A 55,365-nucleotide genomic window follows, 5' to 3' on the forward strand; every position below is an offset into this window, starting at 1 on the left:
CCGGGGTGCTGTCGGGAGAGGCGCTGGGGGTGGGCAGAGGCTCCACCTCCACCCCTGCGCTGCCGCTGGCAGAACTGTTGCCGGTCAGCTTGGTCAGGTCGGTGAGGGTGACTTCCTGGGTGCCGATGCTGATGCCGTTGGCCAACTGGTCCAGCAGATTGTCCACCGCCGACCGGGCGGTTTCCACCTGGTTTTGCAGGGTGCTCAGCCGGCCGGTCAGCTCGCTGGAGGAGGCCGACGCATCCTGGGTGGCCCGGTTCATCAGCCCCTGCAGGGTGCTCAGTTCGCCCTGCAGTTTCTGCAGGGTATCCTGGTTGTATTGCAGAATGCTGGAAGGCTCCATCTGCCCCACAATACCGCCGCCCTCCTTGCGGGCGTGGACGGTGCCGTAGTTCACACAGCCTTCGATGTAGCCGGTCTGGCTGCCGGCAATGCCGCCCACATTGTAGCCGATGTGGTCATACCCCACATCGCCCCGGTTCACGCAGGCGCGGATGACCCCGGAGGAGTTGCCCGCCACGCCGCCGATGTCGGTGATGTCGGCGGCGCGTTCAGTTTTGAGCATATCTTCCAGCGTCAGGTCTTCCAGCTTCACTTCGTTCTGGCTTACGGTGGTGTTGACGGCGGCCAGATTGGTGCATCCGGTCACCACACCGTCGTTGCGGCCGGCCACACCGCCGATAAAGTGGTCGCCGTACACGCTGCCGTCCACGGTGCACCCGCTGATAATGCCGTCCGCTGTGTTCACGCCGGCAATGCCGCCGATCTGGTTGGTGCCGCTCACGGTGCCGGTAAACCGGCAGTTTTCGATGGTTCCGGCGTTTTCACCCGCAAAACCGCCCACTTCCGCCCGGGAACCTTCCGGCTGTACGGTGGCGGACAGGGTGGTCTGTCGCACCACGGCGTCCTTCTGAATGTAGCGGAACAACCCCTGCACGCTGCCGTCGGCGGTGAGGGTCAGTCCGCTGATGGTGTGGCCGTTTCCTTCCCAGCGGCCGCCGAAGGTGGGAATCCCCCCGAAATCCGATCCGGTCAGGTCGATGTCGGCGTCCAGATAAACGGTCAGGCCCTGGCTCCAGCTGTCCAGCCGGCAGTTTTCGGCCAGTTGGACCAGGTCGTCGGCGGTACTCAGGTGAAGGGCGGCGGGGGCTTCTTCCGCCAGTGCCGCCGCGGGCAGACTGCCCAAAAGCAGCGCGGTGCTCAGCAGGGCACACAGCCCTTGTCTGACTGTCTTGCGCATCATACTTCCTCCCCTTCGGTGTAATTTTGGGCCCAGGCCACCGCGTCGGAGGTCTCCTGAGGCAGATAATAGTCCGGTTCGGCGGGTTCGATGGTGGTGCCGGAGGTCACGGCCGCTTTCAGGGTCCCGTTCAGGGTGCCCTTGATCTCGGCGTCGATGACGCCGTTCACATACCCGCGCACCCGGCCGCTCACCCGCATGCTGCCGCTGGCAGACCGGTTGATGCGGGACAGATCGATAGGGGCTTTCATGGCAAAGCTGGTGCGCTCCACAATGGAATCCCCCACCAGCAGAATCTGGGGCAGCACGGCCAGCACCAGCAGGATGGAAACCACGGTGCCCCGGCCCAGACAGCTGCCGATGGCCGCAATGACCGGGTTGGTGGTCATGACGCCGATCAGCGCCCCGGCCACCGCCAGGATGGTGCCGGAAGTGAAGATGGTGGGGAAGGCCTGGTTCAGGGCGGTGATCATGGCCTTCTGGATGGGCATCTCTTTTTTCAGCTCGGTGTAATGGCTGGAAATGACGATGGCGTAGTCGATGTTGGCGCCCATCTGGATGGCGTTGACGATGAGGTAACCCAGGAAATACAGGGGTTCGTGGGCCAGGGTGGGCACCGAAAAGTTGATCCAGATACTGCCCTGGATGACCAGAATCAGCAGGATGGGCAGGCCCACGGATTTGAAGGTGAACAGAAGGATCAGCACCACGAACAGAGCCGAAAGCACGCTGATCAGCACGTTGTCCTGCACAAAGGAGCCGGACAGGTCCTTGACATTGGTGGAGTTGCCCACCACGTAGTAGTCGCCGGAATAATACTGCCCGATGATGTCGTGCATGGTGGTCAGAAAGTCCATGGTCTCGTCGCTTTCTTCCGGCAGGTTCAGATAGACCACCATCCGGCTGTACTTGTCGTTCTGCAGCTGGACCTGGGCCCAGTTCAGCTGATCGAACAGATCGTCCAGTGTGTTCTGGATATCCCCTTGCAGGGTGATGTTGCCGTCCTTCATCTCCTTCTGCAGGAACATGAACATGTCGAACAGGGGAACCTTGTAATCCCCGATGCCGCTGAGCACACTGCCGTACTGGTTCTGGTCCACGGCATAGGCCACATACAGGGCTTCGGCGGCCTCGTAGTCGATGCCCGCCATCTCGGAAAGCTGGCGGGGTGTCACGGCGTCGGCCAGCATGTAGCCGTCCTCGGCCTCGGTGTTGGCCAGACCCTGGGCGGAATCCACCTCCGGGCAGGCTTCCAGCTGTTGCAGAATCTGCCGTTCGGCGTCGTAGTTGCCCTTGGGCACAATGACCGCCAGCATGTTGTTGTTGCCGAAGGTGTTCTTGATCTTCTGGTGGGCGATCTGGCTTTCGCTCTGTTTGGGGGTCACCAGGTCGGTGAAGCTGTAGCAGTAGGGACACTGGTTGGCCAGCACGGCAGCAATGACCACCACCACCGCGAACACCGGCGGGATAACAAACCGGGTGGCCACGTCAAATCGGCCCAGGGCGGTGATGCGGGGAATCAGTTTGCGGTGGCGGGTGGCGTCGATCTTTTTGCTGAACACCATCAGCAGCCCGGGCATCAGGGTAAACACCGAGAGCAGGCTGAACAGGATGGCCTTGATCAGCACGGTGGCCATATCCCGCCCGATGCCGAAATGCATGAAGGCCAGGGCACCCAGACCGGAAATGGTGGTCAGGGAAGAGGAGCTGATTTCCGGTATGGCCTTGGACAAGGCCGCGATGCAGGCTTCCCGGGTGTCCTTGGTCTCATGTTCGTCGGAAAAGCGGTGGCACAGGATGATGGCGTAGTCGATGGCCAGGGCCAGCTGCAGAATCACCGTGACCGAGTTGGAAATGAAAGAGATGGTGCCGCACAGAAAGTTGGTGCCCATGTTCAGCAGGGCCGCGGCGCCGAAGGTCAGGATCAGCACCGGCACTTCGGCGTAGGAGCGGGACGTCAGGGTCAGCACCACCACGATGATCACCGCGGCAATGACCAGAATCACGCTCATCTCGCTGGCCAGGTCGGCGGACATGTCCTGGCCCACCTCGGTGTCCACATAGGCGTCGTACCCGTCCAGCGCCCGGTCGATGCCGTCCAGGGCCTGCAGGCTGATGTCGTCGGTGGCGGTGCCGTCAAAGGTGACCGTGAACAGCGCCGACGCCTGCTTGTAATGATCGGTGCTGTCGTCAAACTCCACACTGTACACACCGTCCACATCCTCCAGCTTGTGGGCCAGATCCTGGGCGGTGTCGTAGGTCACGTTGGATACCATCACCCGCGCGGTGCCGAAGGTGGTGAAATTGTCGTTCATCACCGTCAGGCCCTGGCGGGTCTCGGTGTGGGCGGGCAGATAGGTGGTGATGTCGTTTTCCACCTTGACCCAGCCCGACGCCACAATGCTGAAGATCAGCGCCAGCGCATACAGCAGAAAAAACAGATTGCGTTTGTCCACAATAAAGGTGGCAATCTTTTCCATTCCGCCGGTTTTGGGCTTCTTTTCTTCCATGGCAGAAAAATCCTCCCGTTTTCAAGTCAAAAACAGCCCGCACGCGGTGGGCTGTTTTTTCATCTTAATACGGGAGGAGGGCAAAAACCATATACAATTTTGAACAAGTGTAAAAAAATCGGGAAATGACCGCCGGTTTTCCACAAAAAAGCCCCGGATTGTGGAATCCGGGGCGCAGGTCAGCTGTGGGCCTGCCGGCGGCGGTAGTCGGCGGGGGAGCAGCCGTATTTTTCCTTGAATTTGCGGTAGAAGTAGCTGCTGTTTTCGTATCCGATGGACTCCAGCACCGCGTCGGCGGGCAGGCGGGTGTTGCCCATCAGATAGGCGGCCTGCTGCAGTTTGCGCTGCTGCAGCAGCTGCTTGAAGTTCTGCCCGGTGTGATGCTTGAGCATCCGGCTCAGGGTGTAGGGGGGCATGTGCAGCTGGGCGGCAATCTCCTCCAGCGTGCCGTTTTTGTAGGAAGACTCGATGTATTTCAGCGCCGTGAACACCGCGCTTTCCTCCCGGCTGCCGGAAGCCGTGCGGTTCACGTCCTCCGCAAACATGGCCAGGTTCAGCAGCAGCAGACCCATGGTGGTCTGGTTCAGCACGTTCACCCCGGGCTTTTTTTCCAACAGGGTCCAGATCATGTTTTCCAGCAGGTTCTGCACCGGCAGAATGTCGTGGGCCGCAATGTGCAGATACCCCGCAAAGGCGGATTCCCCCGCCAGGGTGGAGATCAGAAAGTCCCGCAGCACATTTTCCTGCTCCAGCATGCGGAAGCTGCGGTCAAAGAACTGGGGCAGAATGATGAAGTTCACCCCCACGTCCTGTTCCGAGGCGGGCAGAATCTCGTGGTACACCGCCTGATTCAGAAACAGCAGGTCCCCGGTCTGCAGCACCAGGGTCTGGGTGCCGTTGATGATGTGGGTGGTGGACCCGCTGCACATGTACAAAAGCTCCACATAGTTGTGCCGGTGGCGGGGAAAATGCACAAACCTGGTGTGGGGGCGGATTTCGATGAGCTTGCCCTTTTCCAGCAATTTCTCGCTGTCCACCACAAAATCCCGGCGGGAGGTATACCGCTCCCGCTCCACCTGGGCCCGCCCGTCCAGGATGGCCTGTTCCTCCTCGGTGATCTTTTGCAGTTTTTTTAACAGCTCCGGGTTCATTTTTGTGTCACATCCTTTTTATCAGCATACCACAAAGCGGAACGCAATGCAAATAAAGTCCCTGTTTTGGTGAGAAACCGTCCTTATCCCTGCAAATAAGAACGGTTACAATGGAATCAGAAAAAATCGGCAAGGAGGGTTCCGTCATGGGGCAGTATTATCTGGCCATTGACATCGGGGCGTCCAGCGGGCGCCACATTCTGGGCCACGTGGAAAACGGGCGCATGGTGCTGGAGGAAATGTACCGCTTTGACAACCGGCAGCAGCGCCGGGACGGCCACGACTGCTGGGACGTGGAAAATCTGTGGCAGGGCATTCTGGGCGGCCTCAAGGCCTGCAAGGCCCAGGGCAAGATTCCGGCCACCGTGGGCATTGATACCTGGGCGGTGGACTTTGTGCTGCTGGACAAGGACGGCAAGCGCCTGGGGGATGCGGTGGCCTACCGCGACGGACGCACCGAGGGCATGGACAAGGCGGTGGACGCCCTGATCCCGCCCGCCGAGCTCTACGCCCGCACCGGCATCCAGAAACAGCTGTTCAACACCATCTACCAGCTCATGGCTCTCAAGCAGGAGCATCCCGAACAGCTGGAAGCGGCCCACAGCCTGCTTATGATTCCGGACTACTTCAATTATCTGCTCACCGGCGTGCAGAAGCAGGAATACACCAACGCCAGCAGCACCAACCTGGTCAACGCGGCCAAAAAGACCTGGGACCGGGAACTGCTGGACACCCTGGGCCTGCCCCGGCGGCTGTTCGGCCCCCTGTCCATGCCCGGCACGGTGGTGGGGCCTCTGAAAGAGGAGATCGCCGCCGAAGTGGGCTTCCAGACCACCGTCATTCTGCCCGCCACCCACGACACCGGCTCGGCCTTCCTGGCGGTGCCGGCCCGGGATGACCGGGCGGTGTATCTGTCCAGCGGCACCTGGAGCCTGCTGGGGGTGGAGAACGAAGCCCCCATCACCACCGAGGAGAGCCGCGCCCAGAACTTCACCAACGAGGGCGGCGCCTGGTACCGGTTCCGCTATCTGAAGAACATCATGGGTCTGTGGATGATCCAGTCCATCCGGCGGGAACTCAATGGGGTGGACTACGTGGCCGGCAAGACCCGGGCCGCCTGGACCCTGGATGTGAAGGCAGGGGAGAAGCAGTGGAGCTTCCCCGACCTGATTGCGGCGGCGGAGAGCGCCGCGGACTTCACCGCCGTGGTGGACGCCAACGACGACGCCTTCCTGGCGCCGGACAGCATGATCCTGGCGGTGCAGAAAGCCTGCGCCGCCGCCGGACAGCCGGTGCCCCAGACGGTGGGCCAGCTGATGCAGTGCGTCTACCGCAGCCTGACCCTGTGCTATAAGAACGCCATTGCCGGGCTTTCCGAACTGACCGGCAAGACCTACACCAGCATCAACATCGTGGGCGGCGGCTGCCAGGACAACTACCTCAACCGCATGACCGCCGCCGTCACCGGCCTGCCGGTGTACGCCGGCCCGGTGGAGGGTACGGCCATCGGCAACCTGGCCGTTCAGATGATTCACGGCGGCGAATTTGCCGGCCTGGTCACCGCAAGACAAAGTATCCGTGAAAGTTTTGATATCAAGGAGGTTCTTCCCCAATGAGCATGTTAGTGGAAACCAAAGCCCGGGTAGGCGTGTTCGCCATTGCCCTGGGCGCCTATCTGCCCCAGTTCCCCAGCCTGGTACCGGAATTCCAGGCCCAGTACGAGCAGTTCAAAACCATGATTCCCGACACCGTGGAGCTGGTGGACGGCGGCATCGTCACCACCAAGGAGCTGAGCCAGGCGGCCGGGGACAAGTTCCGCGCCGCCGACGTGGACCTGGTGATCATGCAGCTGCTGACCTACGCCACCTCCTACAATATGCTGCCTGCGGTGCGGGACCTGGATGTGCCGGTGGTGCTGGTGAACGTCCAGAAGCTGCGTGCCCCCGACTACGAGCACACCGACACGGCCAAATGGCTGGGCGAGCTGTATGCCTGCGGCGCTGTGGGCGAGATGGTGGCTGACCTGGAGCGGGCCGGCAAGCGCCATGCGGTCATCACCGGCGTGGTGGAGGGCGGCGATCCCACCGTTCAGGCCGAGATCAACGACTGGTGCAAGGCCGCTCAGGTGCGCCGCCGCTTCCGGGACACCAACCTGGCCCAGATCGGCCGTCCCTACCCCGGCATGATGGACCTGTACATCGACGAAACCAACCTGTACCACCGCATGTGGCTGTACACCAAGCAGTTCGACTGGGAAAAGATGTGGGCCATTGCCGATGACGTCACCGATGAGGCGGTCATCCGCGCCAAAGCAGAAGAGATTCTGGACACCTTCGACATCGAGGGCGGCGGCACCGTGGAGAAGGTCTGGGAGATGGCCCGCTATGTCGTGGCCTTTGAAAAGTGGGTCAAGGACGAGAAGATCGCCTTTATCGCTTCCCACTATGACGGCTTTGCCCAGGGCAAGGCCGGCGTGCTGGATTCCATGCTGATTCCCGCCTTCTCCATGCTCATCAAGCAGGGCGTTGCCTGCGCCGTGGAGGGCGACATTAAAGTCTCCATGGCCATGTCCATTCTCAAGACGATTTCCGGCCAGGGCCAGCTGTCCGAGATGTATTCCATCGACTTTGACAAGGACATCTGCATCATCGGCCATTCCGGCTCCGGCGATGCGGCCATCTCGGCCAAAAAGCCCACCATGAAGATCGTGCCGGTCTTCCACGGCAAGACTGGCGGCGGTTACCTGACCCAGTTCTACCCCCATCTGGGTCCCGTGACCTACCTGGGCATCACCCAGGACAAGGACGGCCACTTCAAGTTTGTGGTGGCCGAGGGCATCAACGAGGAAGGCCCCATCTTCACCTTCGGCGACACCAATATGCGCACCCGCTTTGCCTGCGGTGCCCGGGAGTTCGTCAACCGCTGGAGCGAGGCCGGTCCCACCCACCATATGGCTGCCGCCTGCGGCCGCCACATCGACACCATCCTCAAGGTGGCGGAGATCTTCAATGTGCCGGTGGACGTGATCACCCGCTGAATCAACCTGTCAAAACGGTTTTATACAGAAAGGAACATGAACATGGAAATCTACGATATCCCCTGTGTGAAGGGCTTTATGCGGATGTGCAACGACGGCTGGCTGCAGGGCTGGCACGAGCGCAACGGCGGCAACCTGACCTACCGCATGACCGAGGAGGACGTGGCCGCCTGCCGTCCCTACTTTGACGAGACGCCCCGGGAATGGGTGAAGATGGGTGTCCAGGCGGACAACCTGGCCGGGGAATACTTCATCACCACCGGTTCGGGCAAGTACTTCCGCAATGTGGAACCCGACCCCATCCACTCTATCGGCATTGTGGAGATCAATGCCGCCGGCGACAGCTGGCGCATCGTCTGGGGCCTGGCCGAAGGCGCCAAGCCCACCAGCGAATTCCCCAGCCATTTCATGAACCACAGCGTGCGCAAGGCTGCCACCAACGGCGCCAACCGGGTCATCTACCATTGCCACGCCACCAACGTCATCGCCCTGACCTACATCCTGCCCCTGACCGACCGTGATTTCAGCCGTGCCCTGTGGCAGAGCGCCACCGAGTGCCCGGTGGTCTTCCCCGAAGGCGTGGGCGTCTGCCCCTGGATGGTGCCGGGCGGTGCGGACATCGCCATGGCCACCAGCGAGAAGATGAAGACCTACCAGGCCGCCATTTGGGCCCAGCACGGCCTGTTTGCCTCCGGCCCCGACTACGACACCACCTTCGGTCTGGCCCACACCATCGAGAAGAGCGCCGAGATCTACGTCAAGGTTCTGTCCATGGGCGGCGGCCTGATCCGCCAGACCATCGAGGATGACGATCTGCGTGCCATCGCCCGGGATTTCGGTGTCACCCTCAACGAGAATTTCCTCAACTGAGTTCCGTCACACCTCCCCAAAGGGAGTTCTACGATCTATTTTCAACCCATCACAAAAGGAGTGTATTGTTTTATGGTCTCTCGCATTGTTCTGAACACCATTTCCTACCATGGCCACGGCGCCATCGAAAACATCGTCCCCGAGCTGACCTCCCGCGGCTACAAGAAGGCCTTTGTCTGCTCTGACCCCGACCTGATCAAGTTCGGCGTCACCAAGAAGGTCACCGACCTGCTGGATGCAGCCAATTTCGCCTACTCCGTGTACAGCGAAATCAAGCCCAACCCCACCATCCAGAACGTCCAGGACGGCGTGGAAGCCTTCAAGAAGGCGGAAGCCGACTGCATCGTCACCATCGGCGGCGGCTCCTCCATGGACACCGCCAAGGCCATCGGCATCATCATCAACAACCCTGAATTTGCGGATGTCCGCAGCCTGGAGGGCGTGGCTCCCACCAAGAAGCATGCGGTCTTCACCATCGCCGTGCCCACCACCGCCGGCACCGCCGCCGAAGTCACCATCAACTACGTCATCACCGACGTGGAGAAGAAGCGCAAGTTCGTCTGCGTGGACACCAACGATATCCCCGAAGTGGCCGTGGTCGATCCCGACATGATGGCTTCCATGCCCAAGGGCCTGACCGCCGCCACCGGTATGGATGCCCTGACCCATGCCATTGAAGGCTACATCACCAAGGGCCATTGCACCATCTCCGACATGTTCCACCTGGAGGCCATCCGCCTGATCAGCGAGAACCTGCGCGGCGCCGTGCAGAACACCCCGGAAGGCCGCGAGGGCATGGCTCTGGGCCAGTACATTGCCGGCATGGGCTTCTCCAACGTGGGCCTGGGCATCGTCCACAGCATGGCCCACGGCCTGTCCGCCCTGTATGACACCCCCCACGGTGTGGCCTGCGCCATTCTGCTGCCGGTGGGCCTGGAATACAACAAGAGCGTGGCCGGTGAGCGCTATCGCGCCGTGGGCAAGGCCATGGGTGTGGAAGGCATCGACGCTATGAGCGACGCCGAGGCCGCCGACGCCACCATCGCCGCTGTCAAGAAGCTGAGCGCTGATGTGGGCATCCCCGCCAACCTGCAGGGCATCCTGAAGGAGGAAGACATCCAGTTCCTGGCCGAGTCCGCCTTCGCCGACGCCTGCTGCCCGGGCAACCCCCGCGACACCAGCGTGGAGGAGATCAAGGAGCTGTACAAGAGCCAGCTGTAATCCTCCCCGTATCCAGAACCGAAAAGAAGGCGCAGCCCCGCGGGGCTGCGCCTTCTTTGCTGCCGGCACATAAAGGAAAAGGCAGGCTGAAACGCACAGTTTCAGCCTGCCTTTTTTGGTCGAGGTGACAGGACTCGAACCTGCGGCCTCCTGGTCCCAAACCAGGCGCGCTACCAGCTGCGCAACACCTCGGCGGCAGTTTTTATTATAACCGCTGAGGCTGCGCCCGTCAAGCGCGGGCAGGGGATCAATAGGTCTGGGGTTCTTCTTCGCCGGTCATGACGCGCAGGGCACCCTGGGCCAGGGCCAGCAGCTCGTCCTCGCCGGGATAGACGGTGATGGGAGCAATCCAGCCGATGCTTTCGGTGAGTTTGTCCACCGTCAGCTGGGAATAGGCGATGCCGCCGGTCAGGATGATGGCGTCCACCTTGCCGTGCAGCACGGCGGCCATGGCACCGGCGTCCTTGGCAATCTGATAGTAGAAAGCGTCCTGGATGAGCTTGGCGTACTCGTTGCCTTCGTCCACCATCTTCTGCACCTCACGGGCGTCGTTGGTGTGCAGATAGGCATTGAAGCCGCCGTTGCCGCAGATCTTCTTGTAGATTTCCTTCTGGGTGTACTTGCCGGAGAAGCACATCTTGATCAGGTCGCCCACCGGCACGGTGCCGGCGCGCTCGGGGCTGAAGCAGCCCTCGCCGTCCAGGATGTTGTTCACATCCACAACCTTGCCCTTGCAGTGGGCGCCCACCGACACACCGCCGCCCATATGGATGACGATGAGGTTCAAAGCGTCGTAGGTGGTGCCGTGTTCCTTGGCGTAGCGGCGGGCCACGGCTTTCTGGTTCAGGGCGTGGAAGATGCTGCGGCGGGGCAGTTCGGGCATGCCGGAGATCCGGGCCACGTCGGTCAGCTCATCCACCACCACGGGGTCCACAATGTAGGAGGGCTTGCCGATGGCGTCGCCAATCTCCCGGGCCAGGATGCCGCCCAGGTTGGAGGCATGCTGCCCCTGCACACCGGCGACCAGGTCGGCCAGCAGGGCGTCGCTGACGGGATACGTACCGCCCGGAATGGGCTTGAGCAGGCCGCCGCGGCCCACGATGACATCAAAGGAATGGATGTCGCAGTTGTCCTCTTTCAGGGCGTCCAGGATGATCTGCTTGCGGAAATCCTTCTGGTCGATGATGGAGGCATATTTGGCGATCTCCTCGGTGGGATGACGCAGGGTCTTGTCGAACAGCAGGGTTTCGTCCTCAAAAACGCCGATCTTGGTGGAGGTGGAACCGGGGTTGATGATAAGGCTCTTGATAGACATGGTAGCTCGCTTCCTTCTTCAAATGATTTTCTCTCTCACAAAATACCCGCTCAGTGGTTCAGGGCGGCGGCCACCACGGCAGCCAGGGCGATGGAGTTGACCTTGGTCTTGAAGGAGTCGGAACGGCTGGTCAGGATGGCGGGCACCTTGGTGCCGGTCAGGATGCAGCCGTTCTCGCACTTGGCGGTGTGCACCAGGGTCTTGTACACCAGGTTGCCGGCCTGGATGTCGGGGAACAGCAGCACGTCGGCCTTGCCGGCGGCGGGGCGGTCCTGGGCACCCTTGTGGGCAGCGGCTTCGGGATCAATGGCAATGTCCATGGACAGGGGGCCGTCCACCACACAGCCGGTGATCTTGCCTTCTTCGCACATCTTGCGCAGCTCGTCGGCGTCCACGGTGCAGGGCATCTTGGGGTTGACCACCTCAACGGCGGCCAGGGGCGCTACCTTGGGGCATTCCACGCCGCAGGCATGGGCCACTTCCACGGTGTTCTCGATGATATGGACCTTGTCTTCCAGGGTGGGGTAGGTGATGAAGGCCACGTCGGACAGGAACAGCAGCTGCTCCACGCCCTCGATCTGGAACACGGCCACATGGCTCAGGGTCTTGCCGGTGCGCAGGCCCACTTCCTTGTCCAGAATGCTCTTCAGGAAGGTCTTGGTGTCCAGCAGGCCCTTCATGTACATGTCGGCTTCGCCGTCATGGGCCAGCTTCACCGCCTTCAGGGAAGCGGCCGTCTTGTCCGGCTCGTTGATGATGCGGTAGTCGGACAGGTCCATCTTCATCTCGGCGGCGATGGCGCGGATCTTGGCTTCGTCGCCCACCAGAATGGCGTCGGCGATGCCCTGCTTGTGGGCTTCGGCAACGGCTTCCAGAACGGCGTCGTCCTCGGCGGCGGCCACCGCGATGGTCTTCTTGCCGCATTCCTTGACCTTGGAGATCAGTTCGTCAAAACTCTTCACCATAAAAAACACCTCGTTTTATCATCACAAAGCTGCACAGCCGCAGCGGAAAGATGCCGCGGCAAAGCAGTATCTGTTAAAAGAATAACACCTGCCGGCCGGGTGGTCAAGCCCTTTGCAAGATTTTGTCCGCACTTTGGGAAAAAGCGGGAAAATGGCGGAAAAACGTTCCTTTTGCAAAGAAATTCGGAACCATGCACACACCCGTGCCTATTAAATAGGTAAGCAGCCAGTCGAATTTGGGCAAAAAGACAAAAAGGAGGGGAAAAAGAAGTTGAATTTGAACAAGTTCGGGTATTGACAAAACCTTAACAACATGCAAAAATAAAGGTATCAGCGCGGAGCCGTTCAGCGGCACGCCTGAGCGCACGCACCCAGCCACCGCAAACCGGCCCCGGCGCCCTTTCTTTGAAAACGCCGATCATCCTCAGTATGACAGACCGTAACGGGACGGGTGCTATATTTGCGCCCGAAGCTGTTAGAATTTTAACAGTGTTCGGCGGTAATCCAGACAGAAGAAGGCCCATCAATGACAACAGCCATGTACCCCGGCAGTTTTGACCCGGTCACCCGCGGTCATCTGGACATTATCAAACGCGCGTCCCGCATGTTTGACAAGCTGATCGTGGCGGTGCTGAACAACAGCGCCAAAACGCCCCTTTTCACGGTGGAACAGCGGGTGGAGATGCTCAGGGAATGCTGCAAGGACATCCCCAATGTGGAGGTTGCCAGCTTTGACGGCCTGACCGTGAACTTTGCCAAGGCCTGCGGCGCCACCGTTATGGTGCGGGGCCTGCGCGCCGTCACCGACTTTGAAAACGAGATGCAGCTGGCCCACACCAACCACGCGCTGCTGCCCGGCATCGAAACGGTGTTTCTGGCCACCTCCATCAAGTGGAGCTACCTGTCCAGCACCATCGTGAAGGAAGCTGCCCACTACCGCCAGGATGTGTCCCAGTTCGTCACCCCCAATGTGGAAGCCGCCCTGCTGGCCAAACAGCGCCACGGCGACGTATAAACCTTGGTCCGTTTCCGCCCTTCGGGGCGGTTGGAATAGAAACCCGACAAGCTATCCATCGAATATTCAATCCAATTTTCAGGAGGCTGCTAAATTATGAAAAAGATCGTTATCGCGTCCGCCTGCCGTACTGCCATCGGCAAGTTCGGCGGCACCCTGTCCAACGTTCCCGCCGCTGAGCTGGGCTCCATCGTCATCAAGGAAGCCATCGCCCGCGCCGGCATCACCGCGGAGCAGGTCGATCATGTGTACATGGGCTGCGTGATCCAGGCCGGTCTGGGCCAGAACGTCGCCCGTCAGGCCTCCCTGAAAGCCGGCCTGCCCGTCACCACCCCGGCTGTCACCGTCAACGTGGTCTGCGGCTCCGGCCTGAACTGCGTCAACATGGCGGCCCAGATGATCGAAGCCGGTGACGCGGACATCGTCGTCGCGGGCGGCACCGAGAACATGGACATGGCTCCCTTTGCCATGATGAAGGGCCGTTACGGCTACCGCATGGGCTATCCCATGGGCAAGAGCGAACTGGTTGACACCATGGTCAACGACGCTCTGTGGGACGCTTTCAACAACTACCACATGGGCATCACCGCCGAGAACGTGGCCGAGCAGTGGCACCTGACCCGTGAGCAGCTGGATGAGTTCGCTTACAACAGCCAGGTCAAGGCCGACGCCGCCATCAAGTCCGGCGCTTTCAAGGACGAGATCGTCCCCGTCACCATCAAGACCAAGAAGGCCGAGATCGTCTTCGATACCGATGAAGGCCCCCGTCTGAGCCCCATGGAAGTGCTGGGCAAGCTGAAGCCCGCCTTCAAGAAGGACGGCATCGTCACCGCCGGCAACTCCTCCGCCATCAATGACGGCGCTGCTGCTCTGGTTATCATGAGCGAAGACAAGGCCAAGGAACTGGGCATCACCCCCATGGCTACCTGGGTCGGCGGCGCTCTGGGCGGCGTTGATCCCTCCATCATGGGTGTCGGCCCCATCGCCGCTACCCGCAAGGTTATGGCCAAGACCGGCCTGACCGTTGCCGATATGGACCTCATCGAAGCCAACGAAGCTTTCGCTGCGCAGAGCCTGGCCGTGGCTCATGACCTGGAATTCGACATGAGCAAGGTCAACGTCAACGGCGGCGCCATCGCCCTGGGCCATCCCGTCGGCGCTTCCGGCGCCCGTATCCTGGTCACCCTGCTGTACGCCATGAAGCATCGCGGCGCTCACAAGGGCCTGGCCACCCTGTGCATCGGCGGCGGCATGGGCTGCGCCACCATCGTCGAGATGTAATTCACGAACGGAGGAACATCCACTATGTCTTTTGTGAATACGGAAGTCCAGGGTGCCGTGGCCGTTGTCACCATCGACCGTCCCAAAGCCCTGAACGCTCTGAATCCCGAAGTCCTGGCCGACCTGAAGGCCGCCTTTGAGGCCATCGACCAGAACACCGTGCGCTGCGTGGTGCTCACCGGCGCCGGCGACAAGAGCTTTGTGGCGGGCGCCGACATCGGCTCCATGTCCACCATGACCAAGGCCGAGGGCGAGGCTTTCGGCAAGCTGGGCAACGACATCTTCCTGATGATCGAGCACTTCCCGCTGCCCGTCATCGCGGCGGTCAACGGTTTCGCGCTGGGCGGCGGCAATGAGCTGGCCATGAGCTGCGACATCCGCATCTGCTCCGACAACGCCGTCTTCGGTCAGCCCGAAGTGGGCCTGGGCATCACCCCCGGCTTCGGCGGCACCCAGCGCCTGGCCCGCCTGGTGGGCATGGGCATGGCCAAGCAGATGGTCTACTCCGCTCTGAACATCAAGGCGGACGAAGCCCTGCGCATCGGTCTGGTCAACGCGGTGTACCCGCAGGCCGAACTGATGGAGAACGTCATGAAGCTGGCCACCAAGATTGCCAAGAACGCCCCCATCGCGGTGCGCAACTGCAAGAAGGCCATCAACGACGGCATCTCCCTGCCCATCGAGAAGGCCGTGGAAGTGGAAGAAAAGCTCTTCGGCGACTGCTTCGAGACCCACGACCAGGTGGAAGGCATGGGCTGCTTCCTGAGCAAGGAAAAGCCGAAACCCAAACCGGTTTTCACCAACAACTGATTTATTTATACAACATTATTGCAGGAGGGTTACTACTATGAAGGTAGGCGTTATCGGCGCTGGCACCATGGGCCAGGGCATCGCAAAGGCTTTCGCGCAGATCGAAGGCTACACCGTCGCGCTGTGCGACATCAAGCAGGAATGGGCCGAAGGCGGCAAGGACAAGATCGCCAAGGGCTATGCCAAGCTGGTTGCCAAGGGCAAGCTGGACCAGGCTGAAGTGGACCGCCGCATGGCTGCCATCACCCCGGGCCTGAAGGAAGACCTGTGCGCGGACTGCGACCTGATCGTGGAGGCCGCTTTTGAGGACATGAAGGTCAAGCAGACCACCTTCGGCGAGCTGGACAAGATCTGCAAGCCGGAATGCGTCTTCGCTTCCAACACCTCCTCTCTGTCCATCACCGAAATCGGCAAGGGCCTGTCCCGTCCTCTGGTGGGCATGCATTTCTTCAACCCCGCCGACCGTATGAAGCTCATCGAGGTCATCGCCGGCGTGAACACCCCCGCCGAGACGGTGGAGACCATCAAGAAGATCAGCGTGGAGATCGGCAAGACCCCCGTGCAGGTCAACGAGGCTGCCGGCTTCGTGGTCAACCGCATCCTGATCCCCATGATCAATGAAGCTGCCTTCATCAAGATGGAAGGCGTGTCCGACATCGCCGGCATCGACACCGCCATGAAGCTGGGCGCCAACCATCCCATGGGCCCCCTGGAACTGGGCGACTTCGTCGGCCTGGATATCTGCCTGGCCATCATGGACGTCCTGTACAAGGAAACCGGCGACAGCAAGTATCGTGCTTGCCCGCTGATCCGCAAGATGGTCCGCGGCGGCAACCTGGGCTGCAAGACCGGCAAGGGCTTCTATGTCTACAACGCTGACCGCACCAAGACCCCGGTCGACGCCCTGTAAACAGTAAGACGAGTTTCTCCCGCCCCTCCAATGGCGGCGGGGGAATTCGTTTGCATAAGGAGGATTATCGCTATGGATTTCACCCTGTCCAAACAGCAGCAGATGGTACAGAAAATGTACAAGGAGTTTGCCGAAAACGAGGTCAAGCCCCTGGCCAAGAAGGTCGATGCTGAAGAGTATTTCCCCATCGAGACGGTCCAGAAGATGGCCAAGCTCGGTATGATGGGCATCTATTTCCCCAAAGAATACGGCGGCGCCGGCGGCGATGTGCTGTCCTACGTCATGGCCGTGGAGGAAATGAGCAAGGTCTGCGGCACCACCGGTGTCATCATCTCCGCTCATACCTCTCTGTGTGCTGCTCCCATCTATGAGAACGGCACCCCCGAACAGAAGGCCAAGTACCTGCCCAAGCTGTGCAGCGGCGAGTGGATCGGCGCTTTCGGCCTGACCGAACCCGGCGCCGGCACCGACGCCCAGGGCCAGCAGACCTTCGCCGTGGATGAAGGCGACCACTGGAAGCTCAACGGCTCCAAGATCTTCATCACCAACGCCGGCTACGCCAACGTCTTCATCATCATCGCCGTCACCGGCTTTGTCACCGACAAGCGCGGCCGCAAGCAGAAGGAAATTTCCGCCTTCATCGTCGAGCGCACCGATCCCGGCTTTAAGGTCGGCAAGCCCGAAGACAAGATGGGCATCCGCGGTTCTTCCACCTGCGAACTGATCATGGAAGACTGCATCATCCCCAAGGATCGTCTGCTGGGCGTGAAGGGCAAGGGCTTCCAGCTGGCCATGGCCACCCTGGACGGCGGCCGTATCGGCATTGCTGCCCAGGCTCTGGGCATTGCCGAGGGCGCCATTGACGAGACCGTTGCTTACGTCAAGGAACGCAAGCAGTTCGGCCGTTCCATTTCTGCCTTCCAGAACACCCAGTTCGAGCTGGCCGAGATGAAGGCCCGTGTGGAGGCTGCCAAGTACCTGGTGTACGCCGCTGCCCTGAAGAAGCAGGCCGTCATGAACGGCGCCAAGGGCCGCTACAGCGTGGAGGCCGCCGAGGCCAAGCTGATCGCCGCCCGCACCGCCAGCGACGTGACCCGCCGCTGCCTGCAGCTGTTCGGCGGTTACGGCTACACCCGTGACTACCCCATCGAGCGGATGATGCGCGACGCCAAGATCACCGAAATTTACGAAGGCACCAGCGAAGTCCAGATGATGGTCATCTCCGGCGCGATGCTGAAGTAAGGAGGGCGCAGTACAATGAAAGCTATCGTTTGTGTAAAACAGGTCCCTGATACCCAGGGCAAAGTGGCCGTCAAGGCGGACGGCACCATGGACCGTGCGGCCATGGCCACCATCACCAACCCCGACGACCTGAACGCCGTGGAGGCTGCTCTGCAGCTGAAAGAGCAGACCGGCTGCGAAGTCGTGGTCGTCACCATGGGCCCGCCGCCGGCCGAAGGCATGCTGCGTGAGCTGATCGCCCGCGGCGCCGACCGCGGCGTGCTGGTGTCCGGCCGTGAATTCGGCGGTTCCGACACCTTCGCCACCTCTCAGATCCTGGCCGCTGCCGTCAACAAGATCGGCGTCGGCCCCGACGACATCGTCTTCTGCGGCCGTCAGGCCATCGACGGCGATACCGCCCAGGTTGGCCCCCAGATCGCCGAAAAGCTGCATCTGCCCCAGGTCACCTATGTCACCGAGATCAAGAAGGACGGCAACAGCCTGACCGTCAAGCGTCAGCTGGAAGACGGCTACATGGAACTGAAGGTTCAGACTCCCTGCCTGCTGACCTGCATCAAGGAACTGAACACTCCCCGCTACATGAGCGTGTCCGGCATCTTCGAGTGCTTCGACAAGCCCATCGAGGTGTATGACTACAATGCGCTGAAGGATGATCCCCTCATCGAGACCGACACCATCGGCCTGAAGGGCTCTCCCACGAACGTGTACAAGTCCTTTGCTCCCCCGGTCAAGGGCGCCGGCATGATGGTCGAAAGCGCCAGCCAGCTGGTTGGTCTGCTCAACGACAAGCACCTGATTTGAGGAAGGAGAGTACTACAATGGCAGAATTCAATGCTATGGACACCGCCGCCTTCAAGGGCGTTTGGGTCTTCTGCGAACAGCGCGAAGGCCAGATGCAGACCATCAGCTATCAGCTGCTCAGCGAAGGCCGCAAGCTGGCCAACGACCTGGGCGTGGAGCTGTGCGGTGTTGTGATGGGCAGCGAGCTCAACGAAGATTACATCAAGGCTCTGGGCGGCTACGGTGCCGACCGCGTCTACTACATCGACAGCCCTCTGCTGAAGGACTACACCACCGACGGCTATGCCAAGGTCCTGTGCGACCTGGTCATGGAAAAGAAGCCGGAAATCGTGCTGATCGGCGCCACCAACCTGGGCCGTGACCTGGGCCCCCGCTGCGCTGCCCGCCTGCACACCGGCCTGACCGCCGACTGCACCCATCTGGATGTGGATGTGGAGAAGTACAAGGCCTTCCTGCGCTCCACCTCCAACATCGATGTGGACAACACCAAGTTTGAAGAGAACACCAACCTGAAGATGACCCGTCCCGCCTTCGGCGGCCATCTGATGGCCACCATCATCTGCCCGCGCTTCCGCCCGCAGATGTCCACCGTGCGCCCGGGCGTCATGCAGACCCAGCCCTACGATGAGGCCGGTGCCGCCAAGGTTGTGGTGGAAAAGATCACCCCCGAACTGACCGCCGACGATATCCATGTGGAAATCCTGGACATCAAGAAGAGCGCCAAGAAGATGGTTGACCTGATCGGCGCCGACGTGGTCGTCTCCGTGGGCCGTGGCATCAGCTCCGACGTGGACAAGGGCATCGCCCTGGCCGAGGAACTGGCCGGTGTTCTGGGCGGCGTTGTGGGCGCTTCCCGTGCCGTCACCGACGCCGGCTGGCTGTCTGCCGACCATCAGGTCGGTCAGACCGGCAAGACCGTGCATCCCCGCATCTATGTGGCCCTGGGCATCTCCGGCGCCATCCAGCATGTGGCCGGTATGCAGGACTCCGACACCATCATCGCCATCAACAAGAACGAGAGCGCGCCCATCTTCGACGTGGCCACCTACGGCATCGTGGGCGACCTGTTCAAGGTTGTTCCCGAACTGATCAAGGAGATCCGCGCCGCCAAGAGCGCCGAGTAATCCTGTCCCGGACTTTTCCGGAACCTGATTCCGCATAACAAAACCGCCCTGCCGGGCTTTCCGGCAGGGCGGTTTTTGTTTGCGGTTTTATAGCAAGGGGCGAACGGCTCTCATCAGCCGGCCACGGGGTTGTTCATCTCCTCTTCGGAGGGCACCATGGCGTCGTCGGCTGCCACATCCGCGGATTTGTCGTAGGTGAACTCCACGCCCAGGGCGTCAGGCACGGCGGCAAACAGGGCGTCAATGTCGGTGAGCTCGGAATCGGTCATCACAAACAGCACCTTGTCGTCAAAGGTGGCCACCCGCATCTTATCCGCCATCACGCAGACCCACCGGGCGGGATCCATCTTTTCCAGCATGGTGTCGGCCACCGTCTGGGCGTCGGCGGCGTCCTTCAGCCGCAGCAGCACCAGGGTGTAGGCCTGGCTGCCGGTCATGGATTCGCTCTTGACCCCGGACGCTACCAGGTCGGCCTGCTCGGCGCTCAGGCCGGTGTTGTAGGTCAGCCAGGCTTCGTCATTCAGGTCGATGGCGGTGGTCTGCATCATCATCAGTTCCACCGGATAGACTTTGTAGATGCTGTCCACCATGGCGGACAGTTCCATGTCGGGGGCGGGAGTCTCGGCAGGGGTCATCTCCTCGGTCATGCCTTCCTCGGCGGTGGAGGTCTCCGGCGTGGCGGTGGGGGCCGGGGTGGCTACCGCCGACTGGGAGGAAGCGCCGCAGGCGGCCAGAGAGATGGCGGCGGCCATGGCCAGCGCCAGCAGGGAAGTCTTGGTCAGATTGCGTTTCATGTGTTTTGTCCTTTCGTTTTGGGGTAAAGGTCGGTCAGGAGTTCGCCGGGGGCAAAGCAGATATCCCAGGCGTCCCGGGGCAGACTCTCGGCCAGGAGGACCTCCGGGCAGACGAGAAGCCGCCTGCCATTATACTGTGCCAAAAACCGGTCATAATACCCGCCGCCCCGGCCCAGGCGCACGCCCTGCCGGTTCGCCGCCAGGCAGGGGACCAGGACTAGGGTATCCGGGGCAAAGCCGGCGGGGTCCAGCACGGTCCCCCGCACCGGTTCCCGGATGCCGAAAGCCGCCGGCCGCAGGGCGTCCAGGCTGTCCAGCCGCACCCATTCCATCCGGCCTTCCCCCAGCACCCGGGGCACGGCCAGGGTCTTGCCCTCGGCCAGGGCCCGGTCCAGGGCGGGGGAGATGTCCGGCTCGCTGGGCAGCGGCACAAAGCAGAGCAGGGTGGACGCCGCCCGCCATTCGGGGCGGGCAAACAGGTTGGCGCACAGGCGTGCCCCCATCTCCCGCAGCGCGGCGGGGGACTGGGCCCGCCAGATGGCCCGGGCGGCGGCGCGGGCTTCGGTTTTGGTCATGGGGACGGCCTCCTTGTGTGCGGTTTGTTCCGCACACCATCATACCATGAGTGCCCCTCCCACATCAAGACGGAGAAAAAGTGAAAATGTTACACAGATCTTCAACCAATCTTGCGTGCAGGGGCAAAAAAGAGTACAATAGGAAAGTAAAATCGAATCAGTGTGCCGATCTGTTGCAGGACGGCATCGGAAGGAGTTATAGAATTATGGGTAAATTCAATTTCATTCAGACCGAGATCCCCGGCGTTGTCATCATCGAGCCCACCGTCTTTGGCGATGACCGCGGCTACTTTATGGAGACCTACCAGATCGACGACTTTGCGGCCGCCGGCATCGACAAGCCTTTCGTGCAGGACAACCAGAGCCGCTCCACCAAGGGCGTGCTGCGGGGTCTGCACTTCCAGAAGAACCACACCCAGGGCAAGCTGGTGCGGGTGACCATGGGCGAGGTGTACGACGTGGCCGTGGACTGCCGTCCCAACTCCGCCACCTTCGGCAAGTGGGTGGGCGTGACCCTCTCCGCCGAAAACAAGAAGATGTTCTACATCCCCGAAGGCTTTGCCCACGGTTTCCTGGTGCTGTCCGACGTGGCGGAATTCTGCTACAAGTGCACCGACGTGTATGACCCCACCAGCGAGGGCGGCATCCCCTACGACGATCCCACCGTCAACGTGCAGTGGCCGGACTGCGGCTGCGAGCACAAGACCAGCGCCAAGGACAAGGAGCACACTCCCTTTGCCGAACAGAAGTTCGAGTACTTTGAAAAATACTGAAACATAAGGTAGGGCGCCAACGTGCAAAGCATCAAAAATTCACTGGCCGGGTTCTGGAAATACCGGTACCTTCTGCAGAACCTGATCACCCGGGATTTCAAGCTGAAATACCGCCGCAGCGTGCTGGGTGTGGCCTGGAGCATCCTCAACCCGCTGCTGACCTGCCTGGTCATGTTCCTGGTGTTCGATTCCATCATGCGCGGCCTGCGGGGAGAAGGCATCCCCAACTTTGCAGGCTTCCTGATCATCGGCCAGCTGCTGTTCAACTTCTTCCGGGAATCCACCAGCATGGCCATGGAAAGCGTGCTGAAAAACGCCCCGCTGCTGCGCAAGGTCTATATCCCCAAGTACATCTTCCCCATGGAGAAGGTCTGCTTTGCCATGGTCAACTGCGCGTTCAGCTTCATCGCCCTGGTCATCGTCTTTGTCATCACCTGGACCCCGGTGACCTTCGCCACTGCCTGGATGGCCCTGTACCCGCTCGTCATGCTCTTCTTTTTCAGCCTGGGCATCGGGCTGCTGCTGTCCGCCCTGTATGTTTTTGTGCGGGACATCATGCATATCTGGGAGGTGTTCTGCACCCTGCTGGTGTACGCCAGCGCCATCTTCTATGACCCCGAAACCCTGTCCGGCATCATGCAGAAGCTCATCCACATCAATCCTATGTACTGGTTCATCACCGCCTTCCGCAGCTGCGTGCTGTGGGGCGAAGGACTGAGCCTGAGCATGGTTGTGGTCTGCTTTCTGTGCGCCGCCGTCAGCATGACGGTGGGCGTCATTGTCTTCAAGAAAAACCAGGACAAGTTTGTCCTGTACATGTAAAGGGGGCCGGGAAGATGAACCAACAACAGCCCATCATCTCGGTGGAGCACGTTTCCATGCGCTTCAACCTGGCCAAGGAAAAGCACGAGAGCCTGAAGGAATACTTTGTGGCCCTGATGCACGGCGGCGTCCGGTTTGACGAATTCTTTGCCCTGTCCGACGTGAGCCTGGACATCATGCCCGGGGACTTCTACGGCCTCATCGGGCTCAACGGCAGCGGCAAAAGTACCCTGCTCAAGATCATCTCCGGGGTGTACAAGCCCAGCGCCGGCAAGGTCACGGTACGGGGCACCATCGCCCCCCTCATCGAGCTGGGGGCCGGGTTCGATATGGACCTCACCGCCCGGGAGAACATCTACCTCAACGGCACCGTCCTGGGCTACACCCCCAAGTACATCGACAGCAAGTTCGAGGACATTGTGGAATTCAGCGAGCTGCGGGAATTCCTGGATGTGCCTCTGAAAAACTATTCTTCCGGCATGGTGGCCCGCCTGGCTTTTGCGGTGGCCACCATGACCAAGCCGGACATCCTCATCGCCGACGAGATTCTGTCGGTGGGGGATTTCCTGTTCCAGCAGAAATGCGAAAAGCGGATGGCCGAACTCATGAGCGGCGGTACCACCGTCATTCTGGTCAGCCATTCCATCGAGCAGATCGAGCGGATGTGCAACAAGGTGGCCTGGCTGGACCACGGCCATCTGCGCCGCAACGGCCCCACCGCCGAAGTCACCGCCGAATACAAACACTTTGAGAAGAAGGACAGCATGAAGGCCGACCGGGCCTGATGCCTGCCGGGAGGGTCCCTATGGCCAAAGAAACCGAAAATCGTCCCGCCGATGTGGCCGCCCAGGACAGTGTGGGGGGCATGGCCCGGCGCCTGCTGAACCCCGCCCACCTGCGGGATCTGGCCCGGCGCAGCGCCGCTACCCTGCATGAACAGGGGGCGGAGCAGCTCTGGCGGGACGTGACCTTCCGGGTGGGGCTGGCCTTCCACCACGATTCCTGGCGCCACCGGGCGGACATCCCCCTGCGCCGGGAACTGAAAGCCCAGCGGTCCACCCATCTGCAGGGGCCGCTGGTCAGCGTGGTGGTGCCGGTGTACAACACGCCGGAAAACTTCTTCCGCCAGATGGTCCGCAGCGTGCAGCGCCAGACCTATTCCAACTGGCAGCTGGTGCTGGTGGATGCCTCGGATGACGCCCACCCCACCCCCGGCCGCCTGGCCCAAAAGCTGGCCGCCAAGGACAGCCGGGTGGTCTACCGCAAGGTGGAAAACGGCGGCATTGCCGCCAACACCACCGCGGGCTTTGCCGCCGCCACCGGGGACTACCTGGCCCTGTTGGACCACGACGACCTGCTGTACCCCAATGCCCTCTTTGAATGTGTGCAGACCATCCAAAACACCGGTGCCGATTTGGTGTACAGTGACGAAATCGTCCTGTCTGCCGACCTGAAACACCTGGGCGGCTACCACTTCAAGCCCGACTTTGCCCCCGATTACCTGCGGGGCTGCAACTTCATCACCCACCTGGCGGTGTTTTCCCGCCCGCTGCTGGACGCCGCTGGTGCCGCCGAGTACAAGGAATTCGACGGGGCCCAGGACCATGACCTGTTGCTGCGCCTGACCGAGAAGGCCGCCCGCATCGAGCACATCAAGAAGGTGCTGTATATCTGGCGGGGCCATGCCGGGTCCACCGCCGCGGGCATGGAGGCCAAACCTTACGCCCTGGAAGCGGGGGTGCGGGCCATCGACGCCCAGCTGCAGCGGCTGGGTATGCCCGGCAAGGCGGAAAACGTCCCCGGGGCACCCGGGGCTTTCCAGGTGCGGTATGAGCTTACCGGCCACCCGCTGGTATCGGTGCTCATCCCCAACAAGGACCACACCGACGACCTGGAACGCTGCCTGTCCAGCCTGTACAAAAACGCCGGGTATGACAATTTCGAAGTGCTGGTCATTGAGAACAACTCCACCGATCCCGCCACCGAGGACTACTACAAAACCCTGTCCCACCGGTACCAAAACTGCCGGGTGGTGCGGTACCAGGGCCCCTTCAACTTCTCCGCCATCAACAACTTCGGTGCCGCCCGGGCCAAGGGCGAACACCTGCTGCTGCTCAACAATGACATCGAGGTGCTCTCCCACGATTTCCTGCGGGAGCTGCTCAGCTACAGCCAGCGGGCGGACGTGGGGGCCGTGGGCGCCAAGCTGTATTATCCCGACGACACCATCCAGCACGCCGGGGTCATCATGGGCATCAACGGTTCGGCGGGGCACAGCCACAAGAGCTATCCCCGCAAGGCGGTGGGGGATTTGTACCGCCTGGTCACCACCCAGAACTATATGGCCGTCACCGGCGCCTGCCTCATGACCAAGGCCGACCTGTACCGGCAAGCCGGGGGCCTGGACGAGGAAAACTTCGCCGTGGCCTACAACGATGTGGACTACTGCCTGAAACTGTGGCAGCAGGGCCTGCTCAATGTGTTCACCCCCCGGGCGGAAGCCTACCACTACGAGAGTAAGAGCCGGGGTCTGGATACCCTTTCGGAGAATGCCCGCCGGTACGAGCGGGAGAAAGCGGCCTTTTACGCCAAGTACAAGGCCTATATTGATCATTACGATCCGTATTATAATCCGCATTTCAACAATTTGTTTGAAAACTTCGGCCTGAAGTGAGGAGAAACGCCATGAAAAACCGGTTTGACACCCAGTTTCTGATCGAAGGCAAGGACCTGGACGAGGACGAAGTCCGCGCCGGCATTCTGCAGAGTGCCGAGGGGGACTGTCTGCTGGTGGTGGGGGACGAGGAAGTCGTCAAGGTCCACTACCACACCGATACCCCCTGGAAGGTGCTGGAATACGCGGCCTCGGTGGGGGACATCCATACCATCATTGTGGAAAACATGGAGCGCCAGGCTGCGGGCCTGCACGGGTGACAGACCATGAATCTGCAAGCCAAACGGATGAAGGAGCTCTTCGGCTACGCCGCTACCCTGACCAAAGAACAGGGTCCCGTTGTGATGGCGGGCCGGGCGGCGGGCTTTTTCAAGCGGCGGTTTCTGGGCAAACGGGCCCGGTACCTGCCCTCGGCCAAGGCTCTGGCCGCCCAGCGGGCCGCCGACACGTCGGATTTTCCGGTCATCAGCATCCTGACTCCGCTGTACAACACCCCCAGACCCTTCCTGGAGCAGTTCCTGGACAGCGTGCAGAACCAGACCAGCCCCCGCTGGCAGCTCTGCCTGGTGGATGCCTCGGATGAGGCCCACCCGGAGGTGGGGCAGCTGGTGCAGGCCCGGGCGGCCAAAGACCCCCGCATCGTCTACCGGAAGATCGAGAACGGCGGTATTGCGGTCAACACCAACGCCGCCGCCAGGCTTGCCACCGGGGAATACCTGGCCCTGGCCGACCACGATGACGTGCTGGCCCCCCATGCCATCTACTGCATGGGCAAGGCTCTGGCCCATACCGACGCCGACTTCGCCTACAGTGATGAGGCCCTCTTCCGCAAGACTCCGGCGGGGGCCCATGTGGCCCATTTCAAGCCGGACTATGCCCCCGAATACCTCATGGCGGTGAACTACATTTGCCATCTGGCGGTGTTCCGCCGCAGCCTGTTTGAGGCGGTGGGCGGGGAGCGCCCGGAATGTGACGGCGCCCAGGACCACGACCTGTTCCTGCGCCTGATCGACGAGATGCAGCGCACAGACCCCAAGGCAAAGCCGCTGCATCTGGCCCAGGTGCTCTATTACTGGCGGGTGCACGCGGCGTCCACCAGCGGCGGCACCGACGCCAAGCCCTATGTGCAGGCGGCGGCCCGACGGGCGGTGAGCGACCATCTGGCGGCCACCGGGCGGCAGGGCAGGGTGGAGGACGGACTCTTTCCCGGCACCTGCCATGTGGTGTGGGATCTGCCCGAGCCGGGCCCCCTGGTTTCCATCCTCATTCCCAACAAGGACCACACCGACGACCTGGAAAAGTGCCTGCACAGCCTGTATGCCAAGACCTTCTACGACAATTTCGAGGTCATTGTCATCGAGAACAACTCCACCGACCCCGCCACCACCGCCTACTACAAAACCCTGCCCCAGCGGTACGACCGGTGCCGGGTGGTGGGCTTCAACGGCAGCTTCAACTTCAGCCGCATCAACAATTTCGGCCGCAAGTTTGCCCAGGGCAAGTTTTTGCTGCTGCTCAACAATGATATCGAGATCATCCGGGGCGACTGGCTCACCCAGATGGTGGCCGAAGCCTCCCAGCCCGGGGTGGGCATCTGCGGCGCCATGCTCTACTATCCCGACGACACCATCCAGCACGCCGGCATCATCACCGGCCTGGGCGGCTATGCCGGGCACAGCCACAAATACCACAAGCGGGGCGGCAGCGGGTACATGTTCCGCCTGGCCACCGTCCAGGACTTCTCCGCCGTCACGGCGGCCTGCCTGCTGGTGCGCACCGCCGTGTTCGACGCGGTGGGCGGCATGGACGAAGCCTTCACCGTGGCCTTCAACGACGTGGACTTCTGTCTGCGGGTGCGGGATGCGGGTTGGCGCATCGTCTGGACGCCCTACGCCGAGCTTTACCACCACGAGAGCAAGTCCCGGGGCTCCGATGAGGAAGACCCCGCCAAGAAGGCCCGCTTTGCCAAGGAGCAGGCCCGCCTGTACGAGGTCCACGGCCGGGAGGGCATCCTGCGTGACCCCTACTATAACCCCTGCCTGTCTTTGGATTATGAGGATTTCCGGGAAAGCGGCGACCTGCGCCGCCTGAAAGACCCGCAGTAAAGCAAAGAAAAACCGCCCCCGCAAGGCTGTAACCTTGCGGGGGCGGTTTTGTGTTGTGAAAGAATCGCCGCTCAGCGGGCGACGCTGGTGCGCACCAGGGCGCGTTTCAGCCGGGCCTGGGCCATTTCCAGCTCCCGGGCGTCCAGCTCCTTGCGGGCCAGCATCTCTTCGGCGCGCTTGCGGCTGGCCTCGGCGCGGGCCTTGTCGATGTCCTCGGCCCACTCCCAGGTGGTGGCCACCAGGCGGGCGGCGCCGTTGGTCACGGCCAGCAGACCGCCGATGCAGGCGGCCCGGCGCACCGTGCCGTCCTCCAGGGTCAGGCGTGCTTCGCCCATGCCCAGCGCGGTCATATAGTCGCAGTGCCGGGCCAGGATGCACACGTCCCCGGCGATGGTGCGGCAGAACAGCCGTTCGGCCTGGCCGTCAAAGATCAGGCCGTCGGGCGTCACGATCTGAATGGGAAAGGTCATCATGCATCACCCTTCTTGGCGCGGGCCACCACATCGTCGATGGTGCCGGCAAACAGGAAGGCGCTTTCGGGCACGTCGTCGTGCTTGCCTTCCAGAATCTCCTTGAAGCCGCGGAGGGTCTCCTTCAGCGGCACGTACTGGCCGGGCATACCGGTGAACTGCTCCGCCACCGTGAAGCTCTGGCTCAGGAAACGCTGCACCTTGCGGGCGCGGTTGACGGTGAGCTTGTCCTCCTCGCTCAGTTCATCCATACCCATGATGGCGATGATGTCCTGCAGTTCCTTGTAGCGCTGCAGCACCTTCTGGACGCTGCGGGCCACTTCGTAGTGCTCGGTGCCCACCACGTCGGGGGACAGGATGCGGCTGGAAGATTCCAGCGGGTCCACGGCGGGGTAGATGCCCTGGGACGAGATGGCACGGCTCAGAACGGTGGTGGCGTCCAGATGGGCGAAGGTGGTGGCCGGGGCGGGGTCGGTCAGGTCGTCGGCGGGCACGTAGACGGCCTGCACGCTGGTGATGGACCCGCGCTTGGTGGAGGTGATGCGCTCCTGCAGGGCGCCCATCTCGGTGGCCAGGGTGGGCTGGTAGCCCACGGCGGAGGGCATACGGCCCAACAGAGCCGAAACCTCACTGCCCGCCTGGGTAAAGCGGAAGATGTTGTCGATGAACAGCAGCACGTCCTGGTTCTGCACATCGCGGAAGTATTCCGCCATGGTCAGGCCGCTCAGGGCCACCCGCATACGGGCTCCCGGGGGCTCGTTCATCTGGCCGTAGACCAGGGCGGTCTTGTTGATAACGCCGCTCTCGCTCATTTCGCCGTACAGGTCGTTGCCCTCACGGGTACGTTCGCCCACGCCGGTAAAGACCGAATAGCCGCCGTGCTGGGTGGCCACGTTGTTGATCAGTTCCTGGATCAGAACCGTCTTGCCCACGCCGGCGCCGCCGAACAGGCCGATCTTGCCGCCCTTGGCGTAGGGGCAGATCAGGTCCACGACCTTGATGCCGGTTTCCAGAATTTCGGTGGTGGTCTCCTGCTCCTCGTAGCTGGGCGGGTCCCGGTGAATGGGCCAGCGCTCCATCCCTTCAGGGGCGGGCTTGTTGTCAATGGCGTCGCCCAGCAGGTTGAACACGCGGCCCAGGCAGGCATCGCCCACCGGTACGGTGATGGGGCCGCCCGTGTCCACGGCTTCGGTGCCGCGCACCAGGCCGTCGGTACTGCTCATGGCAATGCAGCGGGCCACATTGTCGCCAATGTGCTGCGCTACCTCCACCACCAGACGCTGGCCGTTGTTGTCCAGCTCGATGGCGTTGCGAAGGTTGGGCAGCTGCCCGTCTGCAAAGCGGATGTCCAGTACCGGCCCGATCACCTGGACCACGGTTCCCACATTTTTATTGGACATGGTTGTCTCTCCTTCATTTAGTATCCCGGTTATACCCGCGGCAAATCACGCTTCGCCGCCCGCCACAATCTCGGTGATCTCCTGTGTGATGGCGGCCTGACGGGCCCGGTTGTAATGCAGACTCAGGGTGTCGATCATCTCGCCCGCGTTCTTGCTGGCGGCGTCCATGGCGGTACGCCGGGCGCCCAGCTCGCTGGCCACGCTCTCGCACAAGGCGCCGTACACAAGCCCGGCCAGATATTCCGGCACGATGGCGTTGTAGACCGACTCACAGTCCGGCTCATACAGAATGAGCTGGTGCGGGCCGGGCTCGGTGCGTTTGGGGGCGTTCAGCGGCAGCAGCCGCAGCACGGCGGGGGTCTGGGTCAGCATGGAAACAAAGTTGGTGTAAACGACATACACTTCGTCGAACTCGCCGTCCAGAAATCCCTTGGCCAGCATCCGCGCCATGGTGAAGCAGTGCCCCACCGAAACATCCTCCGCCTCGGCAAACTCCTTGCTCAGGATCTCCGTGCCCAGGCGCTGGTAGTGTTCCGTAGCCTTTTTGCCCACCGGCAGCACGCAGCAGCTGCGGCCTTCCATGTGGGCGGCGGCGGTCTTGAACACGTTGGCGTTGTAGCCGCCGGCCAGGCCGCGGTCGCCGGCGATGACCACATAGCAGGTGCGGTTCACCGGGCGCGCCACGGTATACGGGGAGGAAAAATCGGTGTTGCTGGCCGCGATATCAGCCAGGGTTTGGTGCAGTACCTCAAAACAGGGGCGGCTTTTTTCCACCCGCAGTTTGGCGTGCCGCAGCTTGGAGGAAGCCACCAGCTCCATGGCCTTGGTGATCTGCATGGTGCTCTCTACGCTTTTGATGCGCAGCTTGATGTCTTTCATGGAACCAGCCATGCGTTTGTTCCTCCTTTACGCTTAATGGGACCGCACGAACTGGTCGGTGTACGCCTTCAGGGCGCTGTTCAGGGTCTCCTCGTCGGCGGATTCCAGTTTGCCGGTCTCCCGGATGGAACGCAGCAGAGGATCGTTGTTGGTATCCAGATACTCATACAGACCCTGCTCGTACTCCTTGACCTGCTCCACCGCGATGTCCTGCAGGTACTTGTGGGTGACGGCGTAGATGATGCACACCTGCTTTTCCACCGGCACGGGGGCGTTGCGGTCCTGCTTGAGGATCTCCACAATGCGCTGGCCCTGGGCCAGGCGGAACTTGGTGTCGTCGTCCAGGTCGCTGCCGAACTGGGCGAAGCTCTGCAGTTCCAGGTACTGGCTGTAGATCAGCTTCAAAGTGCCGGAGACCTTCTTCATGGCCTTGATCTGGGCGTTGCCGCCCACGCGGGACACCGAGATGCCGGGGTTGACCGCGGGCATGACGCCGGAATGGAACAGTTCGCTTTCCAGGAAGATCTGGCCGTCGGTGATGGAGATGACGTTGGTGGGAATATACGCCGAAACGTCACCGGCCTGGGTCTCGATGATGGGCAGGGCGGTCAGGCTGCCGCCGCCCTTTTCGTTGCTCATGCGGGCGGCGCGTTCCAAAAGACGGCTGTGCAGGTAGAAGACGTCGCCGGGGTAGGCTTCACGTCCCGGCGGACGGCGGATCAGCAAACTCAGGGCACGGTAGGCCACAGCGTGCTTGGACAGGTCGTCGTAGATGACCAGCACGTCCTTGCCCTGCTGCATGAAATATTCGCCCATGGCGCAGCCCGCATACGGTGCGATGTACTGCACGGGGGACAGCTCGCTGGCGGTGGCGCTGACCACGATGGTGTAGTCCATGGCGCCGCCCCGTTCCAGGGTGTTCACCAGCTGGGCCACGGTGCTCTGCTTCTGGCCGATGGCCACGTAGATGCAGATGACGCCGGTGCCCTTCTGGTTCAGGATGGTATCGGTGGCAATGACCGTCTTGCCGGTCTGGCGGTCGCCGATGATCAGCTCACGCTGGCCCCGGCCGATGGGGATCATGCTGTCAATGGCCTTGATGCCGGTCTGCAGGGGCACGTTGACCGGCTGGCGGTCGATGATGCCGGGGGCCGGGCTCTCGATGGGCCGGAACTCGGTGGCGTCGATGGGGCCCTTGCCGTCCAGGGGCTGGCCCAGGGCGTTGACCACGCGGCCGATGAGGGCTTCGCCCACCGGCACGCTGACCACCTTGCCGGTGCGCTTGACCACGCTGCCTTCGCGCACCCCTTCGTCGGTACCCAGCATGACGATGGAGACGGTGTTTTCCTCCAGGTTCTGGGCCATGCCGTAGGTGCCGTTATCAAATTCCACCAGTTCGCCGCTCATGCACTTTTCCAGCCCGCTGGCCCGGGCGATGCCGTCGCCCACCAGAATGACGGTGCCGGTCTCGCTCTGCTCGATCTTGGTTTCGTAGTGCTTGATCTGCGACTTGATGATTTTGGTGATTTCTTCGGGTTTCAGTTGCATGCTCTCACTCCCTTACAATACGATGTTCTCCAGATCGTGCCGCAGCCGCTGCAGGCGTGCCTCCACGGTGCCGTCAAAGCGCACGCCGTCCATTTCCAGACGGATGCCGCCCAGGCAGGTGGGGTCCACCGCCGTGGTTAGGTCCACCTTCTTGCCGGTCAGGCTTTCCAGCTTTTCCTTCAGGCGGGCCGTATCCTGGTCCGAAAGAGGCACCGCGGTCACCGCCCGGGCGGGCAGAATGCCCCGGGCCTGGTTGTACCGGGCGGAAAACTCCTTCTCGCAGCTGCTCAGCTGGCGCAGGGTTCCGTTTTCGCACAGGATCTTCAAAAAATTCAGCACATACGGTTCGACCTGGCCGCGCAGGGCTTCGTCCAGCAAAGCACAGCGCTCGGTCTTGGGGATATTGGGGGTGCACAGCAGCTTTTCATAGTCGGGATTTTCGCGCAGAAGTTGAATCACTTCCCGCAATTGGCCGCGCGCTGCTTCCTCGCACCCGGTTTCGGCGGTCAGTTCATACAGCGCGCCGCCGTACATCTTGCCCACGTCGGTCATGATGCGTCACCCACATTCCTGATGAACTCGTCGATCAGGTCCTGATGGACCTTGGGGTCAATCTCGCGTTCCACCACCTTGGACGCAATGTCCATGGCAATGCCGCCGATCTCGTCCTTGACCTCGTTGATGGCCTTCTTGCGCTGCTGGGCAATGTCGGCGTCCGCCTTGGTCTTGATGCTGGCGGCGTCGGCCTGCGCCTGGCGCACGATCTCCTCGCCACGCAGCTGGGCGGTGCGGGTGGCACTCTGCACCAGCTGGGCGGCTTCCTCCTTGGCGTCGGCCAGCCGCTGCTCATAGTCGGTGCGCATGGCTTCGGCCTCGGTGCGGGCCTTCTCGGCATCCGCAATCTGGGCGTCGGCCATCTGCTGGCGCTGGGCCAGCACCTTTTGCACAGGCTTGAACAAAAACTTCTTGATCAGCCACATCTGGATCAGCAGGTTGCAGATGGCCGCGACAAAGTTCCAGGGTACGATGGTTACCAGTTGCTGAAACATCTGTTCGTCAAGCCTCCTTGCTCTGTTTGTTGGTCATGGCGTCTTAGCCCAGCAGGTTCATGAACATGCCGGGGGCCACGAAGATCAGCAGCAGGCCGGTGACGAAGCCGTAAATACCGGTGGTTTCGGCAATGGCGCAGCCCAGCAGCATGGTGCTGGTCACGTCGCCCTTGCATTCGGGCTGACGGCCGATGGCCTGGCAGGCGGCGGCAACAGCGTTGCCTTCGCCGATACCGGGGCCGATACCGGCGATCAGGGCACAGCCGGCGCCGATGGCGCAGCCAGCGAGGGTGATGCCTTTAGCCAAAATTTCGAAATCCATAACAGGTACCTCCAAAAATAGTGTTTGTTGTTTGTGATGGGACAAGGATCATTCCTCGCCCGCTGCGTTGGCGATATACAAAGTGGTCAGCATACAGAAGATGAACGCCTGCATAAAGCCGGAGAACCAGTCGAAGTACAGCCCGGTGAAGGCCGGAATGCCCACCGACAGGAAGGGGATCTGGCTGAGCAGGTCGCCCACGGCGCCGGGAATCAGGCCAAAGAGGGCGTGACTGGCCAGAGCCAGCGCCGCGTACAGCAAAGCGCTGATGACCGTGCCGGACAGAATGTTGCCGAAGTGACGGCAGGCCATGCTGATGGGGGTGGCGATCTCGGACAGGATGTTGAAGGGCGTGAGCACGAAGATGGGCTCGGTAAAGCCTTTCAGATATCCGCCCAGACCGCCGGAACGGATTTTGGCGCGGGTGATCAGGAAGAACACCATCACCGCCCAGGCCGCTTCCACCGAAAGGTCCGCGGTGGGGCTCCACAGGCCCACCAGGCTCAGCAGGTTGCTGACCAGGCTGGTGGCAAACAGGGCCGCCACGAAGGGGATAAAGGAATCGAAGCGGACGCCCATGTTGCCGCGGACGAAGTTGGTGGCCAGGTTGACCAGATATTCCGCCGCCGCCTGCCGTTTCGAGATGCCCGTCACCTTCAGGTCGTGGGTCAGCCAGATACACAGCCCGGTGATGATGGCCATGACGATCCAGCTGCTGAGGATGGTGGCCGAAATCTGGATGCCGGGACCGATGGGAATGGTGTAGATCGGTGCGCCGTTGATGGTCACATCCATGGGATTAGGATTCACCTCCCTTATTCTGGGATGGTTTGCGCCGCAGCGCATACATGACAAAAATGGTCACCTGGGGGAACAGCAGCGGAATGGCCGCCGCCACCCAGTTGAATGCCGGGATCAGGAACATGGCAATCAGAAAAAGACCCAGGCCCAGCTTGCGGTACAGCTCCGAGGTGCGCATCAGGCTGCGCCCGCGGGCCTCATCGGCGCCGGCCGCCATCTTCTGCAGGGTCAGCGCCAGGCCGAAAAAGTTCAGCCACGCGGCAAAGGCACCCAGCACCGCGCTCAGCGGCACTTTCCAGCTGAACCCGAAGGGAGCACCCAGGGCGGTCGCCAGCGCCCAGCCGACCACCAGCACCACGGTACCCACCGCGCAGCCCGTTCCGATATGGACCAGTTCCTTTTTCACATCCGGCTGCAGTTGCATCGCAATAACACTCCTTTCCGGATTGCATCAGAGATGATCGTTGAATCCCACCGGCTTATCCGGCGGGCGCTTTTCGGCTTTGCGGCGTTCGACCAGGTAAAACCGGCGTGCGGTGGCCCCGGCGGTGCCAAGCCCCAGCACAAAGGCGGGGAACATGACCCACAAGGGCGCACCCAGGGCGTTGACCAGCCAGGCGCCGCCGCCCACGAACAAAAGCAGCGGCACCACCAGCGAAATGCCGAGCTGTGTGAACCAAATCAGCCCGTTCAGCAGTTGTGCCAGATCCTTCAAATCCGGTCAGCGCTCCTTTCCGCGGTATGCCGCTCTGATGAAACAAATCCTTTCAATAGTATACCAAAAAAAAGCTGGCGATCTCAACAGAAAAGTAAGAAAAAATATCGGCGTGGGGGCGTAAAACCCGCCAAAACGGGTTGTTACATTCTGGAAAGATATCATTTTTGGAAATTTGTACTATATTTTCCCCTTTTGTGGAGAAAAACAAAAAGCCGGGACAGCTCCCGTTGGGGTGGGAGCCGTCCCGGCAAGGGGAAAAAGGGGGATCAGGCGGGCTGGTCGGCAAAGTTGCCGGTGTACAGCCGATAGTACATGCCCTTTTTGGCGATCAGTTCGTCGTGGGTGCCGCGCTCGATGATGCGTCCCTGGTCCATGACCATGATGCAGTCGGCGTTGCGCACGGTGGACAGCCGGTGGGCGATGACAAAGGTGGTGCGCCCATACATCAGGGCGTCCATGCCGTCCTGCACCAGCTTTTCGGTGCGGGTGTCGATGGAGGAGGTAGCCTCGTCCAGAATCAGCACCGGCGGGTCGGCCACGGCGGCCCGGGCAATGGCCAGCAGCTGCCGCTGGCCCTGGCTCAGGTTGGCACCGTCGCCGGTCAGCATGGTGTTGTAGCCGTCGGGCAGGCGGCGGATGAAACCGTCGGCGTTGGCCAGACGGGCCGCGGCCATGCATTCCTCATCGCTGGCATCCAGGTTGCCGTAGCGGATGTTGTCCATGACCGTGCCGGTGAACAGGTGGGTGTCCTGCAGCACGATGCCCAGACTGCGCCGCAGATCGGGCTTTTTGATCTTGTTGATGTTGATGCCGTCGTACCGGATCTTGCCGTCGGCAATGTCGTAGAAGCGGTTGATCAGGTTGGTGATGGTGGTTTTGCCGGCGCCGGTGGCGCCCACAAAGGCGATCTTCTGGCCCGGCTTGGCCCACAGGCTGATGTTGTGCAGCACCAGCTTGTTCTCGTCGTAGCCGAAGTCCACATCGTCAAAGACCACGCCGCCTTCCAGCCTGGTGTAGGTCACGGAGCCGTCGGCCTTGTGGGGATGCTTCCAGGCCCAGGTGTTGGTGCGTTCCTTCTGTTCGGTTAGGGTGCCGTCGGCTTCCTCCCGGGCGTTGACCAGTTCCACATAGCCTTCGTCCTTTTCGGGGGTCTCGTCCATCAGATCAAACACACGCTGGGCACCGGCGGCCGCGTTGACCACAAAGTTCAGCTGGGTGCTGATCTGGGTGATGGGCTGGGTGAAGCTCTTGTTCAGGCCCACAAAGGTGATGACGGTGCCCAGGGTGACCCCGGCCATGTCGTTGATGCCCAGGATGGCGCCCACCACGGCCACCACGGCGTAGCTCAGCCAGCCGATGTTGCCGTTGACGGGCATGAGCAGGTTGGCGTAGCGGTTGGCCTTGTCGGTGCTGTCCCGCAGAGCCTCGTTCACCTTGTGGAAGTCCGCCTTGGCGGCTTCCTCGTGGCAGAAGACCTTGACCACCTTCTGGCCGTCCAGCATCTCCTCAATGAAGCCGTCCACAATGCCCAGGTTCCGCTGCTGTTCCACATAGTACCGGCCGGACAGGCGGGAAAAGTTCTTGGCCACCACCACCATGATCACGGCGGTGAGGATGGAGATGATGCTCAGGGTGGGGTTGAGGGCCAGCATGGTCACCAGGGTGACGACCATGGTCAGACCGGAGTTGATGACCTGGGGGATGCTCTGGCTCATGAGCTGGCGCAGGGTGTCGATATCGTTGGTGTACACCGACATGATGTCGCCGTGGGCGTGGGTGTCAAAGTATTTGATGGGCAGGGATTCCATCTTGCTGAACAGATCGTTGCGCAGACGGCGCAGGGTGCCCTGGCAGATGGTGACCATGATGCGGTTGTAGGCAAAGGCGCCCACCACGCCCACGGCCAGCAGGGCGATCAGCTTCAGCAGGGCGTTGGCCAGCCGGCTGTAATCCTGGCCGCCGCCGGCCATCATGGGGGTGATGTAATCGTCCACCAGGGTCTGGGGGAAGGTGGCGCCGGCTACAGTGGCGCTGGAGGAGATCAGAATGCAGACCACCACCGCCAGAAACGGCCATTTGTAGGTGTGCATCATGTACCCCAGCACACGCTTGAGCACGCCCAGAGAGGCGCCGCGGGATGCTTTTTGATTCATGGTTTCAACTCTCCTTTCAGGCCGGCTGGTCAAAGTCGCCGCCGCCCTTGACCTGGGATTCGTAGATCTCCCGGTAGATGGCGTTGGTCTTGAGCAGGTTTTCGTGGGTGTCAAAGCCGTTGATGCGGCCGTTGTCCAGCACCAGGATCCGGTCGGCGTGCTCCACGCTGGAGATACGCTGGGCAATGATGATCTTGGTGGTGCCGGGAATCTCCTTGGCAAAGGCGGCCCGGATCTTGGCGTCGGTGGCGGTGTCCACGGCGCTGGTGGAGTCGTCCAGGATCAGCACCTTGGGCTTTTTCAGCAGGGCACGGGCGATGCACAGGCGCTGCTTCTGGCCGCCGGAAACGTTGGCACCGCCCCGCTCGATGTGGGTGTTGTATCCGTCGGGGAAACGGTCGATGAACTCATCGGCACAGGCAGCCCGGCAGGCGGCCTTGCATTCCTCCTCGGTGGCGTCGGGGTTGCCCCAGCGCAGATTGTCCAGGATGCTGCCGGAAAACAGGGTGTTCTTCTGCAGCACCACCGACACTTCGTTGCGCAGCGTCTCCATGTCGTAGCGGCGCACGTCCACGCCGCCCACCTTCACGTCTCCTTTGTCGGTGTCGTACAGGCGGCAGATCAGGTTGACCAGGCTGCTCTTGCCCGAACCGGTACCGCCGATGACGCCGATGGTTTCGCCGGAACGGATGTGCAGGTCAATGTCGGACAGGGCGTTCTTGCCGCTGCCGTGTTTGTAGGAAAAATCCACATGGTCGAAGTCGATGCTGCCGTCGGACACCTTGTAGACGGGGGATTCGGGCTCGGCCAGGTCGGGGGTCTCGTTGAGCACTTCGCTGATACGACGGATGCTGGCCATGGACATGGTGATCATGACCACCACCATGGAAAGCATCATCAGGCTCATCATCAGGCTCATGACATAGCTGAACAGGCTGGTCAGCTCGCCGGCGCTCATGCTGCCGCCCACAATGAAGTGGGCGCCCAGCCAGGACACCATGATGATGCAGAAATACACCGCCAGCATCATGGCCGGGTTGTTGAAGGCCAGCAGCCCTTCCGCCTTGACAAAGAGCCGGTACAGGTTCTGGGAAGCCTTGGCGAACTTCTTGTTCTCGTAGTCTTCCCGCACAAAGGCCTTGACCACCCGGATAGCGGAGACGTTCTCCTGCACGCTGGCGTTCAGGTCGTCGTACTTGTTGAACACCTCGGTGAAGATGCGCATGGTCACCACCATGATGGCGCCCAGCACCACCGCCAGGAACAGCACCGCCAGCAGGAAAGTCAGGCTCAGTTTGGGGCTGATGATCAGGCACATGACATAGCTGAACACCAGCATCAGGGGTGAGCGCACCGCCACGCGGATGAGCATCATGTAGGCGTTCTGGACGTTGGTGATGTCGGTGGTCATGCGGGTGACCAGGCCGGGCACGCTGAACTTGTCAATGTTGGAGAAAGAAAAGGTCTGGATGTTGTTGTACACGGCTTCCCGCAGGTTGGCGGCCAGCCCGGCGGACGCGCTGGCCGCAAATTTGCCGCCCAGGGCGCCGCAGGCCAGGCTGCAGAAAGACATGAACACCATCAGGATGCCGTACCGGTAGACGGTGGGCAGGCTGGCTGCCTCCAGGCCCTGGTCGATGATCAGGGCGGTGATGAAGGGCAGCAGGATCTCCATGATCACTTCCAGGGTGGTCATGGCAATGCAGAGCCAGGTGTCCCGCCGATAGCGGCCCAGCTGACGCAATACGGTTTTCACGATTCGGATGCCTCCTTGTTGTGTTTCTTTTCCGATAATGCCGAAAGATTTTGCAGCATTTTCTTTTGCAGGCGATCCAGGCTTTCCAGCTCTTCGGGGGAAAAGCAGTCGCACAGCCGGTCCTGGGCCGTATCCATGGCCCGGTCCAGATATTCCCGCACCTCTTCGCCCTGGCTTGTGCCGAACAGCAGCTTGCGGCGGTCGTCCCCGTCGCAGGGCTCCACCCGCACATAGCCTTTTTTGCGCAGACGCTTGAGCATGCCGGACAATGCCGCCATGGAATAGCCGAATTCCCGGTGGATGGCTGTCAGCGAGGTGCCTGTGTCTGAATGGCGAAGAATGTAGCGCAGCATGTTGGCCTGCATGGCCGTCAGGTCCTGTTCGGCCATGGAACTGTTGGCCATCTGTTCGATCTGGATGCTGATGCGCCGGTTATCCCGGATGAGTTCCTCCCGGTTTACGGTCGCCATGGTCTCACCTCTTTGCAGATTGTTTGAAGCTGAACAATTTAGCTCCGTACTGTTTTATAGCACAATTCCCCTTGCATGTGAAATTCAAATCTGTTATATTCTATAAAAGAATTTTATAGATAAAAATTATTGCGGGCGGGCGTTTCCCTCTTTGTCCGCACTTCCGGGAGGGATTCTTTTTTATGAATACGACCCAGCTGGAATGTTTCATGGCCGTGGCCAACTATCTCAACTTTTCCCGGGCGGCGGAGCAGCTGCGCATCACCCAACCGGCGGTGAGCCATCAGATCACCACCCTGGAGGATGAACTGGGGGTCAAGCTGTTCCGGCGTACCAGCAAGAGCGTCCGCCTTACCCAGGAAGGGTTTCAGTTCACCCAGTATGCCAGCGAGATCCTCAAGCTGTCGGAGCTTTCCAAGGCCCGGATGAAAAAGTTCCGCACCGAGGAGATGACCCGGGTGGCCATCGGCTGCCGCAACACCACCGAACTGCGGGTGCTGCGCCCGGCCCTGGAACGGCTGCGGACGGAGCAGCCCAGACTGCTGCCGGCGCTGCGGCTGATTCCCTTTGACGCGGTGAAAAACCTGCTGGCAGATGGAGACATCGACATGATTTTTTCCTTCCGGGGGCCGGGGCGGGGCACAGGAGAGGAAGCCAAACAGAAATTCCGCACCCTGACCCAATGCCGGGCGGTGTGCGTTTGCAGCGACACCCACCCCCTGGCCGGACGGCAGAGCCTGACAGTGGGAGAACTGGCCGGGGCCGGGCGCATTGCGGTCTGCCGCCCGCCCATCTGCCCGCCGGCCTTGTTTGCCGTCCAGACCCGGGTGGTGGGCAGCCGGTCACCGGAACAGGTGCTGTTCTGTGACAACCAGGACGTGGTGGGCACCCTGGTGGAAACCGGCTACGCCTTTGCGGTCATGGCGGATTTCCCTTCCGCCCGGCGGGAGGGCCTGTGTTACATTCCGCTGCCGGAATTCGAACCCCTGACCTTCGGGGCTTTGTACATGGCGGGCAACCGCAACCCGGCCCTGAAAGAATTCCTGACCCTGCTGGAGAAGACCCTCTGCCACCCCGATCCCGCGCACACCACCGACGGGATGGGCATACTCTGATACAGAGAAGGCGCACAGACCGGAATCCCTTCCGCGCCTGTGCGCCTTCTTAAAAAAAGAAAAAGCCCGGTCCCCGGCGGGGGACTGGGCGGCGGGCAGAATGCCCATACTGTCACTGTGCGTTCTTGGCCCGGCAGGCAGGGCACAGATAATGGATGGTCAGCTGGTAGCTGCGCACCTCGGTGCCGATGGCGCTCTCGATCTCCTTGACCAGGCCAACCACCGGAATATCCTGCAGGTCCCCGCACCCGTCACAATACAAATGGCCGTGGGGGGCCGAGGTCTTGTCGTACCGGTCGGGGCCCTGGGGCATTTCCAGCCGGGCAATCTCCCGGGCCTGCTCCATCAGCTTCAGATTGCGGTATACGGTGCCGCGGGCGATGTTGGGCATCTGCTGGCGGGCCTGGGCGAAGATCTCGTCGGCCGTCATGTGGCGGGGACTTTGGCGCATCAGGTCCAAAATCAGGCGTTTTTGACGTGTCATGAAAGTCCCGTCCTTTCTCATTGGTTTGAATACAATAAGATTGTATCCTATAAATACTGTATTCTATCCGGGGCTTCTTGTCAATGCGGTTTTGATGTGTTTGAGCATTTTTCACAATTTTATATACGAAAAAACGGCGAAAACGGGCTTGACATCCACCGCCGGAACCGGTATACTCTAGTTAAGACAAAGTCTTAAACGTTTATTCAAAATAAATCTACACCGACAAAAAGGAGAGATACGATTATGGAACTCAAAGGCAGCAAGACCGAAAAGAACCTGTGGGAAGCTTTCGCCGGTGAAAGCCAGGCCCGCAACAAATACACCTACTTTGCCTCCAAGGCCAAGAAGGAAGGCTACGAGCAGATCTCGGCCATCTTCACCGAGACTGCCAACAATGAGAAGGAGCATGCCAAGATCTGGTTTAAGCTCCTGATGGAAAACGGGGAAATCCCTGATACCCTGACCTGCCTGAAGATGGCTGCCCAGGGCGAGAACGAGGAGCACACCTCCATGTATCCCCGCATGGCCGCCGAAGCCAAGGAGGAAGGCTTTGACCAGATTTCCGCCCTGTTCAGCATGGTGGCGGGCATCGAGAAGGAGCACGAGGAGCGCTACAAGGCCCTGGCCGCCAACATCGAAGCCGGCAAGGTCTTTGCCCGCGAGACCGAGCAGGTCTGGCAGTGCCGCAACTGCGGTTTCATCTACATCGGCACCCACGCCCCCGTCAAGTGCCCGGTGTGCGCTCATCCCCAGGCTTACTTTGAACTGAAGTCCAAGAACTTCTGATTTTTCCCCAAACAGCACAGCACCCCCGATGCAAAAAGGCATCGGGGGTGCTTTTTTTGTATCATCGGGTCAGCGGGCGGCCTGCTCCAGCCAGCTGCGCAGATGGGTGCGCATGGCGGCAAAGTCCCGGGCGGTGTCCGGGTTTTCGGTCTCGAAATCCAGCAGCTGCCACAGATATCCCTGGCGGCTCACTTCCCGCCGGCTTTCGGGGTAAACCAGCTCGTACACCAGGGAAGCGTGCCCCACCACGTTGTCCACCGGGGTGCGCTTCAGGGTGCGCAGCACGGCGTGGTGGGCGTAAAAAGCGTCCAGCACGGCGTGGGTCACGGGGGCGGTGCGCAGGGCCTCAGTGGTCACGTTGTAGATCTCTTCCAGGGGCGTTTCCACGTTCACCCGCAGAATATCGATCTTGTCCGCGTCACGCAGAATGTTGCACAGCCGCAGGGTGTCCGGGTCTAGGCCTTCGGGCAGGCGGTAGGCGCTGTGCCACCGCACCGCCGTGCGCAGGGGCCCGTCAGCGGAAGCGTCGTCCAGGTAATCCCGGATATGCCCCTGGACAAACAGCACTTCCTCGCTGCAGGCGGCGTGGTCGATGGACTTGGCATCCTCAAAGGTGCCGTACCGGCGCAGCTGTTCAAACCGGCCCACGTCGTGCAGCAGCCCGGCCAGCCAGGCCAGGTCGGTGTCCGCCTCGGACAGCGAAAGGCTGCGGGCAATCTGCTCACACAGGGCGGCCACCCGATAGGTGTGCTCGATTTTCAGGCGCACTTTGGGGTCGGTGGGGTCATAGGCCCGGGTATATTCGGCAAACGCGCGGCGGGCACGGTCGCGGTCCAGCGTCATGGGGGACACATCCTTTCCGGAATAAGGGACTTTTTACATTATAACACTGCCGCGGCGGAATGAAAAGCCGTCTGCAATGCACAAAAACGGAAATACTGCATATCCTTTTTTGAACAAATTGCCCGTTTTTCCTTGACAAATGCCGCCCGCACCACTAGTATAAAAGTAGGAAGTCGCGCCAATACCGCGAGAAAGGGAGCAATACAATGAACAGCAAAGGCGAAGCCAACCGCAGCGTTCGGGCCACCCGTCGGCGTTTGTGTGATGCGTTGGTGTCTTTGCTGGTGCAGAAACCGGTACGGGACATCACGGTCCGTGAACTCACCCGCCTGGCCCGCGTCAGCCGCGGCACCTTCTATTTTCATTATCGGGATATTTATGAACTTCTGGACCGGCTGGAACAGGAACAGGTGGACCAGCTGAACCTGTTTATGGATGCGCTGCTGCCCCGGCTGGACAGCGACACCACCCCTACGGCCCTGCTGGCCCTGTTTGAGTATCTGGACCAGAACGACGCCATCTGCGCCGCACTGCTGGGCCCCAACGGGGACCCCGCTTTTGTGCAGCGGCTGCAGACGGTCATTTCGGAGCGGTGTCTGGGGTATATGGCCCCGGACGGCGGCACCGCCCGGCAGCATTACCTGACCTCCTTTGCGGTGCAGGGGTGTTTCGGCGCCATTGCCCTGTGGCTGCAAAAGAACAAACCGGAATCGGTGGAACAGATGGCCGCCATCACCTGGCAGGGCATCCGCGCCGTGCAGCGCCAAATTGCCGCCGAAGATTGACAGATTTTTCATTGATTTTACCAAAGGTTTCGTGTAAAATAGAGGATAAGAACTCGCCCGCCGCGCGGGCCAGCAAAGAAGGAGAGACCATCATGGGATTTTTTGACATGTTCAAGAAGAAGGAAGCTCCCGTTCCGGCCGGGCCGATCATGGTCGCGGCGGACGCCAAAGGCACCGTTGTCAAGATGGAAGACATTCCCGACGAAGTGTTCGCACAGGGCATTCTGGGCCAGTGCTGCGGCATTGATCCCGCTGTGGGCGAGGTGTACGCCCCCATCGACGGCGAGATCACCCAGGCGCCCGACACCCTGCACGCTCTGGGCATCCAGGGCGCCGGCGGCGTGGAAGTGCTGATTCACGTGGGCGTGGACACCGTGGAGATGAAGGGCGACGGTTTTGCCGCCAAGGTCAAGATGGGCGACAAGATCAAGAAGGGCCAGCTGCTGCTGACCATGGATCTGGACAAGATCAAGGCTGCCGGCCATCCCGCCGTTGTCATCACCGTCATCACCAACACCGACGACTTTGCCAGCGTGGATCTGGTGGCTTCCGGCGATGTGGAGCCGGGCGCCGACATGCTCAAGGTGACCAAGGGCTGAAAATTGTACACAACCCTTCCGGCAGGGAAGGGCAGGGGCGCCGCGGCGCCCCTTTTCTTTTTGGGGGCGGTATGCTACAATGGTCCCGGAAGATCACAGATAAAGGATGGTTGAAAGTATGAGTGCGATCCTGGCAGTGTGCGGTGAGGCTTTCTGCGCCATGGTCAGCGACGGCCGCATGGTGGAAGAGCCCATCAGGGACGGCAAGCCCAAGGTCATCACCAATGACCTGCCCAAGCTGCGTAAAGTGAACAAGAACATTCTGGTGGGGTTTGCGGGCGACACCCTGGCCGCCGTGCAGATCATCAACGCCCTGGATGAGTACGATACCCGCTACATCACCCTGGAAAAAGCGGTGCGCGTTCTGGCTGAAAAGGCCCGCACCATGGAGATCCAGCCGGTGGGGGTGCGGATCCTGGTGGGCGGCCGGGGCCGCAAGGGGGACTTTCTGCTCACCAGCCTGGGCAGCGACCAGAACTTTGAGCCCCAGACCCAGCCCGCCCGGCAGGGCGCCTACCTCATCGAGGGCGCCTGCTCCCACACCGACATCGGTCCCTACCTGGAAGAGAAGGTCAAGCCCGAAGCCGCCGGCTGGAAGAGCCTGGACGATGTGGCCAAGACCCTGGATGGCTGCATTGCCGCCATTGCCGAGACAGACAAGACGGTGAACACCACCTATTACCGTGAAATCGTACTGTAAGGAGGCTTTTTCCATGGATCGCAACGCGGTCTTTGCCGACCTTTCGGCCGGCGTGCCTGCCGATGTGCAGCGGCTGTACATGGCGGGGTATTTTGCCGCCGCCAACGCCCGTATCGATCAACTGCTGGCCCAGGACCGCCTGCCTCACACCGGCAAAAACGCCCTGCTGGCTTTGCGTGAGATCATGCGCCGCATCCCCGACAACTATACCCTGGACCGGGAGGCCGCCATCGCCCTGGTGCAGAAGGAAATCCCCGATTTCACCCCGGCGGAATTCGACGCCCTGGTGGCGGACGACCGGGTGGACTGGCGCTACATCGAAGGCAAGCCCTATTATCTGGACCGCTTTCTGGAAGCGCTTCGCCTCTACCCGGACATGATCGCCCGGGGCCTGACCCCCGACCCGGCCTCCGGCGTGCGGGGCAAGGTCATGGCCGCCATGAAGGAGCGGGGCCATCTTTCGGCCACCATCACCCTGCGGGCGTCGGTGGGGCCGGACCATCCCGCCGACCCCGACGCCGAGCTGCGGGCCTGGCTGCCCATTCCGGCGGCCTGCGAACAGCAGAGCGAAATCGAGATTCTGGACGCTACCCCCGGCACCGAGTTTGCCCACAGCGATGCCGAACAGCGCACCGCCTACTGGTGCGGCCGGGCAGGGAACGGCCCCTTCACCGTGACCTACCGCTACCACATCCGGGCGGACTACCGGGACATGGACACCCTGACCCCGGACGAGGTGCAGCCCACCTTCTGCACCGGGGAACAGGCCCCCCACATTGTCTTTACTCCCTGGCTGCGAGGGTTGTGCACCGAGATCACCGAAGGCTGCCACGGTCCGGTGGAAAAGGCCCGGGCCATCTACGATTACGTCACCACCCACACCAACTACCGCTACCAGCCGGCTTACGCCTGCCTGGAATCCATCGCCGACAACTGCGCCAAGTCCGGCTGGGGGGACTGTGGGGTCATGGCCCTGCTGTTCATCACCCTGTGCCGCATCGCCGGCATCCCGGCCCGGTGGCAGAGCGGGCTGTACGTCACCCCCCAGGGGGCGTCCAGCCACGACTGGGCCCAGTTCTACATTGCCCCCTACGGCTGGCTGTGGGCGGACTGCTCCTTCGGCTCCGGCGCCCATCGCCGGGGGGACGAGGAGCGCCGCCGGTTCTATTTCGGCAACCTGGACCCCCTGCGCATGGTGGCCAACCGGGAGTTTTACGCCCAGCTCACCCCGCCGGATGAGGAGTGGCGCAACGACCCCTACGACAACCAGGCCGGGGAAGCCGTGCTGAACGGGCAGCCTCTGCATGGAGACGCGCTGAACTACCGGCGAGAGGTTCTGTCCTTTGAGATGGAAGAATAAATAAGGTATCCTGTATTCATTTCTGAATATCTACATAAAAAAGGAGACTGTATCATGAAAATCGCACTGATCAACGAAAACAGCCAGGCCGCCAAGAACGCCCTGATCGAAGCCAGCCTGCGCAAGGTTGTGGAGCCCATGGGTCATGAGGTGGTCAACTACGGCATGTACACCGCCGAGGACAACGCCCAGCTGACCTACGTGCAGAACGGCATTCTGGCCGCCGTGCTGCTGAACTCCGGCGCAGCCGACTATGTCATCACCGGCTGCGGCACCGGCGAGGGCGCCATGCTGGCCCTGAACAGCTTCCCCGGCGTCATCTGCGGCCATGTGGAGGACCCCGTGGACGCCTACACCTTCGCCCATGTGAACGACGGCAACGCTGTGGCCATGCCCTTTGCCAAGGGCTTCGGCTGGGGCGGCGAGCTCAACCTGGAATACTGCTTCGAAAAGCTGTTCGGCTTCGGCCACGGCCAGGGCTACCCGAAAGAGCGCGTGGTGCCCGAGCAGCGCAACAAGAAGATTCTGGACGGCGTGCGCGCCGTGGCTTTCCGCGACCTGTGCGACATCCTGAAGGAGCTGGACCGCGACCTGGTCAAGGGCGCCTTTGCCGGTGAGCACTTCGCCGAGTACTTCTTCCCCGCCTGCAAGGACGAGAAGATCGCCGCCTGCGTCAAGGAACTGATGGCCTGATTCTTCCTCCAAACGGCAGACAATCTCAGAATGGTCAATGGGTCGGGCAGCCTTCGGGCTGCCCGATTTTGTTTGCCCGGGCGTGAAAATTTTCTTGCCGGGCGGGGTTGACTTGGCCGCTCCGACATGGTAGAGTTATGATGCCCGGGGCCAGGCCCCGAATTTTGCAACGAAAGGACGGTGGTTGACGAATGGAACTTCCCGGTAGTCCTGTGAACCGATGTGAATACCAGTCGGCAGCCGCCGTTTCGGAACAGTTCGGCGGGGCAAGGGCGCGGTTTTGACCAAGCGCACCTTTGCCCCACCGGGCTTGGCCACGCATTGCGTTGGCTGAATTCTACCGAACTGCAGGCTGCCGCCGAAAGGAGGCAGCTTTTTTATGTCTGATACCACGATCCAGACCATCAAGACCATGCTGGCTCACCTGGATGATGCCAAGAAATACCAGAGCCTGCGCGACGTATTGCAGACCCTTCCGGCCCCCGACGTGGCCGCCGTGTTCGAGGATCTGCCCCCGGAAAAACTTCCGGTGCTCTACCGCCTGTGCCCCAAGGACCTGGCGGCGGAAATTTTTGCCGAGCTCACCCCCGAAACCCAGCAGAGCCTGATTGAAGGCCTTTCGGACAAGGAACTGAAAGTGGTGGTGGAGGAACTCTGCGCCGACGATGCCGCCGACCTGGTGGAGGAGATGCCCGCCGGGGTGGTCAAGCGGATTCTGGCCCAGGCGGGGCCAGAAACCCGCCAGATGATCAACGAACTGCTCAAGTACCCGGAGGATTCCGCCGGCGGCGTCATGACCCCGGAATTCATGGAACTGTCCCCGGACTGGACGGTGCGCCGGGCCATGGACGAAATCCGCAACCACGGCTTTGACAAGGAGACCATCAACAACTGCTATGTCACCGGCCCCGACCGCACCCTGGAAGGGGTGGTGTCCCTGCGGGCGCTGGTACTGGAAAAGAATGAGGACCGCACCGTGCGGGAGCTGATGGAACCGGGGGTCATCAGCGTCCACACCTCCACCGACCGGGAGGAGACCTCCCAGCTGTTTGAAAAATACGGCTTTCTGGCCATTCCGGTGGTGGACAACGAAAAGCGGCTGGTGGGCATTGTCACGGTGGACGACGCCATCAGCATCCTGCAGGACGAAGCCAGCGAAGACTTCGCCAAGATGAACGCCATGTCCCCTGTGGACAAGCCCTACTTCCGCATGAGCATGTGGGAGCTGTACAAGAGCCGTACCCCCTGGCTGCTCTTCCTCATGCTCAGCGCCACCTTCTCCAGTCTGGTCATCCGCGGGTACGAGAACGCCCTGGCGGCGGTCACCGTGCTCACCGCCTACATCCCCATGCTCACCGACGCCGGCGGCAACGCAGGCAGCCAGAGCACTTCCACCATCATCCGCGGGGTGGCGGTGGGGGACATTCACCCCCGGGACCTGCCCCGCATCCTCTGGCGGGAAATGCGGGTGGCCCTCATGTGCGGCGGCACCCTGGCCATCTGCAACATCCTCAAGCTCTCCTTGTTCGACCAGGTGGGACTGGGGGTGGCCCTGGTGGTCAGCCTGACCTTGCTGTGCACCGTCCTGCTCTCCCAGCTCATCGGCGGCGCTTTGCCCCTGGCGGCCCGCAAGATCGGCATCGACCCGGCGGTCATGGCCTCGCCCCTGATCACCACCATTGTGGACACCACCACCCTGCTCATCTACTTCAACTTCGCCCGGCTGATCCTGCATCTGTGACAGCCGTGTCCCTGCAAAACAAAAGCCGCCCGGCGCAAGCCGGGCGGCTTTCTGTTTTGTGTTACAGGGGCGCGGTATCAAACCGGTACAGGGTGGTGGCGCTGTAGGCCGCCTTGGGGGTCACGGTGGTGTCCGGGAACTCCATGTGGTTGGGCGCGTCGGGGAAATCCTGGGTTTCCAGGCAGACGGCCTCCCGGGCATGATACTCGGCGCCCTCCTTGCCGGGGCAGTTCAGGCTCATCCCGTTTACCGAGTACAGCTGCACACCGGGCTGGGTGGTCAGGGTCTCCATCCGGATACCGGTCTGGGGGCCGGTGAGCCAGGCCGCATGGCGCAGGCCGGTGTCCGCAATGACGAAGCAATGGTCATAGCCGCCGCCCAGTTTCAGGGCGGGGTAGTCGGCCTCGATGTCCCGGCCGATGGTCTTTTCCTCGGTGAAATCCATGGGGGTGCCGGCGGTGGGAATCATCTTGCCGGTGGGGATCAGATTGGCATCGGTCTCCAGAAAGGCGGGAGCGTCCATCTGCAGCCGGTGCCCCAGGGCGGTGCCGGAGGCATGGCCGTTGAGGTTGAAGTAGCTGTGGTTGGTGATGTTGACGACGGTGGGGGCGTCGGTGGTGGCACTGTACTGGATCATCAGGCCGCTGCCCACCAGACTGTACTCCACCTCCAGGGTCACCTTGCCGGGAAAACCGTCGGTGCCGTCGGGACTCACGGCCCGCAGCAGCACGCCGTCGTCGCCGCTGCCCGAAAGCTCCATGTCGAAGACGGTGCGGTGGAACCCGTGGTTGCCGCTGTGCAGGCAGTTGCCGTGGTCGTTGGCGGTCAGGTGGTATTCCTCCGCGTTGAGGAAGAACTTCGCCCCGCCGATGCGGTTGGCGTAGCGGCCCACCACCGAACCCAGGCAGCCGCCGTTGGTTTCATAGCCGGCCACATCCTCAAAGCCCAGCACCACGTCCACCGGGTTGCCCTTGCGGTCGGGCACAATCAGTTTCTGGATGGCGGCGGCATAGCTGATGATATGCGCCTGGATAATGCCGTTGTCCAGCACGGCCACCTGGATGGGGGTGCCGTCGCTGGTATGGCCGAAATCGCGGATATGTACGCTCATGGTCAGGGACCTCCTTTTACTCTTCGGACCGGGAACTTTCGTCCTCGTCGGCAGCCTTGTGCTGCAGGTCGTACCGCACGCTGGCGGCCACACTGCCGGTGCCGTAGTTCAGCATGCGGTTCACCCGGGATACGGTGGCGCTGGACGCGCCGGTCTCCCGCCGGATTTCGCTGTATACCTTGCCTTGCAGCAGGCAGCTGGCCACGTCGTACCGCTGTTCCAGGGTGCGCAGTTCGGTCACGGCACACAGGTCGTCAAAAAAACGGATGCACTCTTCCAGATCATCCAGCCGCAGGATGGCTTCATACAAAGCGGTGCTGCGGCCCTGATCGGGGGAGCCGTTGGGGTTTGCAACGCGCATGGGCGTTCTCCTTTACTGTTACAGCTCCGTTCCGGCGATGGAACGGAGGAATCTTGGTGAGCGTGCCCAAAAATACAAAGGGCTTGCCGTTACCATTGTAGCAATTTCCCCATAGCAAGTCAAGGCGTTAAAGCGGTGAACTGTTCCTGCCATTTTGGGCAGAATGCACGGTAAAAATACGGATAAAAAGGCAAAATGACCCTTGACAGCGTCTTTTTGCTCCTTCATAATGAGACATAAAGCGAATAGATGTTAAAAAGGAGGTCTGTCTCGCTATGGAGGCACTTTTCGGCAATGTCCTGAACCTGCAGTGGCAGCAGGTGGTCATGTGGATCATCGGCGCGCTGCTGATCTGGCTCGCAATCAAAAAACAGATGGAACCCTCGCTGCTTTTGCCCATGGGCTTCGGCGCCATCCTGGTCAACCTGCCCCAGTCCGGCGCCGTCACCCAGATCATCGACGGTGTCACCGAGCTGGGCCCCATCGATGTGCTGTTCAACTCCGGCATCGCCAACGAACTGTTCCCGCTGCTTCTGTTTGTGGGCATCGGTGCCATGATCGACTTCACCCCGCTGCTGTCCAACCCCAAACTGATGATCTTCGGCGCGGCGGCACAGTTCGGCATCTTCTTCACCCTGTGCGTGGCCGCCCTGCTGGGCTTTGACATCAAGGACGCCGCCTCCATCGCCATCATCGGCGCGGCCGACGGCCCCACCTCCATCTTTGTGGCCAACTTCTTCCAGTCCAACTATCTGGGCGCCATCGTGGTGGTCGCCTACTCCTACATGGCGCTGGTTCCCATCATCCAGCCCACCGTCATCCGTGCCGTCACCACCAAGGCCGAGCGCCGCATCCGCATGGGCTACGCCGACCGCCCGGTGAGCAAGACCACCAAGATTCTGTTCCCCATCATCATCACCATCATCGCCGGCCTGGTGGCCCCCCGCAGCGTGGCCCTCATCGGTTTCCTGATGTTCGGCAACCTGGTGCGGGAGTGCGGCGTGCTGGAAGGTCTGTCCGAAACCGCACAGAAAGACCTGGCCAACCTGATCACCCTGCTGCTGGGCCTGACCGTTTCCACCAAGATGCAGGCGGCCAGCTTCCTCACCGTGCAGACCCTGATGATCCTGGCCCTGGGCCTGGTGGCTTTTGTCTTCGACACGGTGGGCGGCGTTGTGGTGGCCAAGATCTACAACATCTTCGCCAAGACCAAGATCAACCCCATGATCGGTGCGGCGGGCATCTCCGCCTTCCCCATGTCGGCCCGTGTCATCAACAAGATGGGCCTGCAGGAGGACAACCAGAACTTCCTGCTCATGCATGCGGTGGGTGTCAACGTTTCCGGCCAGATCGCCTCGGTCATTGCCGGCGGCATGATCCTGACCCTGTTCGCCTGATTCCGTCTTATATAATAAGGAGTATACCATGCTGAATTTTCAAACTTTGCTGGAAGTACTGCCCAAAGCCGGCATGGGCTGGGGCGGCGTTTTTGTGGTGACCGTGGTCATCATTCTGGCGGTGGAACTGCTGAACTACTTCACCGGCCGCAACAGCTGAGGGCAAAAAAGCCCTTGCCTGCGGCATTATCCGGCAGAAAATGATTGACAAACGGGGTCGCAGCCGCTACAATGGGAACTACCGTATCCGCACCGTCCCAAAGGAGCCGTCTATGCAGCCGATCAGTGAGGAATTGTTGCAGCGTGCTGCCCAGGGGGACGAGACCGCTCTGGCGGCGCTGATCGCCCGCATGATGCCCGTCATCCGCAAAGGTGCCTGGTCCGCCCAGGCTCCGGGCCTGGATTTTGACGACGCCGTGCAGGAGGGGCTCATCGGATTGTTCGGTGCGGTACGCGGGTATGATCCTTCCCGCGGGGTGCCCTTTGCGGCGTATGCCGCCAACTGCATTGTCAATGCCCAGCGCGACGCCCACCGCGCCGCCACCCGCAAAAAGCACGCGCCGCTGAACGACAGCGTGCCGCTGCCAGAGGACCAAGCTGCGCCCGGTCCGGAGGAACTGGCCATCGCCAGTGAGAACCGCACCGATGTGCTGGCGCAGATCGACACCCTGCTTTCCCCGCTGGAGCGCGCCGCGCTGCTGGCCAGCCTGGACGGGCTTTCGCCCACGCAGACGGCCAAGGTGCTGGACCGTGCCCCCCGTGCGGTGGAAAATGCTCTGGCCCGGGCCCGACGCAAACTGCGCGCCGCGCGCTGACCACCCCTTTGGACTTGGACGGTTCCCGCCGTCTTGGTCATATAGTAACCTGCCCCAAGTAGCTTAGCAATCAGTTCTTCCTTTGGTCCTTACCAAGCAGGCGTTGGTTGAAATCTTCCGCGGGCAAATATTTTTAAGAGGAGATACCCATTATGTTCGAAGACAAGACTTTGGTATGCAAGGATTGCGGCAAAGAGTTCGTCTGGACCGCCGGCGAGCAGGAATTCTACGCCAGCCGTGGTTTCGAGAACCAGCCCCAGCGCTGCAAGCCCTGCCGTGACGCCCGCAAGAACGCTGTCCGTGGTGAGCGCCAGATGTTTGACGCTGTCTGCGCCAGCTGCGGCAAGGCCTGCAAGGTTCCCTTCCAGCCCCGCGAAGACCGTCCGGTCTATTGCAGCGAGTGCTTCGCCAAGATGAAGGAAAACTGATTCGCTTCACCTGAAAAGCATAACAAACCCCGCCGTCCGGCAACGGACGGCGGGGTTTTTGTGTATCAATCCGTAAAGTACGTTACAGGGGGCGGCACAGGGCCAGCACCTGCCGGCGGATGGCTTCGGTGACGGCCGGGGCATTTCTGTCCGCCAGGGAATGACCTACCCCCTCGCACACCAGGCAGGGAATGCCCCGCTCCCGGCAGAAATTACGCACCCGGTGCCAGTCAATGTACCGGTCGTTGGTGCCCACCGCCATGCCCAGCACCTGGTCCCCGGGCCGGGTCAGGTCCAGGGTTTCGGGCAGGGGCGTCAGGGGCAGCATCCGGGGATGCAGGCCCAGGTCGGCGGCGCAGCGGGCCGCCGCCACCGTGCCCATACTCTTGGAGAAGAAGACCAGGTCGTCACAATGCACCAGATCCACCCCCGCCAGCTGTGCCAGGGCGGCGGCCTCCACCCGGTCAAAGGCTTCGGCAAAGGTGTCGATTCGGGCAAATGGAATGGCGGAAAAATCCAGGGGCAGAACCTCGTACCCCAGCTCTTTCCAGCGCAGGATGCCGTCGGCCAGCAGTCCGGTGGCACAGGTGTACCCTCTGCCGGGAAAAACCACCACCAGTTTGCGGGATTCGGACATACAAAACAGCTCCTTTTTTTGGCCGGCAAGGGCACCGGTCGGGGTTTTCTTCATCCTACCACCTGCCGGGGGCACCGTCAACTGTCCGCCTTTGTCATATTGCCCAAAAAGCTGTGCACAACGGCCCCCAAAGACGGCGGCCGGGGCGGGCCCCTTTGCCTTGACAGGGGGGCGGGGCCGTGGTAGAATAAGAAAAATTATGCGAAACCCCCGCAAGGAATGTCAGAAAAAGGAGGCACAGTCATGCAGTTCCGCTCGGCCCGAATGTCCAGCGCTCTGAATTTTGACGGTGCCGTGTTTTTTCCCGACACCGCGTGCGGGCGGTTCTTTTGACTTTTCCTCCATTGGGGAAAAGTTTTTTTTTGCCCAAACGGGCCCAAAACCACCAAATGGGAGGCTGTATCATGCTGATCCGCAATGCCAAGGATGCCAACGGCAGTGTCTGTGATGTCTGGGTCAAAGACGGCAAGATCGCGGCGCTGGGCGTCGGACTGCCCGCCGACCTGGACGCCGAGGTCATCGACGCCGCCGGGCTGACCATCCTGCCCGCTTTCATCGACACCCACTGCCACTGGCGCACCCCCGGCCTGGAATACAAGGAGGACATCGCCACCGGTTCCGCCGCGGCCGCCGCGGGCGGGTACACCTTCGTCAACCTGATGCCCAACACCAAGCCGGTGTGCTCCACCCCGGAGATCGTCTACGCGGTGCAGAACAAGGCCAAGGAGATCGGCCTGTGCGATGCCAACCAGACCGTGTCCATCACCAAGGACTTTGACGGCAAGACCATCGACCATCTGCTGACCCTGCCCGAGGACATCCGCTTCATCACCGAGGACGGCAACGGCGTCATGGACAACGCGGTCATGGCCCGGGTCTTTGCCATCGCCACCGAGCGGGGCCTTACCGTCATGTCCCACGCCGAGGACCGGGAGATCAGCCCCTGGGACTACCGCCTGGCCGAAAACATCGAGACGGTGCGCAACTGCCACCTGGCCGAGTACTACGGCACCCGGCTGCACATGTGCCACGTCTCCACCGCCGAGGCGGTGGACGCGGTGCGCCAGAGCCGCCGCAAGGGCGCCCGGGTCTCCTGCGAGGTCACCCCGCACCACCTGTGGTTCGACGACAAGCGCCTGCAATATAAGGTGAACCCGCCCATCCGCACCGACAAGGACGTGAAAGCCCTGGTGGAGGCCATCAAGGACGGCACCGTCACCTGCATCGGCACCGACCACGCCCCCCACACCGCCGAGGAAAAGGCAAAGGGCGCCGCGGGCATGGTGGGGCTGGAAACCGCCTTTGCCGCCTGCTACACCAAGCTCTGCCGCATGGAGGGCCTGCCCCTGGAACTGCTGAGCTTCCTCATGAGCGCCGGCCCCGCCGCCGTAATGGGCCTGGCCGACCGAAAGGGTCTGCTGTGCCCCGGCTACGACGCCGACCTGGTGCTGGTGGACATCGACCATATGTATACCGTGCACGCCGACAAGCTGCACAGCAAGAGCAAAAATACCCCCTTCGACGGCGAAAACCTGTACGGCCGCATCAAGATGACCGTCAAGGGCGGCAAGATCACCTATCGGAGCGAAGAGTAAGGAGGCAAATTCCCATGACCAATATGGATAAACTGTATGCCAGCGTGGCCGCCAACGGTCCCGTCTGCGTGGGCCTGGACACCGAACTGAGCTACCTGCCCGAATCCGCCGTGGATTCCACCAAGACGGCGGGGGAGAACGTGGTGGCCTACAACCGCGCCCTGATCGACGCCACCAAGTCCGCCGCGGGCTGCTACAAGGTGCAGATCGCCTACTATGAATCCCTGGGCCTGGACGGTATGCGCGCCTACGCCGAAACCCTGCGCATGGTGCGGGAGACCGGCCTGCCGGTCATCGCCGACATCAAGCGCGGCGACATTGCCAAGACCGCCGAAATGTATGCCAAGGCCCATTTCACTGGCGACTTCGAAGCCGACCTGATCACCCTGGCCCCCTACATGGGCCTGGATTCCATCAGCCCCTATCTGCCTTACTGCAAGGACCAGGGCAAGGGCGTGTTTGTGCTCTGCCGCACCTCCAACCCCGGCGCCAAGGACTTTGAATACCAGAAACTGGCCGACGGCCGCCACGTCTACGACCTGGTGGGGGACAGCATCTCCGCCCTGGGCCAGGACTACATGGGCGAAACCGGCTACACCAGCCTGGGCCTGGTCATCGGCGGCACCCACACCGAGGAAGCTTCCGCCATCCGGGCCGCCTATAAAAACACCTTCTTCCTGATCCCCGGCTACGGTGCCCAGGGCGGCAAGGCCGCCGACATCGCCCGCTACCTGAACAAGGGCAACGGCGGTGTGGTCAATTCCAGCCGCGGCATCCTGCTGGCCTGGAAGAAGCAGCCCGGTGTGGATTACGCCGAGGCCGCCTATAATGAATGTGTCCGCATGAGGGAGGATATCCAGAGTGAGTGCGATAAACTGTAAGGTCAGTGTGCTGGCACAGGAAACGGTGGCGCCGGACATCCGCCGCCTGACCGTGTCCTGGGAGGATCAGCGCCCGGAATTCATGCCCCACGCAGGCCAGTTCTATATGCTGCGCTGCTGGGCGGCCGATGAGGCCCCCGTGCTCTCCCGCCCCATCAGCGTCCACGATGCGAGTACGGAGCATGATACCATCACCTTTTTGTATCAGGTCAAGGGCCAGGGCACCGAGA

General features: G+C 61.5%; 58 protein-coding genes and 1 tRNA gene (1 of these 59 only partly in view). 32 read left to right on the forward strand and 27 right to left on the reverse strand.

Features of this window, described 5'->3' with window-relative positions; genetic code table 11:
• From H6B15_RS06750 to H6B15_RS06760, 3 genes are all read right to left on the reverse strand, one after another.
• A partial coding sequence (locus H6B15_RS06750) for a GLUG motif-containing protein (protein ID WP_275950973.1) occupies positions 1-1,243 on the reverse strand: 1,243 nt, incomplete at its 3' end.
• Positions 1,240-3,750 (reverse strand): MMPL family transporter, encoded by a 2,511-nt coding sequence (locus H6B15_RS06755; RefSeq protein ID WP_204647235.1) that lies wholly within the window; start codon positions 3,748-3,750, stop codon positions 1,240-1,242. The genes H6B15_RS06755 and H6B15_RS06750, both read right to left, overlap by 4 nt.
• A gap of 179 nt (positions 3,751-3,929) precedes the next feature.
• Complete coding sequence (locus H6B15_RS06760) at positions 3,930-4,901, reverse strand: AraC family transcriptional regulator (protein ID WP_204647236.1); 972 nt, start codon at positions 4,899-4,901, stop codon at positions 3,930-3,932.
• Positions 4,902-5,011: 110 nt separating this feature from the next.
• On the opposite strand from H6B15_RS06760, the gene H6B15_RS06765 reads away from it, so the two are divergent.
• The 4 genes from H6B15_RS06765 to fucO all read left to right on the forward strand — a co-directional run bounded on the left by H6B15_RS06765 (position 5,012) and on the right by fucO (position 10,029).
• Complete coding sequence (locus H6B15_RS06765) at positions 5,012-6,517, forward strand: rhamnulokinase (protein ID WP_345941954.1); 1,506 nt, start codon at positions 5,012-5,014, stop codon at positions 6,515-6,517.
• Complete coding sequence (locus H6B15_RS06770) at positions 6,514-7,938, forward strand: arabinose isomerase (RefSeq protein WP_243424319.1); 1,425 nt, start codon at positions 6,514-6,516, stop codon at positions 7,936-7,938. Before H6B15_RS06765 ends, H6B15_RS06770 begins: the two co-directional genes overlap by 4 nt.
• Positions 7,939-7,980: 42 nt before the next feature.
• Positions 7,981-8,808 (forward strand): rhamnulose-1-phosphate aldolase, encoded by an 828-nt coding sequence (gene rhaD / locus H6B15_RS06775; protein WP_204647237.1) that lies wholly within the window; start codon positions 7,981-7,983, stop codon positions 8,806-8,808.
• A 72-nt stretch (positions 8,809-8,880) separates the two neighbouring features.
• Positions 8,881-10,029: a lactaldehyde reductase gene (gene fucO, locus H6B15_RS06780; RefSeq protein ID WP_204647238.1), complete on the forward strand. Its 1,149-nt coding sequence runs from the start codon at positions 8,881-8,883 to the stop codon at positions 10,027-10,029.
• 116 nt (positions 10,030-10,145) lie between these two features.
• Here fucO and H6B15_RS06785 read toward each other — a convergent pair.
• From H6B15_RS06785 to H6B15_RS06800, 4 genes are all read right to left on the reverse strand, one after another.
• A tRNA-Pro gene (locus H6B15_RS06785) sits at positions 10,146-10,221 on the reverse strand.
• Positions 10,222-10,276: 55 nt separating this feature from the next.
• Positions 10,277-11,344, reverse strand: coding sequence for a butyrate kinase (gene buk, locus H6B15_RS06790; protein ID WP_204647239.1), 1,068 nt, complete (start codon positions 11,342-11,344; stop codon positions 10,277-10,279).
• A gap of 50 nt (positions 11,345-11,394) precedes the next feature.
• Complete coding sequence (gene ptb, locus H6B15_RS06795; protein WP_204647240.1) at positions 11,395-12,309, reverse strand: phosphate butyryltransferase; 915 nt, start codon at positions 12,307-12,309, stop codon at positions 11,395-11,397.
• Positions 12,310-12,412: 103 nt separating this feature from the next.
• Positions 12,413-12,676: a hypothetical protein gene (locus H6B15_RS06800; RefSeq protein ID WP_204647241.1), complete on the reverse strand. Its 264-nt coding sequence runs from the start codon at positions 12,674-12,676 to the stop codon at positions 12,413-12,415.
• A 159-nt stretch (positions 12,677-12,835) separates the two neighbouring features.
• Here H6B15_RS06800 and coaD point away from each other — a divergent pair, with 159 nt between their 5' ends.
• From coaD to acrA, 7 genes are all read left to right on the forward strand, one after another.
• On the forward strand, positions 12,836-13,324 hold the full coding sequence (gene coaD, locus H6B15_RS06805; RefSeq protein WP_204647242.1) for a pantetheine-phosphate adenylyltransferase: 489 nt from the start codon (positions 12,836-12,838) through the stop codon (positions 13,322-13,324).
• A 96-nt stretch (positions 13,325-13,420) separates the two neighbouring features.
• Entirely contained in the window at positions 13,421-14,605 is a 1,185-nt protein-coding gene (locus H6B15_RS06810) for an acetyl-CoA C-acetyltransferase (protein WP_204647243.1), read from the forward strand.
• A gap of 24 nt (positions 14,606-14,629) precedes the next feature.
• Complete coding sequence (locus H6B15_RS06815; RefSeq protein ID WP_204647244.1) at positions 14,630-15,415, forward strand: enoyl-CoA hydratase-related protein; 786 nt, start codon at positions 14,630-14,632, stop codon at positions 15,413-15,415.
• 37 nt (positions 15,416-15,452) lie between these two features.
• A complete protein-coding gene (locus H6B15_RS06820; protein ID WP_204647245.1) occupies positions 15,453-16,325 on the forward strand; it encodes a 3-hydroxyacyl-CoA dehydrogenase family protein in 873 nt (290 codons plus the stop codon).
• Between the two features lie 72 nt (positions 16,326-16,397).
• On the forward strand, positions 16,398-17,567 hold the full coding sequence (locus H6B15_RS06825) for an acyl-CoA dehydrogenase family protein (protein WP_204647246.1): 1,170 nt from the start codon (positions 16,398-16,400) through the stop codon (positions 17,565-17,567).
• A 15-nt stretch (positions 17,568-17,582) separates the two neighbouring features.
• Entirely contained in the window at positions 17,583-18,368 is a 786-nt protein-coding gene (gene acrB / locus H6B15_RS06830; protein WP_204647247.1) for an acryloyl-CoA reductase electron transfer subunit gamma, read from the forward strand.
• A 17-nt stretch (positions 18,369-18,385) separates the two neighbouring features.
• Positions 18,386-19,492, forward strand: coding sequence for an acryloyl-CoA reductase electron transfer subunit beta (gene acrA / locus H6B15_RS06835; RefSeq protein WP_204647248.1), 1,107 nt, complete (start codon positions 18,386-18,388; stop codon positions 19,490-19,492).
• 113 nt (positions 19,493-19,605) lie between these two features.
• Here the strand turns inward: acrA and H6B15_RS06840 are convergent, their stop codons facing one another.
• Both H6B15_RS06840 and H6B15_RS06845 read right to left on the reverse strand, forming a co-directional pair.
• On the reverse strand, positions 19,606-20,286 hold the full coding sequence (locus H6B15_RS06840) for a hypothetical protein (RefSeq protein WP_204647249.1): 681 nt from the start codon (positions 20,284-20,286) through the stop codon (positions 19,606-19,608).
• Positions 20,283-20,861, reverse strand: a complete 579-nt coding sequence (locus H6B15_RS06845; protein WP_204647250.1) for a 5-formyltetrahydrofolate cyclo-ligase — start codon at positions 20,859-20,861, stop codon at positions 20,283-20,285. The genes H6B15_RS06840 and H6B15_RS06845 overlap by 4 nt, the downstream gene beginning before the upstream one ends.
• 206 nt (positions 20,862-21,067) lie before the next feature.
• Between H6B15_RS06845 and rfbC the strand changes: the two genes are divergently transcribed.
• The 6 genes from rfbC to H6B15_RS06875 are packed head-to-tail and all read left to right on the forward strand — an operon-like array spanning position 21,068 to position 27,235.
• On the forward strand, positions 21,068-21,634 hold the full coding sequence (rfbC, locus tag H6B15_RS06850) for a dTDP-4-dehydrorhamnose 3,5-epimerase (RefSeq protein ID WP_204647251.1): 567 nt from the start codon (positions 21,068-21,070) through the stop codon (positions 21,632-21,634).
• Positions 21,635-21,655: 21 nt separating this feature from the next.
• Positions 21,656-22,456: an ABC transporter permease gene (locus H6B15_RS06855; protein ID WP_204647252.1), complete on the forward strand. Its 801-nt coding sequence runs from the start codon at positions 21,656-21,658 to the stop codon at positions 22,454-22,456.
• Positions 22,457-22,470: 14 nt separating this feature from the next.
• Complete coding sequence (locus tag H6B15_RS06860) at positions 22,471-23,241, forward strand: ABC transporter ATP-binding protein (protein ID WP_204647253.1); 771 nt, start codon at positions 22,471-22,473, stop codon at positions 23,239-23,241.
• A 20-nt stretch (positions 23,242-23,261) separates the two neighbouring features.
• Entirely contained in the window at positions 23,262-25,130 is a 1,869-nt protein-coding gene (locus H6B15_RS06865) for a glycosyltransferase family 2 protein (protein WP_204647254.1), read from the forward strand.
• A gap of 11 nt (positions 25,131-25,141) precedes the next feature.
• Positions 25,142-25,390 carry a kinase to dihydroxyacetone kinase gene (locus tag H6B15_RS06870; RefSeq protein ID WP_204647255.1) on the forward strand — a complete coding sequence of 83 codons (249 nt, stop codon included), beginning with the start codon at positions 25,142-25,144 and terminating at the stop codon, positions 25,388-25,390.
• 6 nt (positions 25,391-25,396) lie between these two features.
• Entirely contained in the window at positions 25,397-27,235 is a 1,839-nt protein-coding gene (locus H6B15_RS06875) for a glycosyltransferase family 2 protein (protein WP_204647256.1), read from the forward strand.
• Positions 27,236-27,306: 71 nt separating this feature from the next.
• On the opposite strand, the gene atpC is transcribed toward H6B15_RS06875, so the two are convergent.
• The 13 genes from atpC to H6B15_RS06940 form a co-directional block, all read right to left on the reverse strand.
• Positions 27,307-27,708, reverse strand: coding sequence for an ATP synthase F1 subunit epsilon (atpC, locus tag H6B15_RS06880; protein WP_204647257.1), 402 nt, complete (start codon positions 27,706-27,708; stop codon positions 27,307-27,309).
• A complete protein-coding gene (gene atpD / locus H6B15_RS06885) occupies positions 27,705-29,105 on the reverse strand; it encodes a F0F1 ATP synthase subunit beta (protein WP_204647258.1) in 1,401 nt (466 codons plus the stop codon). The genes atpC and atpD overlap by 4 nt, the downstream gene beginning before the upstream one ends.
• 45 nt (positions 29,106-29,150) lie before the next feature.
• Complete coding sequence (gene atpG / locus H6B15_RS06890) at positions 29,151-29,984, reverse strand: ATP synthase F1 subunit gamma (RefSeq protein WP_345941955.1); 834 nt, start codon at positions 29,982-29,984, stop codon at positions 29,151-29,153.
• Positions 29,985-30,017: 33 nt separating this feature from the next.
• On the reverse strand, positions 30,018-31,532 hold the full coding sequence (gene atpA, locus H6B15_RS06895) for a F0F1 ATP synthase subunit alpha (protein WP_204647260.1): 1,515 nt from the start codon (positions 31,530-31,532) through the stop codon (positions 30,018-30,020).
• Positions 31,533-31,544: 12 nt separating this feature from the next.
• Positions 31,545-32,084: an ATP synthase F1 subunit delta gene (gene atpH / locus H6B15_RS06900; RefSeq protein ID WP_204647261.1), complete on the reverse strand. Its 540-nt coding sequence runs from the start codon at positions 32,082-32,084 to the stop codon at positions 31,545-31,547.
• Positions 32,081-32,581: a F0F1 ATP synthase subunit B gene (atpF, locus tag H6B15_RS06905; RefSeq protein WP_204647262.1), complete on the reverse strand. Its 501-nt coding sequence runs from the start codon at positions 32,579-32,581 to the stop codon at positions 32,081-32,083. The genes atpH and atpF overlap by 4 nt, the downstream gene beginning before the upstream one ends.
• 43 nt (positions 32,582-32,624) lie before the next feature.
• Positions 32,625-32,903 carry an ATP synthase F0 subunit C gene (gene atpE, locus H6B15_RS06910; protein WP_204647263.1) on the reverse strand — a complete coding sequence of 93 codons (279 nt, stop codon included), beginning with the start codon at positions 32,901-32,903 and terminating at the stop codon, positions 32,625-32,627.
• Between the two features lie 48 nt (positions 32,904-32,951).
• A complete protein-coding gene (locus H6B15_RS06915; RefSeq protein ID WP_204647264.1) occupies positions 32,952-33,698 on the reverse strand; it encodes a F0F1 ATP synthase subunit A in 747 nt (248 codons plus the stop codon).
• Positions 33,699-33,702: 4 nt separating this feature from the next.
• Positions 33,703-34,128: an ATP synthase subunit I gene (locus tag H6B15_RS06920; protein WP_204647265.1), complete on the reverse strand. Its 426-nt coding sequence runs from the start codon at positions 34,126-34,128 to the stop codon at positions 33,703-33,705.
• Between the two features lie 27 nt (positions 34,129-34,155).
• A complete protein-coding gene (locus tag H6B15_RS06925) occupies positions 34,156-34,419 on the reverse strand; it encodes an AtpZ/AtpI family protein (protein WP_204647266.1) in 264 nt (87 codons plus the stop codon).
• Positions 34,420-34,688: 269 nt separating this feature from the next.
• Positions 34,689-36,575: an ABC transporter ATP-binding protein gene (locus tag H6B15_RS06930; protein ID WP_204647267.1), complete on the reverse strand. Its 1,887-nt coding sequence runs from the start codon at positions 36,573-36,575 to the stop codon at positions 34,689-34,691.
• Between the two features lie 16 nt (positions 36,576-36,591).
• On the reverse strand, positions 36,592-38,331 hold the full coding sequence (locus H6B15_RS06935; protein ID WP_204647268.1) for an ABC transporter transmembrane domain-containing protein: 1,740 nt from the start codon (positions 38,329-38,331) through the stop codon (positions 36,592-36,594).
• On the reverse strand, positions 38,328-38,801 hold the full coding sequence (locus H6B15_RS06940) for a MarR family winged helix-turn-helix transcriptional regulator (protein WP_204647269.1): 474 nt from the start codon (positions 38,799-38,801) through the stop codon (positions 38,328-38,330). Before H6B15_RS06940 ends, H6B15_RS06935 begins: the two co-directional genes overlap by 4 nt.
• A 182-nt stretch (positions 38,802-38,983) precedes the next feature.
• Between H6B15_RS06940 and H6B15_RS06945 the strand changes: the two genes are divergently transcribed.
• Positions 38,984-39,916: a LysR family transcriptional regulator gene (locus H6B15_RS06945; RefSeq protein ID WP_204647270.1), complete on the forward strand. Its 933-nt coding sequence runs from the start codon at positions 38,984-38,986 to the stop codon at positions 39,914-39,916.
• A gap of 112 nt (positions 39,917-40,028) precedes the next feature.
• Here the strand turns inward: H6B15_RS06945 and H6B15_RS06950 are convergent, their stop codons facing one another.
• The gene (locus H6B15_RS06950) at positions 40,029-40,400 is read right to left on the reverse strand and encodes a Fur family transcriptional regulator (RefSeq protein WP_204647271.1); all 372 of its coding nucleotides are present in this window, start codon (positions 40,398-40,400) and stop codon (positions 40,029-40,031) included.
• Positions 40,401-40,646: 246 nt separating this feature from the next.
• On the opposite strand from H6B15_RS06950, the gene rbr reads away from it, so the two are divergent.
• On the forward strand, positions 40,647-41,189 hold the full coding sequence (gene rbr, locus H6B15_RS06955) for a rubrerythrin (RefSeq protein ID WP_207751508.1): 543 nt from the start codon (positions 40,647-40,649) through the stop codon (positions 41,187-41,189).
• Between the two features lie 69 nt (positions 41,190-41,258).
• On the opposite strand, the gene H6B15_RS06960 is transcribed toward rbr, so the two are convergent.
• Positions 41,259-42,032, reverse strand: coding sequence for an HD domain-containing protein (locus tag H6B15_RS06960; RefSeq protein WP_204647272.1), 774 nt, complete (start codon positions 42,030-42,032; stop codon positions 41,259-41,261).
• 206 nt (positions 42,033-42,238) lie between these two features.
• Here H6B15_RS06960 and H6B15_RS06965 point away from each other — a divergent pair, with 206 nt between their 5' ends.
• From H6B15_RS06965 to mgtE, 6 genes are all read left to right on the forward strand, one after another.
• Entirely contained in the window at positions 42,239-42,817 is a 579-nt protein-coding gene (locus tag H6B15_RS06965; RefSeq protein ID WP_204647273.1) for a TetR/AcrR family transcriptional regulator, read from the forward strand.
• A 92-nt stretch (positions 42,818-42,909) separates the two neighbouring features.
• Positions 42,910-43,416 (forward strand): PTS sugar transporter subunit IIA, encoded by a 507-nt coding sequence (locus H6B15_RS06970; RefSeq protein WP_204647274.1) that lies wholly within the window; start codon positions 42,910-42,912, stop codon positions 43,414-43,416.
• Between the two features lie 118 nt (positions 43,417-43,534).
• Positions 43,535-44,116: a hypothetical protein gene (locus H6B15_RS06975; RefSeq protein ID WP_204647275.1), complete on the forward strand. Its 582-nt coding sequence runs from the start codon at positions 43,535-43,537 to the stop codon at positions 44,114-44,116.
• Between the two features lie 13 nt (positions 44,117-44,129).
• Positions 44,130-45,476 carry a transglutaminase-like domain-containing protein gene (locus tag H6B15_RS06980; protein WP_204647276.1) on the forward strand — a complete coding sequence of 449 codons (1,347 nt, stop codon included), beginning with the start codon at positions 44,130-44,132 and terminating at the stop codon, positions 45,474-45,476.
• Between the two features lie 54 nt (positions 45,477-45,530).
• Positions 45,531-46,169, forward strand: coding sequence for an RpiB/LacA/LacB family sugar-phosphate isomerase (locus H6B15_RS06985; protein WP_204647277.1), 639 nt, complete (start codon positions 45,531-45,533; stop codon positions 46,167-46,169).
• A gap of 379 nt (positions 46,170-46,548) precedes the next feature.
• Positions 46,549-47,910 carry a magnesium transporter gene (mgtE, locus tag H6B15_RS06990; RefSeq protein ID WP_204647278.1) on the forward strand — a complete coding sequence of 454 codons (1,362 nt, stop codon included), beginning with the start codon at positions 46,549-46,551 and terminating at the stop codon, positions 47,908-47,910.
• A gap of 61 nt (positions 47,911-47,971) precedes the next feature.
• Here the strand turns inward: mgtE and H6B15_RS06995 are convergent, their stop codons facing one another.
• Together H6B15_RS06995 and H6B15_RS07000 are read right to left on the reverse strand one after the other, a co-directional pair.
• Complete coding sequence (locus H6B15_RS06995) at positions 47,972-49,021, reverse strand: aldose epimerase family protein (RefSeq protein ID WP_204647279.1); 1,050 nt, start codon at positions 49,019-49,021, stop codon at positions 47,972-47,974.
• A gap of 16 nt (positions 49,022-49,037) precedes the next feature.
• Entirely contained in the window at positions 49,038-49,382 is a 345-nt protein-coding gene (locus tag H6B15_RS07000) for a YerC/YecD family TrpR-related protein (RefSeq protein ID WP_204647280.1), read from the reverse strand.
• Between the two features lie 275 nt (positions 49,383-49,657).
• Here H6B15_RS07000 and H6B15_RS07005 point away from each other — a divergent pair, with 275 nt between their 5' ends.
• The 4 genes from H6B15_RS07005 to H6B15_RS07015 all read left to right on the forward strand — a co-directional run bounded on the left by H6B15_RS07005 (position 49,658) and on the right by H6B15_RS07015 (position 52,022).
• Positions 49,658-50,779, forward strand: a complete 1,122-nt coding sequence (locus tag H6B15_RS07005; RefSeq protein WP_204647281.1) for a sodium ion-translocating decarboxylase subunit beta — start codon at positions 49,658-49,660, stop codon at positions 50,777-50,779.
• Between the two features lie 28 nt (positions 50,780-50,807).
• Positions 50,808-50,939 (forward strand): OadG-related small transporter subunit, encoded by a 132-nt coding sequence (locus H6B15_RS15670; RefSeq protein ID WP_275950975.1) that lies wholly within the window; start codon positions 50,808-50,810, stop codon positions 50,937-50,939.
• Between the two features lie 112 nt (positions 50,940-51,051).
• Complete coding sequence (locus H6B15_RS07010; RefSeq protein WP_204647282.1) at positions 51,052-51,594, forward strand: sigma-70 family RNA polymerase sigma factor; 543 nt, start codon at positions 51,052-51,054, stop codon at positions 51,592-51,594.
• A gap of 152 nt (positions 51,595-51,746) precedes the next feature.
• Positions 51,747-52,022: a zinc-ribbon domain containing protein gene (locus tag H6B15_RS07015; RefSeq protein ID WP_204647283.1), complete on the forward strand. Its 276-nt coding sequence runs from the start codon at positions 51,747-51,749 to the stop codon at positions 52,020-52,022.
• An 82-nt stretch (positions 52,023-52,104) separates the two neighbouring features.
• Here H6B15_RS07015 and H6B15_RS07020 read toward each other — a convergent pair whose 3' ends face one another.
• Entirely contained in the window at positions 52,105-52,659 is a 555-nt protein-coding gene (locus H6B15_RS07020) for a hypothetical protein (protein ID WP_204647284.1), read from the reverse strand.
• Between the two features lie 404 nt (positions 52,660-53,063).
• Between H6B15_RS07020 and H6B15_RS07025 the strand changes: the two genes are divergently transcribed.
• The 3 genes in view from H6B15_RS07025 to H6B15_RS07035 are tightly spaced (at most 14 nt apart) and all read left to right on the forward strand, a layout consistent with a single transcriptional unit that may run on beyond the window.
• Positions 53,064-54,254 (forward strand): dihydroorotase, encoded by a 1,191-nt coding sequence (locus H6B15_RS07025; RefSeq protein WP_204647285.1) that lies wholly within the window; start codon positions 53,064-53,066, stop codon positions 54,252-54,254.
• Between the two features lie 14 nt (positions 54,255-54,268).
• Positions 54,269-55,135 (forward strand): orotidine-5'-phosphate decarboxylase, encoded by an 867-nt coding sequence (gene pyrF, locus H6B15_RS07030; protein WP_204647286.1) that lies wholly within the window; start codon positions 54,269-54,271, stop codon positions 55,133-55,135.
• Positions 55,116-55,365 carry the 5' end (the start) of a dihydroorotate dehydrogenase electron transfer subunit gene (locus H6B15_RS07035; RefSeq protein WP_204647287.1) on the forward strand. Its footprint extends 536 nt past the window's final position, so the window shows 250 of its 786 coding nt (coding positions 1-250); its start codon is at positions 55,116-55,118; the stop codon falls past the right edge of the window. Before pyrF ends, H6B15_RS07035 begins: the two co-directional genes overlap by 20 nt.

The sequence above is a fragment of the Gemmiger formicilis genome, from assembly GCF_016900095.1.
GTDB classification, from domain to species: domain Bacteria; phylum Bacillota; class Clostridia; order Oscillospirales; family Ruminococcaceae; genus Gemmiger; species Gemmiger formicilis_A.

What these genes read in the sequence shown, in the direction of transcription:
- H6B15_RS06755 (WP_204647235.1), bottom strand. Translation starts at nt 3,750, where the DNA reads ATGGAAGAAAAGAAGCCCAAAACCGGCGGAATGGAAAAGATTGCCACC.
- H6B15_RS06760 (WP_204647236.1), bottom strand. Translation starts at nt 4,901, where the DNA reads ATGAACCCGGAGCTGTTAAAAAAACTGCAAAAGATCACCGAGGAGGAA.
- H6B15_RS06765 (WP_345941954.1), top strand. Translation starts at nt 5,012, where the DNA reads ATGGAATCAGAAAAAATCGGCAAGGAGGGTTCCGTCATGGGGCAGTAT.
- H6B15_RS06770 (WP_243424319.1), top strand. Translation starts at nt 6,514, where the DNA reads ATGAGCATGTTAGTGGAAACCAAAGCCCGGGTAGGCGTGTTCGCCATT.
- rhaD (WP_204647237.1), top strand. Translation starts at nt 7,981, where the DNA reads ATGGAAATCTACGATATCCCCTGTGTGAAGGGCTTTATGCGGATGTGC.
- fucO (WP_204647238.1), top strand. Translation starts at nt 8,881, where the DNA reads ATGGTCTCTCGCATTGTTCTGAACACCATTTCCTACCATGGCCACGGC.
- buk (WP_204647239.1), bottom strand. Translation starts at nt 11,344, where the DNA reads ATGTCTATCAAGAGCCTTATCATCAACCCCGGTTCCACCTCCACCAAG.
- ptb (WP_204647240.1), bottom strand. Translation starts at nt 12,309, where the DNA reads ATGGTGAAGAGTTTTGACGAACTGATCTCCAAGGTCAAGGAATGCGGC.
- coaD (WP_204647242.1), top strand. Translation starts at nt 12,836, where the DNA reads ATGACAACAGCCATGTACCCCGGCAGTTTTGACCCGGTCACCCGCGGT.
- H6B15_RS06810 (WP_204647243.1), top strand. Translation starts at nt 13,421, where the DNA reads ATGAAAAAGATCGTTATCGCGTCCGCCTGCCGTACTGCCATCGGCAAG.
- H6B15_RS06815 (WP_204647244.1), top strand. Translation starts at nt 14,630, where the DNA reads ATGTCTTTTGTGAATACGGAAGTCCAGGGTGCCGTGGCCGTTGTCACC.
- H6B15_RS06820 (WP_204647245.1), top strand. Translation starts at nt 15,453, where the DNA reads ATGAAGGTAGGCGTTATCGGCGCTGGCACCATGGGCCAGGGCATCGCA.
- H6B15_RS06825 (WP_204647246.1), top strand. Translation starts at nt 16,398, where the DNA reads ATGGATTTCACCCTGTCCAAACAGCAGCAGATGGTACAGAAAATGTAC.
- acrB (WP_204647247.1), top strand. Translation starts at nt 17,583, where the DNA reads ATGAAAGCTATCGTTTGTGTAAAACAGGTCCCTGATACCCAGGGCAAA.
- acrA (WP_204647248.1), top strand. Translation starts at nt 18,386, where the DNA reads ATGGCAGAATTCAATGCTATGGACACCGCCGCCTTCAAGGGCGTTTGG.
- H6B15_RS06840 (WP_204647249.1), bottom strand. Translation starts at nt 20,286, where the DNA reads ATGAAACGCAATCTGACCAAGACTTCCCTGCTGGCGCTGGCCATGGCC.
- H6B15_RS06845 (WP_204647250.1), bottom strand. Translation starts at nt 20,861, where the DNA reads ATGACCAAAACCGAAGCCCGCGCCGCCGCCCGGGCCATCTGGCGGGCC.
- rfbC (WP_204647251.1), top strand. Translation starts at nt 21,068, where the DNA reads ATGGGTAAATTCAATTTCATTCAGACCGAGATCCCCGGCGTTGTCATC.
- H6B15_RS06860 (WP_204647253.1), top strand. Translation starts at nt 22,471, where the DNA reads ATGAACCAACAACAGCCCATCATCTCGGTGGAGCACGTTTCCATGCGC.
- H6B15_RS06865 (WP_204647254.1), top strand. Translation starts at nt 23,262, where the DNA reads ATGGCCAAAGAAACCGAAAATCGTCCCGCCGATGTGGCCGCCCAGGAC.
- H6B15_RS06870 (WP_204647255.1), top strand. Translation starts at nt 25,142, where the DNA reads ATGAAAAACCGGTTTGACACCCAGTTTCTGATCGAAGGCAAGGACCTG.
- H6B15_RS06875 (WP_204647256.1), top strand. Translation starts at nt 25,397, where the DNA reads ATGAATCTGCAAGCCAAACGGATGAAGGAGCTCTTCGGCTACGCCGCT.
- atpC (WP_204647257.1), bottom strand. Translation starts at nt 27,708, where the DNA reads ATGATGACCTTTCCCATTCAGATCGTGACGCCCGACGGCCTGATCTTT.
- atpD (WP_204647258.1), bottom strand. Translation starts at nt 29,105, where the DNA reads ATGTCCAATAAAAATGTGGGAACCGTGGTCCAGGTGATCGGGCCGGTA.
- atpG (WP_345941955.1), bottom strand. Translation starts at nt 29,984, where the DNA reads ATGAAAGACATCAAGCTGCGCATCAAAAGCGTAGAGAGCACCATGCAG.
- atpA (WP_204647260.1), bottom strand. Translation starts at nt 31,532, where the DNA reads ATGCAACTGAAACCCGAAGAAATCACCAAAATCATCAAGTCGCAGATC.
- atpH (WP_204647261.1), bottom strand. Translation starts at nt 32,084, where the DNA reads ATGACCGACGTGGGCAAGATGTACGGCGGCGCGCTGTATGAACTGACC.
- atpF (WP_204647262.1), bottom strand. Translation starts at nt 32,581, where the DNA reads ATGTTTCAGCAACTGGTAACCATCGTACCCTGGAACTTTGTCGCGGCC.
- atpE (WP_204647263.1), bottom strand. Translation starts at nt 32,903, where the DNA reads ATGGATTTCGAAATTTTGGCTAAAGGCATCACCCTCGCTGGCTGCGCC.
- H6B15_RS06915 (WP_204647264.1), bottom strand. Translation starts at nt 33,698, where the DNA reads ATGGATGTGACCATCAACGGCGCACCGATCTACACCATTCCCATCGGT.
- H6B15_RS06920 (WP_204647265.1), bottom strand. Translation starts at nt 34,128, where the DNA reads ATGCAACTGCAGCCGGATGTGAAAAAGGAACTGGTCCATATCGGAACG.
- H6B15_RS06930 (WP_204647267.1), bottom strand. Translation starts at nt 36,575, where the DNA reads ATGAATCAAAAAGCATCCCGCGGCGCCTCTCTGGGCGTGCTCAAGCGT.
- H6B15_RS06940 (WP_204647269.1), bottom strand. Translation starts at nt 38,801, where the DNA reads ATGGCGACCGTAAACCGGGAGGAACTCATCCGGGATAACCGGCGCATC.
- H6B15_RS06945 (WP_204647270.1), top strand. Translation starts at nt 38,984, where the DNA reads ATGAATACGACCCAGCTGGAATGTTTCATGGCCGTGGCCAACTATCTC.
- H6B15_RS06950 (WP_204647271.1), bottom strand. Translation starts at nt 40,400, where the DNA reads ATGACACGTCAAAAACGCCTGATTTTGGACCTGATGCGCCAAAGTCCC.
- rbr (WP_207751508.1), top strand. Translation starts at nt 40,647, where the DNA reads ATGGAACTCAAAGGCAGCAAGACCGAAAAGAACCTGTGGGAAGCTTTC.
- H6B15_RS06960 (WP_204647272.1), bottom strand. Translation starts at nt 42,032, where the DNA reads ATGACGCTGGACCGCGACCGTGCCCGCCGCGCGTTTGCCGAATATACC.
- H6B15_RS06965 (WP_204647273.1), top strand. Translation starts at nt 42,239, where the DNA reads ATGAACAGCAAAGGCGAAGCCAACCGCAGCGTTCGGGCCACCCGTCGG.
- H6B15_RS06970 (WP_204647274.1), top strand. Translation starts at nt 42,910, where the DNA reads ATGGGATTTTTTGACATGTTCAAGAAGAAGGAAGCTCCCGTTCCGGCC.
- H6B15_RS06975 (WP_204647275.1), top strand. Translation starts at nt 43,535, where the DNA reads ATGAGTGCGATCCTGGCAGTGTGCGGTGAGGCTTTCTGCGCCATGGTC.
- H6B15_RS06980 (WP_204647276.1), top strand. Translation starts at nt 44,130, where the DNA reads ATGGATCGCAACGCGGTCTTTGCCGACCTTTCGGCCGGCGTGCCTGCC.
- H6B15_RS06985 (WP_204647277.1), top strand. Translation starts at nt 45,531, where the DNA reads ATGAAAATCGCACTGATCAACGAAAACAGCCAGGCCGCCAAGAACGCC.
- mgtE (WP_204647278.1), top strand. Translation starts at nt 46,549, where the DNA reads ATGTCTGATACCACGATCCAGACCATCAAGACCATGCTGGCTCACCTG.
- H6B15_RS06995 (WP_204647279.1), bottom strand. Translation starts at nt 49,021, where the DNA reads ATGAGCGTACATATCCGCGATTTCGGCCATACCAGCGACGGCACCCCC.
- H6B15_RS07000 (WP_204647280.1), bottom strand. Translation starts at nt 49,382, where the DNA reads ATGCGCGTTGCAAACCCCAACGGCTCCCCCGATCAGGGCCGCAGCACC.
- H6B15_RS07005 (WP_204647281.1), top strand. Translation starts at nt 49,658, where the DNA reads ATGGAGGCACTTTTCGGCAATGTCCTGAACCTGCAGTGGCAGCAGGTG.
- H6B15_RS15670 (WP_275950975.1), top strand. Translation starts at nt 50,808, where the DNA reads ATGCTGAATTTTCAAACTTTGCTGGAAGTACTGCCCAAAGCCGGCATG.
- H6B15_RS07010 (WP_204647282.1), top strand. Translation starts at nt 51,052, where the DNA reads ATGCAGCCGATCAGTGAGGAATTGTTGCAGCGTGCTGCCCAGGGGGAC.
- H6B15_RS07015 (WP_204647283.1), top strand. Translation starts at nt 51,747, where the DNA reads ATGTTCGAAGACAAGACTTTGGTATGCAAGGATTGCGGCAAAGAGTTC.
- H6B15_RS07020 (WP_204647284.1), bottom strand. Translation starts at nt 52,659, where the DNA reads ATGTCCGAATCCCGCAAACTGGTGGTGGTTTTTCCCGGCAGAGGGTAC.
- H6B15_RS07025 (WP_204647285.1), top strand. Translation starts at nt 53,064, where the DNA reads ATGCTGATCCGCAATGCCAAGGATGCCAACGGCAGTGTCTGTGATGTC.
- pyrF (WP_204647286.1), top strand. Translation starts at nt 54,269, where the DNA reads ATGACCAATATGGATAAACTGTATGCCAGCGTGGCCGCCAACGGTCCC.